General features: G+C 50.0%; 44 protein-coding genes (1 of these 44 running past the window's edge). 13 read left to right on the forward strand and 31 right to left on the reverse strand.

Annotated elements, in window-relative coordinates; translation table 11 throughout:
- Positions 1 to 201: ExbD/TolR family protein (locus DFR42_RS10915; protein ID WP_211324262.1), on the forward strand; the 201-nt coding region annotated here is incomplete at its 5' end.
- Between the two features lie 215 nt (positions 202 to 416).
- On the forward strand, positions 417 to 845 hold the full coding sequence (locus DFR42_RS10920; RefSeq protein ID WP_110255031.1) for an ExbD/TolR family protein: 429 nt from the start codon (positions 417 to 419) through the stop codon (positions 843 to 845).
- A 66-nt stretch (positions 846 to 911) separates the two neighbouring features.
- Here the strand turns inward: DFR42_RS10920 and gloA2 are convergent, their stop codons facing one another.
- The 4 genes from gloA2 to DFR42_RS10940 form a co-directional block, all read right to left on the reverse strand.
- Complete coding sequence (gene gloA2 / locus DFR42_RS10925) at positions 912 to 1,304, reverse strand: SMU1112c/YaeR family gloxylase I-like metalloprotein (RefSeq protein ID WP_110255032.1); 393 nt, start codon at positions 1,302 to 1,304, stop codon at positions 912 to 914.
- A 21-nt stretch (positions 1,305 to 1,325) separates the two neighbouring features.
- Complete coding sequence (locus DFR42_RS10930) at positions 1,326 to 2,162, reverse strand: branched-chain amino acid aminotransferase (RefSeq protein ID WP_110255033.1); 837 nt, start codon at positions 2,160 to 2,162, stop codon at positions 1,326 to 1,328.
- Between the two features lie 93 nt (positions 2,163 to 2,255).
- Positions 2,256 to 3,080, reverse strand: a complete 825-nt coding sequence (locus DFR42_RS10935) for a DUF6348 family protein (RefSeq protein ID WP_146218823.1) — start codon at positions 3,078 to 3,080, stop codon at positions 2,256 to 2,258.
- An 85-nt stretch (positions 3,081 to 3,165) separates the two neighbouring features.
- Entirely contained in the window at positions 3,166 to 4,059 is an 894-nt protein-coding gene (locus DFR42_RS10940) for a LysR family transcriptional regulator (RefSeq protein ID WP_110255035.1), read from the reverse strand.
- A 97-nt stretch (positions 4,060 to 4,156) separates the two neighbouring features.
- Here DFR42_RS10940 and DFR42_RS10945 point away from each other — a divergent pair, with 97 nt between their 5' ends.
- Both DFR42_RS10945 and DFR42_RS10950 read left to right on the forward strand, forming a co-directional pair.
- On the forward strand, positions 4,157 to 4,933 hold the full coding sequence (locus tag DFR42_RS10945) for a sulfite exporter TauE/SafE family protein (RefSeq protein ID WP_110255036.1): 777 nt from the start codon (positions 4,157 to 4,159) through the stop codon (positions 4,931 to 4,933).
- Positions 4,930 to 5,208 carry a GNAT family N-acetyltransferase gene (locus DFR42_RS10950; RefSeq protein ID WP_170133484.1) on the forward strand — a complete coding sequence of 93 codons (279 nt, stop codon included), beginning with the start codon at positions 4,930 to 4,932 and terminating at the stop codon, positions 5,206 to 5,208. The genes DFR42_RS10945 and DFR42_RS10950 overlap by 4 nt, the downstream gene beginning before the upstream one ends.
- Positions 5,209 to 5,228: 20 nt before the next feature.
- Here the strand turns inward: DFR42_RS10950 and DFR42_RS10955 are convergent, their stop codons facing one another.
- The 11 genes from DFR42_RS10955 to DFR42_RS11010 all read right to left on the reverse strand — a co-directional run bounded on the left by DFR42_RS10955 (position 5,229) and on the right by DFR42_RS11010 (position 23,310).
- Positions 5,229 to 6,203, reverse strand: coding sequence for an alpha/beta hydrolase family protein (locus DFR42_RS10955; protein ID WP_211324264.1), 975 nt, complete (start codon positions 6,201 to 6,203; stop codon positions 5,229 to 5,231).
- Between the two features lie 204 nt (positions 6,204 to 6,407).
- Positions 6,408 to 7,505, reverse strand: coding sequence for a helix-turn-helix domain-containing protein (locus tag DFR42_RS10960; protein ID WP_110255037.1), 1,098 nt, complete (start codon positions 7,503 to 7,505; stop codon positions 6,408 to 6,410).
- Positions 7,506 to 7,586: 81 nt separating this feature from the next.
- Positions 7,587 to 9,473 (reverse strand): glucokinase, encoded by a 1,887-nt coding sequence (locus DFR42_RS10965; protein WP_110255038.1) that lies wholly within the window; start codon positions 9,471 to 9,473, stop codon positions 7,587 to 7,589.
- A 325-nt stretch (positions 9,474 to 9,798) separates the two neighbouring features.
- Positions 9,799 to 12,207 (reverse strand): glycoside hydrolase family 31 protein, encoded by a 2,409-nt coding sequence (locus DFR42_RS10970; protein WP_110255039.1) that lies wholly within the window; start codon positions 12,205 to 12,207, stop codon positions 9,799 to 9,801.
- Positions 12,208 to 12,233: 26 nt separating this feature from the next.
- A complete protein-coding gene (locus DFR42_RS10975) occupies positions 12,234 to 13,910 on the reverse strand; it encodes an alpha-amylase family glycosyl hydrolase (RefSeq protein WP_110255040.1) in 1,677 nt (558 codons plus the stop codon).
- A 37-nt stretch (positions 13,911 to 13,947) separates the two neighbouring features.
- The gene (locus tag DFR42_RS10980) at positions 13,948 to 15,321 is read right to left on the reverse strand and encodes an MFS transporter (protein ID WP_110255041.1); all 1,374 of its coding nucleotides are present in this window, start codon (positions 15,319 to 15,321) and stop codon (positions 13,948 to 13,950) included.
- Positions 15,322 to 15,686: 365 nt separating this feature from the next.
- Positions 15,687 to 16,886 (reverse strand): cation:proton antiporter, encoded by a 1,200-nt coding sequence (locus DFR42_RS10985; protein ID WP_425450878.1) that lies wholly within the window; start codon positions 16,884 to 16,886, stop codon positions 15,687 to 15,689.
- Between the two features lie 96 nt (positions 16,887 to 16,982).
- Positions 16,983 to 18,491, reverse strand: coding sequence for a tryptophan halogenase family protein (locus DFR42_RS10990; RefSeq protein ID WP_110255043.1), 1,509 nt, complete (start codon positions 18,489 to 18,491; stop codon positions 16,983 to 16,985).
- 77 nt (positions 18,492 to 18,568) lie between these two features.
- A complete protein-coding gene (locus tag DFR42_RS10995) occupies positions 18,569 to 21,367 on the reverse strand; it encodes a TonB-dependent receptor (protein WP_110255044.1) in 2,799 nt (932 codons plus the stop codon).
- A 619-nt stretch (positions 21,368 to 21,986) separates the two neighbouring features.
- The gene (locus DFR42_RS11005) at positions 21,987 to 22,853 is read right to left on the reverse strand and encodes a PhzF family phenazine biosynthesis protein (RefSeq protein WP_146218824.1); all 867 of its coding nucleotides are present in this window, start codon (positions 22,851 to 22,853) and stop codon (positions 21,987 to 21,989) included.
- Between the two features lie 64 nt (positions 22,854 to 22,917).
- On the reverse strand, positions 22,918 to 23,310 hold the full coding sequence (locus DFR42_RS11010) for a hypothetical protein (protein WP_211324266.1): 393 nt from the start codon (positions 23,308 to 23,310) through the stop codon (positions 22,918 to 22,920).
- 210 nt (positions 23,311 to 23,520) lie between these two features.
- On the opposite strand from DFR42_RS11010, the gene DFR42_RS11015 reads away from it, so the two are divergent.
- From DFR42_RS11015 to DFR42_RS11030, 4 genes are all read left to right on the forward strand, one after another.
- The gene (locus tag DFR42_RS11015; RefSeq protein WP_110255048.1) at positions 23,521 to 25,626 is read left to right on the forward strand and encodes a TonB-dependent receptor plug domain-containing protein; all 2,106 of its coding nucleotides are present in this window, start codon (positions 23,521 to 23,523) and stop codon (positions 25,624 to 25,626) included.
- 164 nt (positions 25,627 to 25,790) lie between these two features.
- Positions 25,791 to 27,887 (forward strand): TonB-dependent receptor plug domain-containing protein, encoded by a 2,097-nt coding sequence (locus DFR42_RS11020; protein ID WP_245936921.1) that lies wholly within the window; start codon positions 25,791 to 25,793, stop codon positions 27,885 to 27,887.
- 163 nt (positions 27,888 to 28,050) lie between these two features.
- On the forward strand, positions 28,051 to 28,848 hold the full coding sequence (locus DFR42_RS11025; protein ID WP_110255049.1) for an AraC family transcriptional regulator: 798 nt from the start codon (positions 28,051 to 28,053) through the stop codon (positions 28,846 to 28,848).
- 87 nt (positions 28,849 to 28,935) lie between these two features.
- A complete protein-coding gene (locus DFR42_RS11030) occupies positions 28,936 to 29,790 on the forward strand; it encodes a metal-dependent hydrolase (RefSeq protein WP_170133485.1) in 855 nt (284 codons plus the stop codon).
- Between the two features lie 142 nt (positions 29,791 to 29,932).
- On the opposite strand, the gene DFR42_RS11035 is transcribed toward DFR42_RS11030, so the two are convergent.
- The 6 genes from DFR42_RS11035 to DFR42_RS11060 all read right to left on the reverse strand — a co-directional run bounded on the left by DFR42_RS11035 (position 29,933) and on the right by DFR42_RS11060 (position 37,480).
- Positions 29,933 to 31,258 (reverse strand): TolC family outer membrane protein, encoded by a 1,326-nt coding sequence (locus DFR42_RS11035; protein WP_110255051.1) that lies wholly within the window; start codon positions 31,256 to 31,258, stop codon positions 29,933 to 29,935.
- Positions 31,259 to 31,281: 23 nt separating this feature from the next.
- Positions 31,282 to 31,605: a rhodanese-like domain-containing protein gene (locus tag DFR42_RS11040; protein WP_110255052.1), complete on the reverse strand. Its 324-nt coding sequence runs from the start codon at positions 31,603 to 31,605 to the stop codon at positions 31,282 to 31,284.
- 27 nt (positions 31,606 to 31,632) lie between these two features.
- On the reverse strand, positions 31,633 to 32,283 hold the full coding sequence (locus DFR42_RS11045; protein WP_110255053.1) for a protein-L-isoaspartate O-methyltransferase family protein: 651 nt from the start codon (positions 32,281 to 32,283) through the stop codon (positions 31,633 to 31,635).
- A 40-nt stretch (positions 32,284 to 32,323) separates the two neighbouring features.
- Positions 32,324 to 35,524: an efflux RND transporter permease subunit gene (locus DFR42_RS11050; protein ID WP_110255054.1), complete on the reverse strand. Its 3,201-nt coding sequence runs from the start codon at positions 35,522 to 35,524 to the stop codon at positions 32,324 to 32,326.
- Positions 35,525 to 35,526: 2 nt separating this feature from the next.
- The gene (locus DFR42_RS11055) at positions 35,527 to 36,699 is read right to left on the reverse strand and encodes an efflux RND transporter periplasmic adaptor subunit (protein WP_211324268.1); all 1,173 of its coding nucleotides are present in this window, start codon (positions 36,697 to 36,699) and stop codon (positions 35,527 to 35,529) included.
- 145 nt (positions 36,700 to 36,844) lie between these two features.
- Entirely contained in the window at positions 36,845 to 37,480 is a 636-nt protein-coding gene (locus DFR42_RS11060; protein WP_110255055.1) for a TetR/AcrR family transcriptional regulator, read from the reverse strand.
- Between the two features lie 809 nt (positions 37,481 to 38,289).
- Here DFR42_RS11060 and DFR42_RS11065 point away from each other — a divergent pair.
- A complete protein-coding gene (locus DFR42_RS11065) occupies positions 38,290 to 38,547 on the forward strand; it encodes a hypothetical protein (RefSeq protein WP_110255056.1) in 258 nt (85 codons plus the stop codon).
- Between the two features lie 202 nt (positions 38,548 to 38,749).
- On the opposite strand, the gene DFR42_RS11070 is transcribed toward DFR42_RS11065, so the two are convergent.
- From DFR42_RS11070 to DFR42_RS29755, 4 genes are all read right to left on the reverse strand, one after another.
- Positions 38,750 to 39,220 carry a PTS sugar transporter subunit IIA gene (locus DFR42_RS11070; RefSeq protein ID WP_170133486.1) on the reverse strand — a complete coding sequence of 157 codons (471 nt, stop codon included), beginning with the start codon at positions 39,218 to 39,220 and terminating at the stop codon, positions 38,750 to 38,752.
- A 363-nt stretch (positions 39,221 to 39,583) separates the two neighbouring features.
- Complete coding sequence (locus DFR42_RS11075) at positions 39,584 to 40,987, reverse strand: PepSY-associated TM helix domain-containing protein (RefSeq protein WP_110255058.1); 1,404 nt, start codon at positions 40,985 to 40,987, stop codon at positions 39,584 to 39,586.
- 69 nt (positions 40,988 to 41,056) lie between these two features.
- Entirely contained in the window at positions 41,057 to 43,381 is a 2,325-nt protein-coding gene (locus DFR42_RS11080; RefSeq protein WP_170133487.1) for a TonB-dependent receptor, read from the reverse strand.
- A 232-nt stretch (positions 43,382 to 43,613) separates the two neighbouring features.
- Positions 43,614 to 44,141 (reverse strand): DUF2946 domain-containing protein, encoded by a 528-nt coding sequence (locus tag DFR42_RS29755; protein ID WP_110255060.1) that lies wholly within the window; start codon positions 44,139 to 44,141, stop codon positions 43,614 to 43,616.
- Between the two features lie 256 nt (positions 44,142 to 44,397).
- Here DFR42_RS29755 and DFR42_RS11090 point away from each other — a divergent pair, with 256 nt between their 5' ends.
- Positions 44,398 to 45,357, forward strand: a complete 960-nt coding sequence (locus tag DFR42_RS11090; protein ID WP_245936923.1) for a phospholipase A — start codon at positions 44,398 to 44,400, stop codon at positions 45,355 to 45,357.
- Between the two features lie 109 nt (positions 45,358 to 45,466).
- Here the strand turns inward: DFR42_RS11090 and DFR42_RS11095 are convergent, their stop codons facing one another.
- The 3 genes from DFR42_RS11095 to DFR42_RS29875 all read right to left on the reverse strand — a co-directional run bounded on the left by DFR42_RS11095 (position 45,467) and on the right by DFR42_RS29875 (position 48,484).
- Positions 45,467 to 46,489, reverse strand: coding sequence for a LacI family DNA-binding transcriptional regulator (locus tag DFR42_RS11095; protein ID WP_245936924.1), 1,023 nt, complete (start codon positions 46,487 to 46,489; stop codon positions 45,467 to 45,469).
- A 189-nt stretch (positions 46,490 to 46,678) separates the two neighbouring features.
- On the reverse strand, positions 46,679 to 48,259 hold the full coding sequence (locus DFR42_RS11100) for a tryptophan halogenase family protein (protein ID WP_110255062.1): 1,581 nt from the start codon (positions 48,257 to 48,259) through the stop codon (positions 46,679 to 46,681).
- A 96-nt stretch (positions 48,260 to 48,355) separates the two neighbouring features.
- Positions 48,356 to 48,484 carry a hypothetical protein gene (locus tag DFR42_RS29875; protein WP_281275156.1) on the reverse strand — a complete coding sequence of 43 codons (129 nt, stop codon included), beginning with the start codon at positions 48,482 to 48,484 and terminating at the stop codon, positions 48,356 to 48,358.
- Positions 48,485 to 48,672: 188 nt separating this feature from the next.
- Here DFR42_RS29875 and DFR42_RS11105 point away from each other — a divergent pair, with 188 nt between their 5' ends.
- Entirely contained in the window at positions 48,673 to 51,108 is a 2,436-nt protein-coding gene (locus DFR42_RS11105; protein WP_110255063.1) for a TonB-dependent receptor, read from the forward strand.
- A gap of 233 nt (positions 51,109 to 51,341) precedes the next feature.
- Positions 51,342 to 51,818, forward strand: coding sequence for a cache domain-containing protein (locus DFR42_RS11110; protein ID WP_110255064.1), 477 nt, complete (start codon positions 51,342 to 51,344; stop codon positions 51,816 to 51,818).
- Between the two features lie 72 nt (positions 51,819 to 51,890).
- Here DFR42_RS11110 and DFR42_RS29760 read toward each other — a convergent pair whose 3' ends face one another.
- Both DFR42_RS29760 and DFR42_RS11120 read right to left on the reverse strand, forming a co-directional pair.
- Positions 51,891 to 52,640, reverse strand: coding sequence for a DUF6882 domain-containing protein (locus DFR42_RS29760; RefSeq protein ID WP_245936925.1), 750 nt, complete (start codon positions 52,638 to 52,640; stop codon positions 51,891 to 51,893).
- Positions 52,641 to 52,733: 93 nt separating this feature from the next.
- The gene (locus DFR42_RS11120; RefSeq protein ID WP_245936926.1) at positions 52,734 to 54,071 is read right to left on the reverse strand and encodes a GH1 family beta-glucosidase; all 1,338 of its coding nucleotides are present in this window, start codon (positions 54,069 to 54,071) and stop codon (positions 52,734 to 52,736) included.
- An 898-nt stretch (positions 54,072 to 54,969) separates the two neighbouring features.
- On the opposite strand from DFR42_RS11120, the gene DFR42_RS11130 reads away from it, so the two are divergent.
- The gene (locus DFR42_RS11130) at positions 54,970 to 56,289 is read left to right on the forward strand and encodes an MFS transporter (protein ID WP_110255067.1); all 1,320 of its coding nucleotides are present in this window, start codon (positions 54,970 to 54,972) and stop codon (positions 56,287 to 56,289) included.
- Between the two features lie 131 nt (positions 56,290 to 56,420).
- On the opposite strand, the gene DFR42_RS29960 is transcribed toward DFR42_RS11130, so the two are convergent.
- Positions 56,421 to 57,671, reverse strand: the 3' portion of a protein-coding gene (locus tag DFR42_RS29960; RefSeq protein ID WP_110255068.1) for a ThiF family adenylyltransferase. The gene runs 777 nt beyond the window's last position; only the last 1,251 of its 2,028 coding nucleotides appear in the window; the start codon falls outside the window, past its right edge — the gene reads right to left on this strand; the stop codon is at positions 56,421 to 56,423.

Below are 57,671 nucleotides of genomic sequence, written 5' to 3' on the forward strand. Positions count from 1 at the left end.
GGCAGCATGAAGCCGCTGGGCGGCACGGATGCGTTGTTTGAAAAACTCAAGGTAGAAGCAGTCAAGGTCCCGCAACCGGAGTTGCATATCCGTGGTGACCAGAATACCCGTTATGAGTTTGTCGGCAAGAGCATTCTGACAGCACAACGTGCTGGCATCGCCAAGGTCGGTTTCGTCATCGAGCCGCCACCGCGAAACTAAGACAGTAGGGTGCGCCATGCGCACCGCAATGCAAGACCTCTCAACACAGAGGCACGGAGACACAGAGGAGCACTGAGAACTTCAAGAAAAAGAGTAAAGAGTATGCTAGTAACGCTATCTTTTCATACTTATTCTCTCTTGCCTTTCTCTGTGACTCGGAGTCTCTGTGGTGAAGATCTTTGGTTTTGCAGTAAGTAAATCATGAGGGAAGCATTATGGGTATGCAATTAGGTTCCGGTGGTGGCTCAGCCGATCCGGAAGTAATGATAGAAATGAACATGACGCCGCTGATCGACGTCATGCTGGTGTTGATCATCATGTTGATTATCACGATTCCTATTCAGAATCACGCTGTGAATCTGAACTTGCCAACAGGGCCGTCGAACCCACCGATCCATGAACCAGAGGTGGTGAATATCGATGTGGACTTTGATGGCACGGTGTCCTGGAATGGTGCAGCAGTCAACCCGGCTGAACTGGAGGCCAAGCTGGCAGCAGCTGCAGCAAAGCCGGAGCAGCCTGAGATACATCTGCGTCCGGTGGCAGTTGTACCTTACAAATCAGTAGCGGCAGTGATGGCGGCAGCACAGCGTCTCAATGTCACCAAGATTGGTATGGTTGGCAATGAGCAGTTCTTGAAGTAAGTAAGCGCATGTAAAAAAAGCCGGGGAATGAACTCCCCGGCTTTTTTTGTATCATGATCTGGCTATCTATCGCGGCGATGCCTCATACAATTCCAGAGGCAAATCATCAGGATCAGCAAAAAAGACAAAGCGTCGCCCTGTCAATTCATCCATCCTGACATCCTCAACTGCCAACCCCTGGGCTTCCAGCATGGCTTTGCAGACAGACACATCATCAACTTCAAATGCCAGATGACGCAAACCCTGCGCTTCAGGCCGCGATACCCTGGGTGGCGCATCAGGAAATGAAAACAATTCTATTTGCGAGCCATCGGGCAAGGCCAGATCGAGCTTGTATGAAGCTCTTTCTGCCCTATAGGTTTCAGCAATAATGCTTAGCCCCAGAATCCGGGTATAGAAATCCCTGGATACCTGATAATCAGAGCATATGATTGCTGCGTGATGTATGCGCTTGAGCATGAATCCAGAAGCTTATGAAGCTCAGGTATTTTGCATGAATTGCAAATACAAATCACGGGCGCGGGTCGCCACTTGGCCTATAGGCAATTCACGGCTTTCGTATCTGGTACAAGGCGTTACCTTGGCAAAATTACCGGTATTGAAAATCTCTTTGGCAACCAGCAATTCTTCCGGTTTCACCGTGCGCTCAGACACTTGCTTGCCATCGTCCTTGAGCAAACCAATCACGCGAGCGCGGGTAATACCAGACAAGAAACTGCCGTTTGCCACAGGGGTGACGATTTCATCATCTGCCGTCACAAAAAAGAGATTGGCAGTGGCAAATTCAGCCACGTTGCCATGCATATCACAGACCACGCCATTGTCAAAACCACGCTCCCTGGCTTCGCGCAATGCTCTGGTGGAATTTGGATACAGGCAGGAAGCCTTGGCATCAGTCGGTGCCATGGAAGGATCAGGACGACGCAGGCTGGACAGGCAGGCAGAGAAGCCGGTAAATGCTGGCATGGCCGCATCAAACAAAGTCAGTGTAAAGCCGGTAGTTGATGGTTCAGGGATCAGCAAACCATCAGTGCCAAACACCAGCGGGCGTATATACAGTTCAGCATCAGCCGGGAACAGGGCAATGCCTTCGCGGCACAGGGCTTCCAGCTCATCGACATTGTAGGGGCATTGCAAACCCAGGCGCTGGGCTGACTGTATGACGCGAGCCAGATGCAGGCGCAAATCCGGCGTCAGGCCGCGTATGGAACGTGCGCCATCAAACACTGAGGAACCTAGCCAGACTGCATTATCCATGGCGCCAAACAGTGGCGTATTGCCTTCACTCCATTGTCCCTTGAAGTAGCTACGGTACATAATATTCCTCACTCATTGATAATAAATTGGCGATGCATCGCAAATGATAATTTCAAATGTATCACATCCAGGATTCAAGCAAACACAGCCAGATCAAGGCTGAGCCTGATTAACGCTATGCTTGCTGGTTTTGATGACCACATATTGCTTGCGGAATTCCAGCCCGCGTTCAGGCCATTTTTCTGCATATAGTTTCAGGTGCTCAACTGCCGGTAAAAAATCTTCACCATTGACACGGCAATCAGCGGCCAGCTTGCCCTCATTATCACGTGAGGCAAACAGGCGTATGCCGATGAAATCACTGGTCTGCAACAGATCATGAAAAGCTGGCATGCTTTCTGTGAACAAACAGCATGGGCAAAATGGATGTTCTTCTTTTTTCTTTGGCGCAGGCAGGCTGGCCAGATGGGCGACCGGCCCCAGTATCACCTGACGGAAACTCTTTTCCTCTGCCGTCTCTGCACTGGTATTCATTTCTATGACCGTACAATTCAGCGGCTGCTCACGAATAGCATCCTGCAAAACCAGTAAATCCATTTTTACCCAGGTACGCAAACCCTCCAGTACAGCCTCGGATTCCGTCGCTCCCATGGCATGCTGGTACTCACTCAAACCCTGTGGGAAGTAACTGGCATGAATGGCATAAATACGTGTACAGGTGCGGAATTTATCTTCCGCAAGGGTGACTGTTTCCACGCGTTCAACTGCCAGCATCAAACCGTCTTCCAGGGCCAGGTAATTGTCTTGCCATGTCAGCTTGATGGCCTCAGCCGTCAATACCTCGGACAAGGCCAGTGTCAATCCGGCATCGATATTCAAATTGGCAAACACAGGCATCGTCACAGGCAAGGCTGTGCTGGAGGCAAATTTAGCTTTGAAGCTTTTGAAAGCACTGCCTAGGGAGGTGGTAACGGACATGGAAACTGAATGTGAAGATGAAAACAGACCTGCATTGTAGCAAGAAGACAGAGAGGACACGCTATTTGCAGGCTGGGCGAAAAAATCAGGCCTTGATGGCATTGATGAGTTCACGTGCATAAGTTGGCAATTCATCATATTGCCGCACGCAGATCAGCAAGTTCCTGACTGCCCAGGTGTCTGTCAGATATAGCCTGTGTATTTTCATCAACTGCTCATAACGCAAGGCGGCTGTCTCGGGGATGATGGCAATGCCAGCACCACTCTCCACCATGCGACAGATGCCATCAAAGCTGCGTAAACGCAGGCGGTAATGCAGGCGCTGCCCTAGCCGCAACGCATGCTCATTCAGGTATTGCTGCAGGGCGCTGTCACCAGCCAGGCCAACGAAGTCATAAGTCAGGGCATCGGCAAATGCCAGGCTGCCATTAAGTGCAGCCACGGTATGTAAAGGATGCTGGGCAGTTGTCACCAGCACCAGTTGATCCTGGCGAAAAGAAAAGGTTTGCAAGTCTGCACTGTCTACCGTATCGGCAATGATGCCTATGTCGGCCTGCTCGGCAATGATGGCTTGCACGATGTCATTGCTCAGCCTTTCTTCAACTTCAATATTGATGTGTGGATGCTCTTGCATGTATATGGCCAGAGCCTGTGGCAAGAACTCGGTCAGTGCCGAGGTGTTGCACAGCATGCGTATATGCCCCTTGAGACCTTTGGCATAATCCCCCAGGTCACCGCGCATTCTCTCCATTTGCTGCATCAGCATGCGTGCATGATGCAACAGGGTGCGTCCCGCATCAGTCACTTCCACGCCACGCCTTTGCCGCAACAGCAAGGGCACACCAAGCAAATCTTCCATGCCGCGCAGGCGCGCACTGGCCGAGGCAAGCGCCAGATGGGACCGCTCAGCTCCGGCAGTAATACTGCCCGCTTCCACTACGTGCACAAATAATTGAAGATCAACCAGATCAAAGCGCATGAAAATGAGTCAGATAATTTAAGGCTACGTGAAATACGAAGCCTGACTGAGTATATTCCACATTTTCAGTTCATGCTGGCAATGGCAAACTGTCTATATGGAAACGCTGACCACCCTATTTACCCCGCATGGCAACAGCACGCAGTGGCTGGCGATAGCGTTTATCTTTCTACTAGCGGGAATGGTAAAAGGTGTCATAGGCCTGGGCTTGCCTACCGTGGCGATTGCCTTGTTGAGTCTGTCCATGACGACGATGCAAGCCGCTGCCTTATTATTTTTACCTTCGCTTTTAACGAATATATGGCAACTTGGCAGCATCCCCGGGCTACTGCCCTTGTTGCGTCGCCTTAGCCCTATGCTAGTTGGCATTTGCCTCGGTACTTTTGTATCCGGGTTCTTGTTCAGCAAACTTGATACTGTGTGGTCAGGGGCAGGCCTGGGTATAGCCCTGCTGCTATATGGTGTCATGGGGCTGACATCGGTACATTGGCAGGTACCCAGCCGGGCGGAGCGCAAACTCGCCCCTGTCATAGGTATGGCAACAGGCATGGTTACTGCAGCTACTGGCGTCTTTGTATTACCGTCGGTCCCCTATCTGCAGGCACTAAGTCTGGACAAGGATAAGCTCATACAAGCCATGGGTTTGTCCTTCACAGTATCAACACTGGCACTGGGTATCAATCTATATGGCAGCGGCACTTTGCAATGGAATATTGCCGGTGATTCCATGCTGGCCTTGCTGCCCGCGCTGGCTGGCATGCAACTGGGACAAGTTTTGCGCAATCAAATGCAGCCCTTGCTGTTCAGGCGCTGCTTCTTCATCGGCCTGCTTGCTTTGGGCGCCTACTACTTATGGGGGGCAGTGAAATCATGACAGAGATCACTACTGGCGAAGCTGTGAAAGCGGCACTGCGCATCTGCAAGCAAGATGAGCAAACGAATTGCAGGCATGTCCTGCTATCGGCATTTCTGGATAAACAGCACGTGGGTGCGCTCGATTGCAGCATACTCGCCGGGCAGGTCTGTGTTCATGTTCTGTATGTCAAACCCAGCTATCGCGAACTTGGCATAGCCAAAGCCATGCTGGCGCAATTGCATGCTGAATACCCGGAACTGGAAGTTGTTTGCGACAAACAAGTTGCACATTAAAATGCCGATACGCATTTGCGTCAATGCAACAGGTGTTTTTCAAAAAAAACCGTAATTTTCTTGTCCACCTCGCCCATCTGCTTGCGGTCAAAACCAGGCGGGTCATTCAGCATATCACCCACCAGGCCAGTCAGATGTGGCGGCAAGGGAGATAACAAGGCACCATGCCCGGCTTCCGGCATATGCGCTACCAGTTCGCAAGTCTGGCAGGCAGCCACCACCCTGTCACTATGAAAACGCGGCACCAGCCAGCGGTCTTGCCCGGCAGTCACCAGACCCAGCGGCACTTTCGGACTTTGCAAGGATGACATATCAAAGTCTGCGGCGGCAGGTACCCCAGCCACGACTGCCGCCACACGCGGATCATGGTGTTCGCGCATGGCGGCATCGCCGAAACGGCTACGGATGATCGTCAAAGCCAGCCATTTCTTCAGGCCATCAAAGAAACCGCCAGTGAGCCTGGTATTCAGGCCCACGCATGATTGAAAATCATTGACCAGGTCTTCTTCACAATGCTGCTTGAAACCAGCTGGTGACCAGCGTCCACCCGCCATACTGAGTGCAGTGTGGCCACCTGCCGACATGCCGTACATACCCACCTTGTCCAAGCTCAACAGAGGTGCAAAGCGCGGGTCACGGCCAACGGCATCTATCGCGCGCGATACTTCAGCAGGCCGCAAACTCCAGCTGTCAGGTCCTGGATGACTTTCGTCCCTGTAGTTATCGGCATGGTGTGCGGGCATGGCGACAATAAAGCCTGCTTCGACCAGGCTGCGCGCCAGGTCTGCATGCACCCAGGGTGAACCACCTGAACCGTGGGAAATGATGATCAGATGGCCATTGCCACGGGCAGGCTCTGCGTGCTCAGCCAGATGGAATTGAAAAGGACCACGACGTATTTGCTGCTCTGGCGCATTGCTGGGGTAATACAAGGTGACGGTGCCGTCCGTGGCGGTCGCGGCAATTTCTGTCAAACCTACTGATGCTTTTGCCATAGTTGTTGTAAAAAACAGCAGGCTCAACAAAATGGAAACGGACCAGTTCAGCAATCGTTTCAAATCAGCACTACATATAGCTTTCATCATTCAGACCCTCGTCAGTTAATGCGGAGGCAACGCTCCGGATAAAGCTGACTATGCGCAAAAAGTCGAATGATGTCTTGCCGCAGACTGTAAATTACAGATTCCGGCTAGCCGGTTTCAGGAATCGGCCATATTTTCTTTGCGGTATTCGGTAGGTGTCAGGCCGGTGGCGGCCTTGAAGGCGCGATTGAATGGTCCTATCGACTGAAAGCCGGAAGTCAGCGCAATGGTCAGGACCGGCAAATCACGCCGAGCCGGATCAGTCAGGGCAGTGCGTGCTTCATCCAGGCGAAAGGAGTTGATGTAGGCATTGAAGTTGCGGTAGCCCATTTGCTGGTTGATGAGTTTGCGCAAACGGTATTCAGGTATTTGCATCTTCTCAGCCAGACTGGCCAGTGTCAGGTCTTCACTGCGGTACAGATGTTCATCCTGCATGAGCGTTTGCAAGGCCGTCAGCAATTTTGCTTCTGCTGCATTTACCCCGGAAGCTGGCAAAGGTTCAGCTTGTGGAACTGGCTGTTTTGGGGGTGTAGCTACAGGAAGTGGAAACAAATCCTGATGCGCTAGCGTCAACATCCTGAACGTCACGATAACGATGATCAGCAACAAAACCAGAACATCGGCCATGGCAGTAGCGCCTGCAAGTCTGCCCTGTGGCGAGCTTAAACGGGCAAGCAATAATAAAACGGTATAGATAATGCCGGCAATGACAATGAAGGCACGCAAGCGGCGGCGTTGCTCAACCAGATCTGTACGCCAGTTCTTCGCAGCTGCCAGCGCAGCCAGAATGGCAAAAACCAGAGGTATGGCACGTTGCATAGCCATCGTCACAGGAGCAAAGATCGAATCGCTGCCCGCCAGCACGGCGCAATTCAATGCACTCAGGGCAGCTACGGCAAACCAGGCCAGCACCTGCCAGGTTTGCAAGACATAATCATCATCGAAAAGCGCCTGCACAAATACCCAGAACAGCACGGCATTCGCCACCGAGATGGCAACCAGCGGCGCTTGCCACAAACGCGGCACCATGGCTTCAAACCAGGGGGTAGCACTGATGACTTGTACCGCCAGACCCAGGCAAAGCGCAATGCCAGCACGCACCAACAGCAATTGTGGGCGGTCACGGCCCAGTATGGCGGACAGCAGCAAGAGCAAAGCCAGCAGCGTGCCGCGCAAGCCTGCATCAAGCAAGATGAAGGAATCAACTGCCAACATGCCGGTCCATAAAGATGAAAGACAAAACAATAACTGAGCAGGACTGCTCAGGCAAGCAGTGCTGAGGCAATTAAGACGTAATCAGCTATCCAGGTGAGAAATCAGCAAATTACTGAAACGCGACAATTCCTTGCGTTTGATATCATCACCCTGCCCCACATCCTCAGGCGCATCAACTGACAAGCCTACCGCAATGATATCGATGAGCAATAATTGCAGTATGCGAGAAATCATGGACAGGAAGGTTGCATTGTCTTCGGTATGATTGACTGCCAGGCAAACCGTGGCCTTCTTCGCCAATGGTGACTGGTTGGGCGTAATCGCAATCACATCTGCTCCAGCCAGACGCGCTGCATCCACCGCCTTCAACAATTCTGGCAGCTTGCCGGAATTGGAGACGACGATAACCACATCACCAGGGTTCAGCAATTCTGCTGCCATGGAAAACAAATGCGCATCACCATAAGATGCGGTAGGAATACGGAAGCGGAAAAACTTATGCTGGCCATCCAGCGCCACGGCACGCGAATTGCCCATGGCATAAAACTCAACCTTGTTCGCCTTGCGTAACAGTGCGATTGCCTGGTCGAGCGAACGTACATCCAGCTGGTCACGGAAATTCAGGATCGCCGACACAGTATTGTCGATCACCTTGGCACTCAGGTCATGCGTGCTGTCACTCATGCGCACCTGGCTATGTCGTACAGGGATAGTGCCGGTCAGGCTGCTGGCAAACTTGAGTTTGAAGTCAGCCAAACCAAGGAAGCCCAGAGAACGGCAAAAACGAATGACAGTAGGCTGGCTGACATCAGCCAGGCGGGCGATCTCAGCAATGGCTTCATTCAATACTGTGCGCGGGTTTTCCAGCACCAGAGTAGCAACGCGGCGCTCTGCCGGTGTCAGCTCAGCCTGGATTTGTTGTATGCGGTCCATCAATGAACTGTCGCCGCTACGGCCACGCAAGTGCTCAGACAAAATTGCCGACACACCATAAAACGCCGGGTTGGGCGTCGTAATCACAAAGGTAGGGATTTGCGCCAGATAACTGGTGAAACGCCCCTTGGCTTCAAAGCGTGTGCGGAAGGCTGAAGTGGCGAAATAATCGCCCATCAACGGAACGATGCCACCGCCTATATAGATACCGCCAAAAGCACCCAGCGTCACTGCCAGGTTGGCACTGAAACTACCCAGCATGCCGCAAAAGCATTCCAGGGTTTCAAGACACAGCGCGTCAGCCTCAGCTTCAGTTTTCAGCGCGCCACGCATGATGTCTTGCGCTGGCAGAGCTTTGACTTTCTTGTTATTTCTATCCGCCAGGGCTCGGTAAATCAACTCCATACCAGGGCCGGAAATCAGGCGCTCCGTAGAGACATGTGGCCATTCTTTCCAGGCGAATTGCAGGATGGCATATTCACGTTCATCCACAGGCGCAAAATTGACGTGACCACCTTCACTGCCAAGAGTGACAAAGCCATCAGAGGTTGGAATAAGACCTGACACGCCCAGACCCGTACCCGGTCCCAATACACCGATAACGGATTTAGGCACTGGTGTACCACCACCCACCTGCATCAGGTCTTTGGCCTGCAAACCCGGCAAGGACATGGCCAGGGCAGTAAAGTCATTGACGATGAGCAGCGTGTAGAGACCAAATTCACGACGTACATCTTCGATGGAAAATGCCCAGTCGCGATTGGTCATCCTGACCCGATCACCGTCGATAGGATTGGCAAGTGCAAACGCCGCATGATGGACTTTGCTGGCAGGCACAGTAGACAGATAAGCGCGCAGCAGGGCGATGATGTCAGTGTATTCATCACACTTCAAGACCTTGACGGATTCAAACACACCCGGTGAAGACTCAAGTGTAAAACGCGCATGGGTTGCGCCTATATCCGCCAACAAGCGCGGGCCGCTGGAAAAGCCTGCCGCGTTACCATGTTCTACCAGTGCGTGTTCTGTCGTCATGCTGTCTTCATTTATACGGTTTGCTGCCTATTTTCTTAGAACCTGCTTACGATCTTACTGCGCGGGCGCAATAGTAATTAATGCGGGGCTCATGTGCTGCTCAAAATGCTCATGTACTTAAGTACATTCCGCTTTTTGCGCTGCGTTTTTGTTACCCTCGACCCCGCTGACACCCGCTCGCTACAGATCGTAAACAGGTTCCTACAGAGAATTCAATCCCGCAATTTACCACAAACAGCTTTGTATTCATGCCCCAAATCAGGGGCTGTCGTGGCAAAGCCTTGGGCCAGTATGTTGCGGGTATTCTCCAAAGCACAAGACAATATCATTTACCTAACTTTATTGATAGCTCTGCCTTGCTGTTTTTCAGCCAGTGCACATCAATATGCAGCTGCTTTTTGGCCTCATCCCAGTTAAAAGCGATTGCTTTCCCCTGCAGGCTTACTGATACTGGCTTGCTGGCAATATGATGAATATGCAGCGCGACATCCCTGTCCACCGTCTCAGCACTCTTGCCGGTTTCTGTTCGCAAACTGATTTTCAATGCAGTGGCATTTGTCTGGCTATTGAAATGCATGAGGGTATAAGCCCCCTTCTCATAGGCATTCGCAGTCTCGCCATCATCGTCATACAGCTTGCCCGCTGACTTCCTAACAGCAGCATCATGGTAGTAATGCAGTTCCAGTTTTTTTGCTGAATAGTCGCGGGTATTCTGGACCAGCGGGCTCGTGGGGACAAAAGCGCCTGCACGCACAAACACCGGGATATGGTCTTGCTCCACGTTTACTGTGTCAGTCGCACCACCCTGATGTTGCTGACCTGTATAAAAATCAAACCATGTACTGCCTGCCGGGAAGTATACGCTGGCTTCTTTTTCTCCTGCTTTCATGACGGGGTGAACCAGGAAGCTGTCACCCCACAGATAAGTGTCAGCCACCGTTTGCAGTTTCTGGTTCTGCGGTTCTGCATAAAACAGCGGGCGCATGAAAGGCAGGCCATGCTGGTTATTCTCAAACGCCAGGGTATAGTTATACGGCAGCATGCGGTAACGCAGTTCTATCGCTGCCTTGGCCAGAGCTTTGGTCTTGGCTTCACGCAAGACCGGCTCAGAAGCCACTTCCTCCTGCGCGTGCGGGCGGAACACTGGCTGGAACACCCCATACTGCAACCAGCGCGTGTATAACTCATCGTCAAGATTAGCACCGGCAAAACCACCGAGGTCAGAATGCATATAGGCCATGCCCTGCATGCCCATCTGCAAGGCGATCTCAGGTTGCGAGCGCAATCCGCCCCAGGTGCGATTGACATCACCCGACCACGGTATCATGCCCAGGCTTTGCGAACCTGAATAACCAGAGCGCATGAGGATGAAAGGTCGCTGATTGGGATAATCCTTCTTGTAGCCATCAGCAATCAGCCTGGCCCACTGATGTCCATAGACATTATGCAATTCATTGGCACTACCGGTCTTGTGTTGCAAGGCAGGTGGATGGACCTCCGGCTCCCCCAGATCACCCCACCAGCCAGCAACGCCCATATTCTTCAAGTCTTTATAAATAGCCCAGAACCAGTCTTGTGCAGGTGGGTTGAAGATATCGATGAGACCGGTATTACCAAAATAAAAATCATAGGTAAATGGCTTACCCTGCTTGTCAGTTGCCAGAATATTTTTATCAACAGCCTCTTGCCATTTTTTTGAAGTCGTCAAAATAAAAGGCTCGGTAATCAACACAGTCTTGATACCTTGCTGCGCAAAGTCAGCAATCATGCCCTTGGGATTGGGGAAGCTGTCTTTATCAAATTCCAGATTCCCCATGGTGCCCTTGATATCCTTGCCAAACCAGTAGAGGTCAAAGATGATGGCATCGACAGGAATTTTTTCAGCGCGGAATTTATTGAGTATGCTGCGTGCCTCTGCTTCATTGTGATAACCAAAGCGGCTGGCGAAATTACCGAAAGTCCAGCGCGGTGGCAAAGGCTGACGTCCGGTCAGGCTGGTGTAATTGCTGACGATGTCGGCCCAGCTGTCACCTGCGATGACCTGATAAGTCTTGCGCCCGCTAATGGTTTCATAGGCCAGCACATTGTGTCTCTTGCTGTCGAGATCAAGCTGGCCTATCGCGGCATTATCAAAATGCAGACCATACATCTTGGATGAAAATACCAGTGGCATGGCAAAGTTCATTTGCTCTGAACGCTCTTCATAGCCATAGTGAGCCTTGTTATACAAAGGCAGGCGATTGCCACGACGGTTCATACCCAGCGCGCGCGCACCACCACCATATAAAGCTTCATCGGCATCCAGATTAAAGTCCAGCACGTCTGCATCCCTGGTTTTGCTATAGCCATTTTTCTCTGACAGCAAAGGCTTGCCCTTGTAGGCATAGGCAATTTGAAACGGTGATTTGCTGATGTTGACACTGATGTCACCGGCAAGGTATTGAATATTGCTAGCCGTCTCTTTGAAACTGGTCTTGACGCGCGCAGGTGACAAGACGACAGCATGCGAAGCCGGGTTGAATTTTTCAGTCGCAGGAATAAAACTGGTTTCCATGATCTTGTCGCTATATGGCTTCAAGATATAGTGTCCATCATTGGTCTTGATTTCCAGATGATCGGCCTGCTTGCTGACTGACACGATAGTGCGCGCAGAATTTTGCGCCTGCACGGTAGTCGCCAGCGACAAGACTGCAGCAGCAAAGATATTCAGTTTGACTATGGATGTTTTTTTCATGTGTCTCTAATTATTTTTTGAGCGTACTAAGGCGCAATCAATATCGTGCTCAAGCCGCTATTGAATTGCACCTTGCCATTGACAACTGTGGCAGTCTTTCCAGAATAATAGTCACGCAGTTTTTGTCCGTCAGCAAATACGTCTGCGACGCTGATGGCAGGATTGCTGTTAGCCGGAATATCCAGTGCAATCACTACTTTATCGCTGATACCGTTCTTGTCATAAGTGCGTTTGAAGGTGTAGGGTTGATCCGCCAGTTTTTCATGCACACCTGCACCTATGGCAGGATGGGCGTGCCGGAACAAACCAAGACGACTCCAGTGCTGGCGAACTTCAGCAATGCGGTAGCCATCACGGCTGATATTTTTTGCGAGTTCATCCCAGTTCATGAACGAACGCAAGGTCGCATCGCCTTGTGCACCTGCTACATTCAGTGAGCGTGCAGTTTCATCGCCATAATAAATTTGCGCCGCACCAGGGCTCAGCAAAAGTTTATTGGCAGATTCAAACGGCTTCTGACGCAAGAGATCAAATGGCCCACCATCATCATGTGAGCTGATGTAATTGAGTACGGAGTAACCTGCCAAAGATCCATGCAAACGCGTGGCGTAATCACTGAACAAGGCTTCATAAGTCTTATTGGCGTCTGACTTGAAACCAAAATTGATGAGGCTGTCAAAACCATTCTGGTAAAAATTGACAGCCTGGCCGCCACCCATATCAAAGTCCTGACCATGGCCAATCGCATAGTTATACACTTCACCCGTCATGAAAAAAGCCTGATTGCCGAGCTTTTTTTTAGGGTTGGCCTGCTTCCAGTCTTCATAAGCTGCGCTGGCGAGACCATGCAATTCTTTCCAGATTTCGGGTTCAGTATGTTTGGCAGTATCAGCGCGGAAGCCATCGACACCGTATTTTTTTACCCAGTCTACATGCCATTTCATGAGGTAGTAACGTGGTGCGCGTGGCAGGCCTGTGCGTTGGAAAAAATCATCCAGCTCTTTGACTTCTTTGTCGTAACGCCCTTCTGTCTTCCACTTCTCTACCAGCACTGGCGGCAAGCTGACTGTGGTTTTGCTGTCTGTGCGTATGTCCGGCAGATTTTTGACCAGGGTACAACTAACCGTGGTTGCAGTATCTTTATATGTGCAGGTCGGCGAAGTTCTGACCCATTCATCGGGCCAGACAGCGTCTTGCTCTGTCACTGGCCCCAGATGGTTCATGACCACGTCGAGCAAGACACGCATGCCATGTGCATGGGCGGTATCGACAAACTCGCGCATGTCGGCTTCTGTACCCAGATTGGCATCGACACGTGTGAAGTCCCTGGCCCAGTATCCATGAAAGCCATAGGACATGCCTGTACCTTCGTCCGTACCCGCATGAATTTGCTCGACTGGCGGCGTCAGCCAGATGACATCGACACCAAGGTCTTTGAAATAACCAGACTTGATCTTCGCCGTAATACCAGCGAGGTCACCACCGGCATAACCGCGCAAAGGGGCCGCATCATTTTTACGGCCATAGGCCAGGTCGTTTTTAAGGTTGGTGTTATGAAAGCGGTCTGTCAGTAAAAAATAGACAGTGGCGTTTCCCCATAAAAACGGCTGGGTTGCTTTTAACTTGGGTGCAGCAAGTGACATGGAACTACAAGACGCGGCCAGCAGTACTGCCAGCCCCAGTCTGATTGCTTTTGCTTGCATGTGAAAACTCCGTCGAAATCGAGGATTAATTCGAGGACTAAACTGCGGCAGCATTTGCGGCGGTCTTGTCCATGCTTGATGTGGCCGATGCCTCCTCTGCGGCTTCATCCTTGACCAGCAAGGTCAACAAGCCAGCCAGTATCATGCAAGCCCCACCCAGCATCAACACCTTGACTGACTGGTTATCAAAGAAATGCTTCAGGATCGCACCGAGCACGACACCGGCAATGATCTGCGGTATCACCACGAAGAAGTTGAACAGGCCCATGTAATAACCCATGCGGTTCGCGGGCAATGCACCTGCCAGAATTGCATATGGCATGGTCAGCACACTGGCCCATGCTATGCCCACACCCACCATGGGTAAGAGCAGCATTTGCTTCGATGAGATCAGGAAGATACTCATGAGGCTGACACCACCTATCACCAGGCACAGCATGTGCACAAATTTGCGGCTGGTCATCTTCGCCAGCACGGGCAGCAAGAAAGCAGCAAGTGCCGACACTCCACCATACACGGCGAACATGATGCCCACCCAGTTACCACCTTCCTGGAAAGCAGCTGACTGCGCATCACTACTATGAAAAACAGTTTGCGCTATCGAGGGCGTGGTGTACACCCACATGGCAAACAAGGCGACCCAGGTAAAGAACTGCACCAGCGCCAGTTGCACCATGGTCTTGGGCATCCTGAGAAAGCCACCGAGGATTTCGCCGACAGCCTTGCCTATGCCCTGATTATTTTTGCGTTCCTGTTGGAATTTTTCCAGGTCTGCTGGAGGAATCTCCTTGCTGGTAAACACTGTCCACATGACAGACAAGGCAAATATCGCACCGCCAAAATAAAAGGAGTAGCGCACCGTGTCAGGGATCGCACCATTCACAGGCACATTGCTGACACCGAGGTAATCGGTAAAGATTGTTGGCAACAAAGAGGCAATCACACCACCACAACCGATGAAGAAGGTCTGCATGGCAAAGCCCGCGGTTTGTTGCGAGACATCGAGTTTGTCGCCGACAAAAGCGCGAAAAGGCTCCATGGAAATATTGATGGCGCTGTCCATCATCCACAATACCGCTATCGCCATCCACAAGACGCTGGAATTAGGCATAAGGAACATGGCAATCGATGCCAGCACCGCACCGATGAAAAAGAAAGGACGGCGACGTCCCCAGAAAGGGTGCCAGGTATTGTCGCTCAGGTAGCCAATGACGGGTTGCACCAGCAAACCCGTGATGGGTGCCGCCAGCCAGAACAGGGCCAGCTCATCAGGGTTAGCACCCAGGGTAGAAAAGATGCGGCTGGTATTGGTGTTTTGCAACGCAAAGCCAAACTGTATGCCAAAGAAACCGAAACTCATATTCCACAACTGCCAGAACGACAGACGCGGTTTGTATGCAGATACTTGCATGGTGTTTTGTCCCCAAATTTATTATGAACTACTTGTTGCGGTACTACTTATCGGTAGAAAACGACTTCCCAACGAAGTCACCATACTAAGAATGTCCGCATTTTGAAATACTACCACAGCAAAATGTAATCAAACTACATAAATTTTTTATGGCGACTACAGAAATTTAAAATCAAATTTTGAAATGAAATTTAAGAGAGGAAATCTACTTAAACAATAAATAACTGTAGCAATACTACCCTTGATTTCATAGGAATTTTAGCAATTATCCAGACCTTTTCACGCATACAAACCAAAAACAAAATGCCCGCCACTTTCCACAAAGTAGCGGGCATTCCAACCTTTAGACGCCAACACAAAAAATCTTATTTACTCCTGAAGATCAACTCCTTCATTTTTTGCAATTTCGGATACACCACAGGTACAGTCAGCATAGTGCTGGCAACGGCCATCAGCAACATCGCTGTAAAGGTTTCACTGGTGATGATGCTTTTATCCAGCAGGATATTGACGAAGATAATCATGATCAGGGCCTTGGTCTGCAATAGCCAGCCTATGATGGATGCCTCGCCTTTTTCCCATTTCAATATCTTGCCTGCCACTTGTATGCCTATGAGTTTGCCGGTCACGGAAGCAAACAACAGTATGGCAGCGACGACAAAGACTGCGACACCACCCATGGCCCAGTTGGTACGCAAACCCGTGCTCAGGAAAAACACGGGCATGATGGCCAGCAGAACATGATGGCGCATGAGATCCATTTTTTCCTGGTTGAACCAGTGTGCATCCATGACAGCGCCTGCCAGGAAAGCCCCTACCATATAATGCAGGCCCGCCCAGTCAGCCGCAAAAGCACAGGCTGCCAGCCAGATCAGGCTGACGTACCAGCGGTCGCGCTCTTCCAGCCAGACCATGAGTTTGCGGAATAACCAGGTCGTAACAGCAAACAGTAGCAGGAAACCAACTTGCCGCCCCACCCTGGTCCAGTCCAGCAAGATCACCGCCAGCACGCCCCAGATGGCAATATCGTCAAGACTGGCATAACGTAATATGCGCTGGCCTATGGGCTGACGCAGAATATCGAGTTTTTCCATCAACAGGATCAGGATGGGCAAGGCAGTGACGGCGCACGCCATGCCCACACCAAGCACAAATTGCCAGCTCAGAGCCTTGGCTCCCATCCAGCCATCCATACTGAGCAGACCCATACCAGCTACACAGCCAAACAGCAAAGGCATGCCTAAAGCCAGGCCAGCGGTGATGGTACTTTCGCGGCGATATTCCCAGGCCTTCTTCAAGTCCAGTTCTATTCCGGCAATCATGACAAAAATCATGACGGCCCACCAGGCTATGCCGTTCAACGACTGTATCACCTGGGGATTAAAGACAAACTTATAGTAGTCAGGATAAATCGCACCAAGAACACCAGGCCCCAGCAAAATGCCAGTGATAATTTGCACTACTACCAGTGGTGCATAATAGTCAGTTTTACCTACCCGCCAGATCAGGTAAGGCAGCGTAAAAATCACAAACATCGCGATCAGGAAAATCTCGGTAGTGCTCATACCAGTATGCATAATTTATATTTTTTTGAGTTTATTTTTTATGCGCCACTAATAGCTAAATCTAACAGTGGCACCTCTCCCCAACTCAGTATTGACTCAGCTTCTGGCCTTGCAATGCTGGGCAATGTAGGCAGCATGTCCTGGCATGATGGCCACGCATTTCTGCACTACCTCACGCACACTATCGAGATATTCCATGGTGTCCGCTCCGGTCTGCAAATTTACCAGAGGATGAAGACGTTCAGGAATTAAATTTTGCCCCTCAAAAACCTGCAACCAGGCCACCTCGGTAAACAATTCATTGTCGACGCGCAGCAAGCGGCCACTGGCGCGGAACAGGTCGATTTTATGTTGCAGGCTGTCTGGCACTGGCATGGCTGCACAGGCTTTCCAGAATTCAGAATCATCGCGCTGATTGAGCTTGTAATGCAGTATCACAAAGTCGCGAATGCGCTCATATTCAAAGCGTGACTGACGATTGTATTCTGCGATATCGACAGCATTGAAACTCTGGTCAGGGAAGAAATCAATCAGCCGTGCAATGGCCGATTGTATGAGGTGGATGCTGGTTGATTCCAGTGGCTCGAGAAAGCCGCTGGACAAGCCTATCGCCACCACATTCTTGTTCCATGTTTTATTCCGCATGCCAGTCTTGAACTTGATGACTCGTGGATCAGCCAGCGGCTTGCCATCGAGATTCGATAACAATACCGACGCCGCCTCATCATCACTGACATACTGGCTGCAATACACATGGCCATTACCTATGCGGTGTTGCAGAGGGATGCGCCATTGCCAGCCAGCGCGGTGGGCAGTGGCGCGAGTATAGGGCAGCAGTTCAGGCGCAGATTCACAAGGCACGGCTTGCGCCCGGTCGCAAGGCAGCCAGTGCGACCAGTCTTCATAACCGGTGTGCAAGGTCTGCTCTATCAGCAAACCACGAAAGCCCGAGCAATCAATGAATAGATCACCAGCGATGCGCTCACCATTTTCCAGAACGATGGCATCGACAAAACCATCTGCCTCACGCTGGCTGACTGAGACTATCTTGCCTTCGGTACGCATGGCACCGCGCGACTCTGCTATCTTGCGCAGGTAACGCGCATACAGGCTGGCATCAAAATGATAGGCGTGAGCAATTTGGTGCAAGGGTGAATTAGACATATCCTGCCGCGCTGGCATGAATTTATTGGCCTTGCCCATCATGCGGGTGATGGAATAGGCCGCCAGATTGTCAGCCTTGCCCAGCTTGCGCATGTGCTGCCAGTACTGGTCAAAGCGCAGGCTGCCAAAATCCTGGCCTATTGTGCCAAAGCCATGCATGTAGCGGTCACCCTGTCTGCCCCAGTTGACGAATTCTATCGCCAGCTTGAACGTCCCCTGGGTCTCGCGCAGGAATTCATTTTCATCGATACCGACGACCTGATTGAATCTTTGTATCATCGGTATCGTGGCCTCACCTACACCGACAATACCAATTTCATCTGACTCCACCACCCGTATCTGATACTGCCCTTCCAATACGGTAGCCAGTGCGGTTGCGGTCATCCAGCCTGCCGTACCACCACCGACGATGACGATGTTTTTTATAGTTGTATTCTGCATTTTGTCCCCTCCATAAAAAACCCCCTGCAGTTCAAAGAACGACAGGGGGTTTTTATGTTCTTACGTAAAACCTGTTTTTAGAACTTGTAGTTCACGCCGAACAGATAAGTCCTGCCATAAACGATCTTATCAGTAACGACGCTAGGATCGGTGTTGTATTGCTGGAATGGCGCATTATTCCAGTTATTCGCTTGCGCCAGTATCGATAAACCTTTCAGGTAACCCGTCTGGAATTCATACGACAATTGCAAATCAACGATGGTTTCACCCTTGATGAAAGTCAGTTGCTGATTGTCCTGGAAGTCGCTGATCTGACCAAGGAAGTCAGAACGCTTGCGACCTGCAATCGCCACCTGGAAGCCATTTTTCTCATAGTACAAACGCAGATTGCTGACGCGCTTGGACAAACCTGGCAAAGGTATGGTCTCTGCACTGACATTGGAAGTACCAAAGCCAAATGCAGGCAGGGTAATCTGGCTCGATGTATCCGAGTGATTGACCATGACACCAAAACCATCCAGCACAGGCGTGATCAGTGAGAATGGGATATTCAGGGCAACTTCAAAACCGTGGATATTGCCTCCATTACCATTTTGTGGCGTGGTCAGCAGGCCGACCGTAGAGCCTTTATATGGACCACTCAAAGGCAAGGGTGTATTCGCACTGACGAAAGGTTTAAAGTCGAAAGTGCGTGGTGCACGGTAGATGTAGGTATCGAGTTGCTTATAGAAACCGGCAACACTGAAATAGCCTTTCTTGCCGAAATATTTTTCATACGACAGATCAAATGCCTTGGCGCTGAAAGGTTTCAGTTCCGGGTTACCGCCGCTACCACCAAGGATAGGGAAAGGACCTGTGGTTTTGACACCAAATTCCTGGCTGGCACGCAGATCATCCATATTCGCACGTGACAAGACTTTTGCCATGCCAACGCGCAAGAACTGTTCTTTACCCAGATCAAAAGAGACATTCAGGCTAGGCAGGAAATCAGAATAAGACTTGCCGCCATTCGCCGTAGTAAATGGGCAGGTTTCTACGGTAATGCCCGTGCACTTGGCCAGGTCAACCTGGTTACCCGAAGAACGCTGGTTGGTATGGATGAACTGGCCGCCAAAGTTACCGCGATAATTCAAACCCATAAGCTGGCCATCAAGGTCACCCATGGCATAGGCAGTCGTGACTTTCTCACTGACAGTCCAGTCTTTGGCCAGCACGGAGGCATCTACCCAGCGCGCCAGCTCATAAATCGTTCCCAAAGAACCATCGGGGTCGAACGAAGCAACTGGCAAGCCTACTGTACCAGCAATTGCCGTGGCACTGCCAGGCATGGCTGCTGAGGCATAACCGCCGCCACCTTTGACCACCAGACGGCCTTCCTGGCCGGTACGTGCTTTGTCGCGGTCTGTATAGTTAAAGCCAAATTGCGCGGCGACTATAGGGCCAAAATTCACATCACGTTTGGCGCTCAGGCGTATGCTGCTGACTTTATCATTGATATCTGGCAAAGCCACATAACCTGCCTGTGGAGAATTAGGACCACCACCCCAGCCATCGACGTCAGTCAATCTGGCAACTGCGCGGTCAGCATAATTCAGACTGGTGGTGTATTTAACGTCAGAGAAATTACCGCCATTAAAACCGGTATAGGAAATGGAACCCAGCGAAGCTGCATCGCCAGGCTGGCCAGCCGTGGTTTCATAACGCTTGCTATGCTTGACGGCTTTCGAATAAGACAGGTCGGCAACCGCTGTCCACTCATCAAGTTTCAATTCATTATTCCAGCCCAGGGACGTCAGTTTGTCATCAGCACTTTCTTTATGATTACGTACTACGCCCTTGTAATTGCTGAAAGTACCGGATGTCGCCACACCATTGACGATGGTGGCGTTGGTCAGCACACCATTAGGATCATAGCCACCGGCAGAACCGGCAACTGCGCCTTCGAGACCGGTTTTCTTGAGACTGGTAGAACCGGCAGAATAGAATATATCAAGAGCCGATTTGAAATTTTTATTTGGCTTGTATTGCAAGGTCAGCGATGCGCCATCGCGGTTGTTTTTACTGGTTTCAGTATCCGCCTTGAAGCCACCTGGTGCTTTCACCGTAGTGCCGTTGTAGTCTACATCTGGCACCCAGCCGCCCCAGGAATCAAATTTTTGCTGACCGCCGCCGTCTTCCTTGAACTTGGTCAAGCCCAGGGAGATACCGATAGTGCGGTTGGCAAACTGATCTACATAAGAGAAAGACGCGCGGTCGCCTGTGCCCTCTTCGGAGCCTGATTGTACGCCTGTGCGTTGTTTGCGATAGCTGGCTGCCAGCACACGTTTGCCAAAGTCCAGCGGCTTGAGCGTATTCAAATCGATAGTCGCTGCCAGCCCCTGGCCGACCAGTGCTGCATCTGGTGTTTTATAGATCAGCACAGAACCCATGAGCTCAGCCGGGAAGAGATCAAACTCGGGGCTGCGGGCATTGCCAGTCGAAGCCTGTTCGCGACCATTCAGCAATGAACCATTGAAGCTGGGAGACAAACCACGCACGCTGACATCTGCAGCCTTGCCAGAAGAGCGGCTACGTTGCGCCGTCACGCCAGGCAAGCGGGCGATAGATTCTGCCACGCTGGCATCAGGCAATTTGCCTATGTCTTCTGCAGAAATAGCTTCGACGATGGAATTGGAATTTTTCTTGATCGAGATGGCTTCTTCTATGCCCTTGCGGATGCCTGTCACGACCACGGTATTGTTAGCAGCCTCTTGTGCAGTAGCGATGTCGGTCATGCCAAATATCAGCACAGCACAACCAGCCGCAACCGGGCTCAACTTAAAAGAAAAACGGTGCAGAGCTTCGCCCTGCCGACGCTTTTGCGTAGCTTGTTTCATGTAATGTCCCCTCACACTATTATTTGACCTGCACTTTTCGCGCTGCCAGACCATGCTCTCCAACACCAGCCTGACAATCAGAACCCAACGTTCCGAAATGAATTTTGTACTAAAACTAGATTCAATGTCAAACAGAGACTACAAAAAACTACAAAGAAAATACATGCACCATATAAGACCACTATAGGGCTCTCACGAGAGCGCACCAAAATGTGTTGCGAATGCCCCACAAGAGAACAATGAATTAATGTAGTTAGACTACTTTGTGTAATTGAACTACTTACAAAATGACGAGACAATATGATGAAAATAGCGCGCGAATATGCCCCACACCATGATTTTGCGAAGACTAACTGTCTGGCACAGGGAAATATTGGCAAGCTGCACATGCAAGAAAATCCCGTCAACGCAGTCTGGAAAATGTTCTCTCCGTCGGCCCATCGTCAGCGATCAAAGCAGAGTCAACAATTTAAAATATAGATTTGGATCTGATGGGGCTTGAAGGGCTTGGCAAGTATGCATTGCACATGAGAACGAGAGTGCAGCACCATACTCTGCAAAGCTGGAGCTCGCCCATGCATGAAGATCATGCTTGCAATGCCAAAAGAACACTCATTGATTAAACGTAAAGCTCGCCCTTGGCAACCATGCAAACCTGGCCTTGCACGAGTACGGTCTCATCATCCGCACTCAGGTACACATGCAATTCGCTGGGGCGATGTACGTAGGCACCCTGGGCAAAAATCTGGGTATCGCCAGCCTGAGCACGCTTATGCCTGACCAGATAGGCGGCTGCCGGGCCAACGGCACTGCCAGTGGCGATATCCTCGACTTTGCCTTCATTGTCCCAGGTGCGTCCTTCGCGGCGGTTGACGTCAAGTACGTAGACAAATTTTGCACCCACGCCTGCCAGCAAGGCTTCAAATTTTTCATGGGAGATACGCGCTTTGTCCAGGTGTTGCTGGACTGGCACGATCAGATAAGGCAAGCCGGTCGACACTACTTGCAAAGGCAGGTCCGCGACCTGATCATGCGCATGCAAATTCAAGGCTTTCAGGAAAACTTCAGCGCTGGCACTGGACAAGGGCTCGTTGAAACTGGCCTTGCCCTGATTCATTTCGGCAAAAAAATTGCCATGCTCTTGCCTGCTGCGGGCAATGACACTACGTTCGTTCAAAACAAATTCAAACTCGGCTTTCTCAGCTTCGGGATGGAAGCGTTGGTGCAGGCAAGCTGCGGCACCGATGATGGGATGACCGGCAAAGCCCAGCTCTTCTTCCATGGTGAAGATGTGCGTGCGCCATTTATCCTGAGTTTCCAGTTTTTGCAAAAAAATGCTTTCGAACTGGCGCATTTCCCTGGTCAGGGCCTGCATCATATAGCTAGACAGGGTTTGTTCGAGCACAAAAATACTCAGGCCATTGCCTGCCAGTGTTTGTTTGGCAAAGACATCCACCATGGAAAACGGGAAAATTTGTTTTTTCACTTGTTACTCCCTGTTTGACTGGTGTCATCAGTATAGGCAAGAAAATCGAGGATAAAGCGAAATCTCACTCTGGCTTTTTCTGCTGGCGACGCCAGTGCCTGCCATAGACATGCAAACCAGCCATGGGCAGCAAGAACCAGAATACGGCATTGGCGATCACGCTGGTGCGGGTAAAACTGAATTGATAGTGATAATTCGTAGCGTCAATATACACAGCCATGTAGGGGAAACCAGCAAACCAGCCCTCACCAGCAATATTGGGATAAGGCAGGAGCATCCAGAATGTGCCCAGCCAGGAAGCCAGGCCCAGCACCAGCCCGGCCAATAAACTCCATACAAGGAGCTTGTTCCAGTTTTTGGGGCGTTTATCAGAAGGAGAGAAAAACAGGCTATGGACAAGACTGTACATTCCCGCCAACATTAATAAACTCGCTGCCACAACGATGGTGATAAGCATCATTTCTCAAGCCATGAAAAAAAGACAAATGTGAATAGGGATGATAGCACTGACGATTTTCTTTTCAACGACATTTTACAGTCGTTGTAAATCCGTTTTGTTTCTGCAATTCCGCAGTGTCTTGCTTGATAGTCTGGCACGGCTGGATTAAGCTGAACACAGAATATGTATGCTCTTTTTGATAGAGCTTAACAAATATAAAAGCAATCCATGTCATTCCCTTTTCGTCTCTTGTTGATCCTGAGTTCTGCATTGTCCTTGCTAGGTAACACGGCCCTTGCTGCAGATGCCAATGAGGAAGATGAGCTGGCGCTGGTCTATGGCGATAAATCCATGATCAGTATTGCCACTGGCAAAACACAAAGCCTGCGCCGGGCACCGGCGGTAGCATCGGTGATTACTGCAGAAGACATACGGGCCCAGGGATTTACCGATATCGATCAGGTGCTGGAAACCATACCTGGCATGCACGTGAGCCATGCCGCCATACTATATTTTCCAGCTTATGTCATGCGCGGCATAGGTGGCGGAGGGGTGAGCAATCCTCACTTGCTGGTATTACAAAATGGCATACCCATGACCACGTCTTATACGGGTGACAAGGGTCAGATGCTGTGGCGTGGCATCTCAGTGGAAAATATATCCCGCATTGAAGTGATACGCGGGCCCGGTTCTGCTCTGTATGGGGCAGATGCTTTTTCCGGCGTGATCAATATCATCACGAAAACTGCGGATGAAATTCCTGGCACTTTTCTTGGTGCAGGCCTGGGCTCCTTCCGTACCGGTGATGCCTGGGTATTGCATGGCGGGCACTGGGGCCCATTCAAGCTTGCCGCATATTTACGGACTGGTACCACTGACGGCCAGAAAGAAGTGCTGACTGCCGATGCACAATCGAGGAACGACAAGCTGTTTGGCACCCATGCCAGCCTGGCACCAGGCAGCGTGCATACGGGTTTTGATACGGTAGATGGCAATCTGGACTTAAGCACGGGCAACTGGCGCTGGCGCTCAAGTCTGCTGAGGCGATCTGAAGTACAGACTGGTGCTGGAGTATCCTCTGCACTCGATTTTGGTGGTGGTGCCACGACAGAAAGAGTGACCAGTGACCTGTCCTGGATAGACACGACTTTTGCCAAAGACTGGATACTGGGAAGCACACTGAACTTCTTGCACTATACTGAAAAAAGCAGCCTGCAACTCTTGCCACCTGGGACCAGGCTGCCTACCGGTATTTTCCCGGACGGGATGATAGGTGGCCCTTCGCGCTGGGAAAGACAATTCCGCCTGTCGGCCTTTGCCAGCTACTCAGGCTGGACAGATCATCAATGGCGTGTGGGATTAGGGCATGACGATGTCAATCTCTACCGCACCCAGACCATCAAGAATTTCTTGCTCAGCCCTGCTGGTGTACCTATACCAACTGGCCCCGTCATGGACTATAGCCAGATACAGCCGCATATCTTGCCTACTCGCAGAAAAAATAATTATCTATACCTGCAGGATGAATGGAATCTGGCGAAAGACTGGACCATAACGGCAGGCATACGCCACGACCATTATTCTGATTTTAGCGGCACCACTAATCCTCGCCTGGCCCTGGTGTGGGATGCGCGGCATGATCTGACTGCCAAATTTTTATATGGCCGCGCCTTCCGTGCCCCGGCATTCAATGAATCCTATGGCCTCAACCCAGTTGCCAATGGCAATCCCAAACTGAAACCTGAGCGTATTGCCACTACCGAACTGGCCCTGTCATGGCAAGCAAGCCAGGATATCTTGCTGAACCTGAATGCATTCCGCTACAACATGCAAGATATTATTCGTGCAGTTGCCAACTCCATGCCGGGAACAGGCGCCACCTACTTCAATACGGGCAATCAAAATGGTCGCGGACTTGAGGCAGAGTTGCAATGGAGTGTCAGAAAAGATTTGAGAGTCCTCGCCAATTATTCCTACCAGCGTTCTGTTGATGAAAGCACACAGGCAGATGCTGGCTATGCACCTCACCATCATTTGTTTGCACGGGTGGACTGGCAAATCAATCCGGGCTGGTCTCTGAGCCCACAAGTAAACCGTGTGGCAGACCGTCGCCGCGCTGCCGGTGATACGCGCCCGGCTATCGCCGATTACACCAGCGTTGATGTGAGCCTGCGCTCGCAACGTGAACGCGGTAGATGGGAATGGACTGCAACGGTCAGGAATCTCTTCAACGCTGACATCCGCGAACCCAGTATCGCACCCGGTCTGGCCATCCCGAATGATTTGCCTATGGCTCCCAGGGCCATCTACCTGCAAGTCATGTATAAAATGTAATTTCACAAAAACCCGCGGAAAAAATGCGACATTCCCGCCACATTGCATGGCAGGGATTTGTTAAGCATGGCTACTTTCGCCATTAAGGCACAGAAACAAGTGACAGTGGCTCAAGGCAGATTTATGATGGCTGTGTTAAAGCCATGTCTGCCCCGGGAGTAAAGATGTATTTGCCGCCACACACAGCCATGCTGACTGCCATACTTTTGTCTTTGTCACTTACAGCGCATGCTGCCGCAGACATCGAAGAAGACGATGACCTGAAAGCCATCTATGGCGACAAACTGACTGTCAGCATTGCCACTGGCAGCCAGAAATCATTGCGGCTGGCACCAGCCGTCACCAGCGTCATCACAGCTGCAGACATCCGCGCCATGGGTGCAACTGACCTTGACCAGGTAATGGAAACCGTGGCTGGCATGCATGCAGAAAAAATTGGCGCCAACAATTTTGCGGCCTATGTATTGCGCGGCATTATCAATGAACTCAATTCGCAAATTCTGGTATTGCAAAACGGCGTGCCTATGACGGTGCTGCTGACCGGAAACAGGTCGCGCCTGTGGGGGAGCTACCCCTTGCAGCACATCTCCCGCATAGAAATCATACGCGGACCAGGCTCGGCTTTATATGGTGCAGATGCCTATAGTGGCGTCATCAATATCATCACCAAAACATCGGCAGAGATACGGGGCACAGAATTTGGTATCAGCGCAGGTTCGTTTTCAACGCGCGATGCCTGGATACAGCATGGTGGCAAGCTAGGCAGCGTGGATGTTGCTGCTTATTTCCGTGCTGGCAAAACCGCGGGCCATGCAGAGATCATCACTGCTGACGCACAGACCGGGCTGGACCGTGTCTTTGGCACACATGCCAGCCTGGCACCTGGCCCTGCGAATAATGGCCATGACGCTGTTGATGCCTTCCTTGATCTCAGTTATGAGAAATGGCGCTGGCGCAGCAATTTTATCCTGCGCGATAACATAGGTACCGGGACAGGTACTTCTTCGGCACTTGACCCCAGCGGTAAACTAAAAAGCCAGCGCCTCACATCAGATTTGTCCTGGAGCGATAATCATATCGGCCAAGACTGGTGTCTGGGTTTCAATATGAGTTATTCGCAATACCTGCAACGCTTGCCCTCACCTCTGGTTTTGTATCCTGCGGGGGTTACTTTCCCAACTGGTAATTTCCCGGATGGGATCATAGGCGCGCCCAATACTTCAGAGCGGCAATTACGGGCTTCTGCCTATGCCGTATATACAGGCTGGCGTGACCACCAGCTACGTGTCGGTATCGGGCATGATGACCTCAACATGTACGACACCTATGAATTCAAGAATTTTCTGATCACTCCGGCAGGCTTGCCACAACCAGCGGGTGCGGTACAAACTTACACGGGTGCGTTGGCATTTCTGGAGCCGCACCGCCGTAAGGTAGATTATGTGTATGCTCAGGATGAATGGCAATTCGCGCCCGACTGGAATCTGACTGCTGGTATCCGGCATGATAATTTTTCTGATGTCGGCAGCACCACCAACCCGCGTATAGCGCTGGTGTGGGAAGCGGCGTATAACCTGACTGCCAAGCTCCTGTATGGCCAGGCTTTCCGTGCGCCGTCTTTTAACGAGCTTTACAGTATCAATAATCCTGCACAACGCGGCAACCCGTCCATACAACCCGAAAGCATCAAGACCCTGGAAGCCGCCCTGATCTGGCAAGCACGCCATGACCTGCAGGCAAAATTCAATATTTTTCAGTTCAGGATGAAAAACCTGATACGTACCGTGCCCAATGCGATCAAAGGCACAGGCAGCTCCTATGCCAATACCAATAGCCAGGAAGGGCATGGCATGGAAACTGAATTGAACTGGCAGGCCAGCCGCCAGTTACGCCTGAGTGGCAACTACAGCTATCAGGTCAATACTGACCAGGTCACCAATCAGGATGCTGGATATGCGCCGCATCACCATGTATTTGCCCGCGCTGACTGGCAATTTGCGCAAGACTGGTTATTGAGCCCGCAATTCAACTGGGTGGCAGGACGCAAACGCACCTTCGGTGACCTGCGTCCACCAGTGGCAGATTACAAATTGATTGATCTCAGCCTGCGCACCAATGCCGGTGCCTGGGAAGTATCCGGCAGTATCCGCAACCTGATGAATGTCGACGCGCGTGAACCCAGCTTTGCGCCTGGCAGCATTACCAATGACATACCGCTGCCAAAACGCAATTTCTATATCCAGCTACTGTATAAAATGTAAATACTGTAGATGGGTTTGGTGCTGGCTGATGATATTTTTCAGCCAGCATTGGGTACAATAGTGCCGGGACGTTCGCCACTATCTAGTCAACACCAGCCCTATTTTGCAGACACCAATCAATTATCAGGTTTTCCCCTCTCATCCCAGGTTATCCCCATTGCTCATGTATGTCATGACAGTAGAGCTGGATGATTGCGAGGTATTTTTGCCTGCCACTTTATGCCCCTCCATCATGCTGTTCGCCAAAGGCGGTGCTACGGTGATACATGCTGACCAAAGCGAAATGGTCGCAGAGCGTTTCTTTTTACGCGGGCCTATGATGGAACCAGCGCATGTGCGTTACCAACCCGGCACACTTTCAGTCTCTGTCTGCTTTCGTCCTGGCATGTTGCAACAAGCCACAGGCATCAATGTTGCAGAGATTGCTGGCAATGCCTTGCCCTTTGACAAACTGGCCAGTGCTGAACGGCTACAGCAGTTTTTGCATGCTTTAGATGGACTGCATGACACGACAGCCATCGTCACCCTGTTCCAGGAATTTTTGCTGGATGTGCTCGATACCCGCCCCAGAAGCAGCATAGGTGCGGCGTTTCTGGCTGCGCACAAGAAAATTTTCTTCCCTTTGCTGCAATTGTCCGAGCACTTTGGCATAGGGCAAAGACAACTGGAGCGTCGTGTAAGGGAAAATTTTGGCGTCACCCTGCGCGATGTCAGGCGCATCGTCAGGTTTGGTTTTTCCCTGCCTGCCATCATCAATCCAGATGTCAGTTGGGGAGACCTGACCCAGATTGCTCAGGATACCGGTTACTACGACCAGGCGCATATGCACCGCGAATATGTAGAGCTGGCTGGTATTCCGCCTGCACATCTGCGGCAAAAAATCAGTGGCCGTGACCCGGCTTACTGGATTTATCTGATGCCGGAAGAAGATTTCAATAAACTTTTTTTATTGATAGATTGACGGGTCGGTACAAATTCGACGGCTTGATACAAGCAATATCCTGGTGCGATAAGTAGACTGTTTTCCATCACCACAATGGGAAATGCGATGACTACACCAGAAGAAAATGCCAGCCTGCGCCAGCCAATTACGGTACGCCAGTTAAAGATTGATTTGTCCAAAGGATTTTCACGTCACTGGCTGGGCGGTGATGCCTTTCGCACGCAATTATTCAATGCACAGTCTTTCAGCTTTCCTCTGGGTGAACAATATTTTATTGATAGTGTCAAGGCAGCCCTGCCTCTGCTCCATGATGAACAACTGAAACAAGACATCAAGGGTTTCATAGGCCAGGAGGCCAGTCACCGGCATATTCATGCACAATACAATCAGCATCTGAACACCCAGGGCCTGAGCTATTTTATTGAACCCTTTGTCAAATGGCGCATACGCAGTGCCGCCGGTCTGGGGATTAAAAGCAATCTCGCCATCACCATGGCGTATGAGCATATTACGGCGATTTTTTCCGATGGTGCCCTGAATGAACCTTGCTGGATAGGCGATGCAGAAGAGCCTCTGAAAACTTTATGGACCTGGCACTCCATAGAAGAGACCGAGCATAAATCCGTGGTCTACGACACCTATCATGCAATAGGTGGCGGCTATCTGCAACGCATTGCCTGGTTTGTGTATGTAATCATGCTATTCAATATCGACACGACGATACAAACCATGCATTGCCTGTATCGCGATGGCGAACTATTCAGACCCAGGACCTGGTGGCTGGCACTGAAATATTGTTTTCGCCCGCGCGGCCTGGTGTGGTTTTCATTGCCGCATTTGCTTGCGTATTTCAAACCCGGCTTTCAACCCTGGCAACGCGACAATCGCCATTTGACTGAGCAATGGCTCAATGAAAAAAACAGCAGTTACCGCGAAATTGGCAAACAGCTAGGAACTTGAATACCTAATTCATATAAATAATTTATTCAGTTTATTTTTGCATGCCAAATATTTTTGGTATCAACTGCAGTCCCCCAAAAACAAAAACTCGCCTTTAGCGAGTTTTTTGTTTTTGTTTTACATCTGAATACCAGTGAACAACTTAGTGCTGCAACAAGGCATTCACTTCTGCCAGATCTTCTTCCTTCAGTGTGCCCGCGGCTGATTTCAAACGCAGACCATTGAGGATAGTGTCATAACGCGCTTTCGCCAGTGTCTGACGCGTTGTGTATAACTGTTGTTGCGCATTCAGTACGTCAATATTGATACGTACACCAACCTGATAACCAAGCTTGTTGGATTCCAGAGCTGACTGGCTGGAGATTTCAGCCGCTTCATAGGCCTTGACCTGGGCCAGACCGGAAGTTACTCCAACAAAGGCCTGGCGCGCACCTTGAGCTGCTGCACGGCGGGTAGTTTCAAAATCATTGCGCGCTTTTTCTTGCAAGGCTATCGCTTCTTTCACACGGCTGTCGACAGCAAAACCTGAGAAAATAGGGATATTCCATTGCACGCCAATTTGCGTAGTCTTGTTAACACCAGGCGCGCTAGGATTTGTCGCACCTGCATTGGAAGTGCGTCCAGTACTGGCAACCAGATCAACAGTAGGGTAATGACCAGCGCGGTTTCTTTCAATTTCACGCTTGGCAACCTCGACATTGACCTGCGAAGCCACGACATTGAAATTTTGCTTTTCAGCAGAATTGACCCATTCATCCACTACTGCGGGTTGCGGAGCATTGAGTTTAACGCCAGCCCTTAGCTGTGCCAGTTCACCCGCTTCCTTGGCGATGATTTGCTGCAAAGCTGCGCGCTTGACCTGCAAATCACTTTGACCGGCATACTCCTGCGCAGTCACCAGATCGTAACGAGCCTGCGCTTCATGGGTATCGGTAATCGTCGATGTACCAACTTCAAAATTACGCTTGGCGGAAGCCAGTTGTTCAGAAATCGCGCTCTTTTGTGCGCGCAGGGTTTCCAGCGTATCTTGCGCAGCCAGTACATCAAAATATGCCTGTCCAACACGGATGATCAGATCCTGTTTAGCCTGCTCAAATTGCGCCTGGCTGATCAACAAAGATAATTTACTTTGTTCATAAACCTGCCAGTTGCCCCAGTTGAACAGGGGTTGCGACAATCCCAACGTCCAGGTATTCGTGACACCGGTAAAGGTACGGCTGCCACTGACTACATCATTCTCGGCTTCTGTACGCGCCTTGCCATCACTGCCTTTCAGAGCGATACCTGGTAACAGACCGGCGCGGCCTTGCACAGGTTTTTCCTGACCAGCAGTCAGGGCGGCGCGGGCACTTGCATACTGCGCATCATTTGCCAAAGCATCCTTGTATATTTGCAGCAAATCAGTCGCATTTGCATTCATCGTCAAGAAGGCTGAGGCCAGCAGTGTGGCAAGAATAGGATTACGCATGTAAGGCTCCGAAAAAAAGTAAATTAATAAGTGGGCATACCCGTATCGACTTGTTGTGCCCATGCATGCACACCACCAGTCAGATTAATTGTTTGGGTATAGCCCTGACGCTCTAAAAAATTTGCTACCTGCATACTGCGCCCGCCGTGATGGCAAATACAGACAATCACGTCATCCGGTTCCAGTTCATGAAAGCGAACTGGCACTGTCTGCATGGGCATCAATTGCACACCGGGGATATGACAAGTTTCATACTCCCAAGGTTCCCGCACATCGAGTAAAACCGGGGCTTTTTTACTACTATCGTTTAACCATTGTGCCAATTCAGTTGCAGTAATATTTTCCATGCCATGTCCTCTGTTTTCTTTTCAGGATTACAGGCTGAAATGTGAAACTGGTTTGGCACCTGCGGCAGCTTCCACCACGGTTTCAAACAAGTTTTGTTTACTTACTGCAGTTGCAGAAGTGCGCGTGAATAACTGTGCTGTCATCGCAGGTAACTGACCAACGAATGCCAGCAAACGGCCACCGACATTCAATTGCTGTTGCAGATGTTCAGGCAATTGTTCCAGCCCACCAGCGATGACGATGGCATCGTAGGCACCCGTGTTTTTATCGCTGAAAGCATCTGCCAGAACAACATCAACATTACTGACATGATTGCGGTGCAAATTATTGGTCGCCAGTTCATGCAAGACCTTGGAAGATTCCAGCACGGTTACGTGACGGCCACGGTAAGCCAGCAATGCCGCCAGATAACCTGTGCCTGCACCGATCAGCAAGACATTTTCCTGTTTCTTCAACACCAGTTCTTGCAGGATGCGTGCTTCCAGCTTCGGCGTCATGGCCTTGCTGCCATCAGGCAAAGGCAATTCTGTATCAAAGAAAGCCAGGCTTTTTTGTTCTGCCGGGAAATAATCTTCGCGTTTAACCACAATCAGCATATCCAGCACTTCCTGGTTCAGCACATTCCAGGGGCGGATTTGTTGCTCTATCATGTTGAAGCGTGCTTTTTCGATATTCATTTCTATACTCGATTGCAAAATTGATGGAAACGGCATTTTATCAAAGCGCTTGGACAGTTTGACGATTACCGCGCCATTTTTGCGTAATCCACAGCCCTAAATCATCCAGATAGGTATAAATCACAGGAACTACGACCAAAGTCAGCAATGACGAAGTGATAATCCCGCCTATCACAGCCTGCCCCATGGGTGCGCGCTGCTCAGAACCTTCAGACAGGGCAAATGCCAGTGGCACCATGCCAAACACCATCGCCAGCGTCGTCATCAGGATGGGGCGCAAGCGCACATGAGCAGCTTCCAGCAGGGCTTCCATGCGGTTCATGCCTTCTTTTCTTGCCTGATTAGCAAAATCTACCAGCAAAATAGCATTCTTGGTAACTAATCCCATCAACATGATGAAACCGATGATGGAAAACATGTTCAGCGTAGAGCGGAAGAACATCAAAGCCAGGAAAACACCAATCAAAGTCATGGGCAGGGCCGACATGATGGCTATCGGTTGCAGGAAGCTGGCGAATTGTGATGCCAAAATCATATAAATGAAAATCACTGCCAGGGCCAGGGCTGACAAGGCATACCCAAAAGACTCAGTCATGTTCTTGGTGGCACCACCCATCTTGTAGCGATAGCCCGGTTGCCATTGCATGCCATCCAGCACTTTTTTGACTTCGGCACTGACTTCACCGGCAGAACGGCCCACCACATTGGCAGACAGCTCCACTTCGCGGTTCAGGTCACGACGGTTGATCTGGTTGGCACCTGTCGATGGCTTGATGTCTGCTACCTGGCGCAAAGGCACCATTTTTGGTGAACCGTCTGCGTTGGTTTGCGTGCTGCTGAGCATCAGGCGCGACAAATCCTCAGGGTTATTTCTGTCATTTGGCGACAGGCGCACGGTGACATCATAGTTTTCATCATCCGGTGCACGCCAGGTCGTGGCAATTTCACCTGCCAGCAAAGGCCGCAAGGCACCACCTATCTGGGCCACTCCTACCCCCAGGTCAGCAGCGATATCACGGCGCGGTTGCACCGAGATGGTCGGCTTTTGTGCCTTGAGGCTGGAATCCAGATCGACCAGTCCAGGAATAGCGCGCAATTTGTCCTGCACCTGCTCGGACAATTTCGCCAGTTCACCGAGATCACTGCCCTGTAGACTGAAACGCAGGTTCTTGTTATCGCCACCAACGCCATCCAGTGCACCGATATGCGTGACCGTGATACCAGCTATCTGGCTCAGGCGGGTGCGCAGTGGTACTGACATCTGGCTGGTAGTCCTGGCCCTGTCCTTGCGAGGAACAAGACGGATAAAGGTGGTCACATAATTCTTACCCTGTGCCGAACCGGTATTGACCGTGCTATAGGTATCCAGCACTTCAGGGAATTCCTTCACGACCGCCTCTACCTGATGCACCTTGGTCTCAGTCAGCTCCAGCGATGAACCCACTGGCGTATAGTAATTGACACCTGTTTCAGAATAATCAGCCTGCGGTACAAATTCTGAACCTATCAAGCCTGTACCCGGAATTGCCAGTCCGAGGAAAAAAGTCAGTGCGGCAATCAGCAAGGTCTTGATGCGGTGCTTGAGCGACCAGCGCAACATCACCTGATAGCCGCGCGAAAACCATTGCACGCCACGCTCAAACTGCTCCAGCACTCGGCCTATGCTATTCGCATACCAGCCTTTGCGAATGGACTTGCCCTTTTCATCGACGGTCGGATGACCGTGAGCATCCGGGTCTGGCCAGATGGATGACAGCATAGGATCCAGCGTAAAAGACACAAACATGGAAATCAACACAGCGGCGGTAACGGTAATACCAAACTGATGGAAGAAGCGACCGATAATGCCGCCCATGAAACCCACGGGCAAGAACACCGCGACGATAGAAAAGGTCGTCGCTAAAACTGCCAAACCTATCTCCGCCGTACCCTCCAGCGCTGCCGTATGGTGATCCTTGAACTTGCCATTCACCTTCATGCCCGCATGACGGACGATGTTTTCACGCACGACGATGGCATCATCAATCAGCAAACCCACGCACAGCGACAAGGCCATCAGGGTGATCATATTGATGGTAAAGCCAAACATGTCCATGAACAGGAAGGTACCTATCAAGGCCACCGGCAAAGTCAGGCCAGTGATGACCGTTGAGCGCCACGAATTCAGGAACAGGAAGACGATCAGGATGGTCAGTGCTGCACCTTCGATAAGGGTGCGACGCACATTCTCTACACCTACGCGTATCTGGCGCGAACCATCCTTGATGACTTGTACTTTGACACCGGGATATTGCGCCTGCAATTGCGGTTCCAGCGCCTTCAATGCATCGGTCAGGCCATTCGCAACCTCAATCGTGTTCTGCCCCTGCGCCTTCAAAATATCCAGTGCCACGGTGCGCTGGCCGTTGTACAGAGCCAGGCTCTCTTGTTCTTCCTGTCCATCCACCACAGTGGCGACTTGCGACAGCATGACAGGCTGGCCGCCACGACGAGCAACGATGATGCGGGCAAAGTCTTGCGGGTTCTTGATACGGCCCTGTATCTGCACGACTTTTTCATTATCGAGTGCACGGATGGCACCGGTAGGCAATTCCTGGTTTTCATTACGCAAGGCATTGATGACCTGATCGACACCCAGACCCAGCGATTCCATTTCACCAGGCTTGAGATAAATCTTGATCTCACGTTTGACACCACCAACCAGGGTAACTGAACCCACACCACGTACATTTTCCAGACGCTTTTTCACCAACTGGTCACCGATAGTGGTCAGTTCACGGAAGTCACGCTTCTTGATCTTGTCGTCATTCGTGACCGAGACCGAGAAAATAGGCTTATCAGAAGGGTCATAACGCGTCACCCTTGGCTCTTTGACTTCCTTGCGAAAGCCTGCCTTGATCAGGGCGACTTTTTCACGCACGTCCTGCGCTGCCTGCGCAGGGTCGACCGTCAGGTCAAACTCCATGATGACGACAGAAGTACCTTCGTAAGAGCGCGAAGTCAAAGCACTGATACCGTTGATGGTATTGACAGTTTCTTCAACCTTGCGGGTAATGTCTGACTCTATGGTCTCAGGTGCGGCACCTGGATAATCAGTCTGGATCACCACGACCGGGAAAGTAATATCGGGGAACTGGTCAACCCGCAAACGCTTGTAAGAGAACAAACCCAACACCACAAAGGCCACCATCATCATGGTCGCCAGCACTGGATTGCCTATGCTGATACGTGTGAACCACATGATTACACCTTGCCTGTCGTGGTTGTCGTCGTTGTCGTGATAATCAGCTTCACGGCCACGCCTGCACGCAGGCGACCCAGATTGGCTTTGACTACCCTGGCTTGTGGTGCCAGGCCAGACAGCACCTCAACTACCGGCTTGCCCTGGCTTTCGCCACGCAGACCCAGCTTGACCGGTTTTTGTTGCAAGACATTATTTTCTATCGCATACACAAAAGCTTGTTCGCCTTCATACTGTATGGCTGTTTCTGGCACGCTCAGTACTTCTGATTTTTTATCGACCACCAGTTGCGCCTCGCCAAACATACCTGCACGCAAAATGGTATCGGGATTGGCGACCTGGACATAGGTCATGATGGAGCGTGAACCTGCCGTTGTGGCCGGATTGATGCGCACTACCTTGCCATCAACTGTCGCTGGCACGCCTTCTATTTTCAATTGTACAGTCTGGCCAATTTTGATGCTGGCAATATCCTGCGTTGGTACTGGCGCTTCCATTTCCAGCATGCGCAAATCGACTACATCGAGCAAGCGGTTATCCGGGGAAATTTTTTCGCCCGGTTGCACCATGCGGTTGCTTATCATGCCTGAGATGGGGGCACGTATGACGGTATCTGCCAGCGCTTTTTGCGCCACGGCCAGTGCGCCTTTGGCGCTGTCTACGTTGGCCAGGGCAATGGCATATTGATTATTGGTATTGTCATAGGCATTCTTGGAAATGAAGCTTTTCTCCAGCAAGGCCTTGTTATTATCGCGTGCGAGACGGGCTATTTCCATTTGCCCCTGGGCAGCGGCCAAAGCACCTTTGGCCTGCTCTTGCCGCGCCAGGTAATCACTGCTGTCCATCTTGATCAGTACCTGACCAGCCTGAACGGCTTCGCCTTCACGCACCAGCACTTCAGTAATATCGCCTGCCACTTTGGCTTTGACAGCAGCCTGGTTAACGGCACGCAAGGCACCGGACAAGGCCAGCAGTTTTCTGACTTCAGAATTGCCAACTTCGACGATATCAGCAGGCAAAAATTCCAGCACAGCCGGTGATGCTTGCGTGCTCACGGCAGCAACACTTGCCGAAGCGGGCACGACATTACCCTGAGATTTTTTCTTCATCAGCACCATGCCCGCCGCTACTAGCAGCACAACGGCAATGATCCAGAAAGTCTTGCGTTTTAACATGCTTGTTTTCCAAAAAGTAAAGGTTTCATGGCCTGGGCTAAGATGGTAAATAAACTATCCAGGTCGTAAAAAACCCTGACTTTAAAGCCTGACACTATGTGAGGGTCAAGCAACGCATGTAATTCAGTTGGTAAAACTCATTTCATCAACTATTTTTTAACAACAAACTATGTAAAGCCATGTCTATATAGTGCTCAATATAGGTGTCGAGTTTATCCGGCTCTATATTGCACACTCCTTGTGAATGCTTCCAGATCATCATCATGATCATGGGGGCTATCAATAACCTGGCATCTATCTCCACGTCCACATTGCGTATTTCGCCGCGTGCCAAGCCACGTTTGAGCATGGTCATGACCAGGTTTTCACCGCGGTTAATGACCTCTTCCTGGTAAAATCTCGCAAGCTCAGGGAAATTCCCCGCTTCTGCCATCATCAGCTTGGGTAAGCCTGACAATTTGGTATTACCTATGCTGTTCCACCAGGTACTCATGACCAGACGGAACAGTTCTTCACTGCTGCCTTCAAACTGGTCAATCACACCTTCCGCTTCGCCCAGCAAGGGGACGATGCTTTCCCTTACCACTGCCTTGAACAACTCTTCCTTACTGGAAAAGTACAGGTACAAGGTGCCTTTGGAGACGCCGGCAGCCCGTGCCACATCATCCAGACGTGTAGCGGCAAAGCCGCGCTCAACAAACAAATCGAGGGCAGCAGCGAGTAATTCTTGTGGACGAGCATCCTTGCGGCGCTCCCACTTGGGCTTCAAATGGCATAACATAATAATAACAACTCAATTAACTTACTTTTGAGTCAGTAATATAGTCCGCGCCCAGTTCAGCGTCAAGATAAACACTCTTGCCAGGTTCTAATAAACCCTTGAACGGATCAATAAAGTCTCGAACAGTCACCAGACCTCTCATGGAAGCAATAAGAGATGCATATTAAGCAAGTACAAATTGTACGCAATGGCAACTATCACGCACATTGAGCTAGCTTAGAAATAATTGCGATACCTAAGTTTCGAACTGATCTTCGGTTACTTTGCCAAGCAACTTCGGTTTGTGCAATTGCTATGCGACAGGATGCAAAATTTAGTAGATCAAACATAAGAATTACGGAACAGGCTGCAGATATATAACAGCCACTCTTTAGAAAATGCAAAGAAAGCCCTTCAATTTGCGTGAAATTTGACTAGCCAAGATTTCTTGAAGCAGTCAATTATTTCGAGAACTTATTTTGCATTAGCAGGCAGGACTATCCATATTTCGGATTTTCTTCCATGATTGGTCGCTTTATTAAATTCCTCTATAAGCTTGTCGCCATCGTTGATTTTTGCCTCAACTTCGACAGCTAATGCGGTACGTCATCAGAAGGACTCCGTAGAAATTAAATTACATATTCAAATTTACATCCGCCTGGTTTTGCAAGCAGACAGTTAAATTCTTTATAGTTCGGATACGCCCATTGCTGTGGTTTTTACGAAATTTTTAGGGCTACACTGATACGCTTGCTCTCTGAAAAAATGAAGGCCGAGTCAGCACAATGATATTGACCGAGCCAGACGTAATTTTGAATGAGTAAGCAACCATGAAACTTCAACACATCATTTGCCACATGTCTGCGATGGTGATTGCGTATGGCATCGTACTTGTACTGCCTATGTTATTTGATTATGCGTTTGATACTTGCACAGAGCTTGCAGTTATTGTCTGGCTCAATATAGGATTGCTTGTCATGCGGGTGAGAAAGATCCCCTTCCCCTCCCCAGACCTGCGCCATATCGACGTTAAAGGAGGTTTGAAGGTGCTATGGTGGGCTGTCTTTTGGCCAAACTACATGCGCTAGAGCAGCGGTGATATTGCTCCCAGAAAAGGAGCCAGAACGGCGTCGGACCTTGACTGACGCATGCTGATTCCATGTTATCGCAAGCAAATAAGCAACTTAAAAACTGGGAAGATCATCCCTGAGCAAAAAATGCAGTCAGCTGCGGCAAGCAACAAACACAGCAGTACAAAATCTCTGCTACGCATGGAAAAGATCACCGCAATCAGGTCGATACTGGCGCAATACTCCAGGATGCAAAATTCTCCAAAACAGATTCGATATCCTTGGCTGCGCAGAGCCGTTTTCTGGATGGTAAATCGCAGACAAAACCGGCAACATCGGCAAGTAATTGCAAATGTTCGTCCATCCTTTCTTTCGGAAAAAGCAGGACAAATAATTCTGTCACAAGTAATCCGTCAGGGCTGTCGAAATCAATGGGTGTGGCAAGGCTAGCATAGACCATCATTGGGTGATGCAGTGCGCTGATTTGGGCATGTGGTAGCGCGACGCCTTTGCCCAGTGCCGTCGATCCTAATTTTTCACGCGCACAAAGACTTCCCCAAATTAGCCCACGGTCAATTTGATGCTGCTTTTCCAATAGTGCTGCAATATGCACCAGCGCCTGAGTCTTGTCTTCCACGCACAAATTCAACAGGATGTTTTCAGGGTAGAGATATTTCGAAAATGAATTCATGTGCAAACAAAATCGACAGATAACAGACTGGGAATATCGGCAACGCCCCCAGCTCCACAACTCCCCCGAGTCAACTGGCATGCTGTATGCAAGTTTCTGCGGAGTCGAATTGTGGTGACGATACGCCATTTCACGTAAAAATTTCGTAAAAATTTTCTTTTTTTTGGGCGAAATTTCCGAGTTTTTGTCAATCTTTCAGTAACGTATTCAAGCGGGAAATTTCATCCGAAAAAAGGGATAAATAATTACTTGTTGTTGACGTGTACCACCAGGAAATTGACAGTTTTTTTGCTGGACCCGGTAGCATTGATCTTAACGAATTGTGCTTTCCCCGAGGTTATTCTTTAATAAACGTGATGCAAATTAGTTTATTTGGAAGTAGAGATAAGTTACTTCCATAAGTAGCAGTATCAAAAGACTGATTCCAAACACTGGCATGGCCACTCCCAAAGCCAGTGTGATCACCCACATCCACCAGGAAATAACACGCATATGCTTACTCTCCAGTTTCGGCGCAGAAAGCGACCCAGCTTTGCGGCGTTGCAACCACATGACATAGCCTGACACAACAGAAAAAATCACGTTTAAACCCACCAACACCAGTAGTGCCTGATTCCACAAGCCAAATTCACCACGATGAAATGGAATGCCAACAGCAGTAGCGCGGGACAGGACTGGCATCTGCTCCCAGCCAGACTGGAACAAGGTATTGCCGCTGTAAGCATCCAAAATCAACTGAAAGCGTTTGCCAGGCTGGCTGCGATCATAATTGTCTATCTTCCATACACCGCTTTCAGACTTTGGCGGTGTCAATTGCATCTGTACATCAGATGCCTGATTTTTTGCTTGTTGATATACCGCTTGTATGCTCAGTGCCGAGTTACCATTGATAGCAACAACGGACTTTAAGTCTTTCGGTGCTCTCGGTGTATTTTGTGCAGCCGCATTCTGCACTATGCGGAAGTTTTCCCCTGCATATTTAGCCCAGGTCAGGCCGGTTAGCAAAATAATCAGAGTGACTAAGCCCAAGACGATACTTAACATGCTATGCAGGTAGCGCCAGGTAACCCGGCGATTATTGCCACTGTATTGCAACACGCTGCGCCAGCTAGCTTTTCCACGTGGCCACCACAGATATATACCAGTGATCATCATCATGAGCATCCAGCTGGCTCCCAGTTCTATGATCCAGCGCCAGCCATCCCCTTGCAGCATATTGGAGTGCAGTTTGCGTGCCCAATTACGGAAGCGTCCTGATTCCAGAATACTTCCCTGTATTCTGGCAGTACCAGGATCCACATAAACAATCAGGTTTTCCGAACCGGCGCTATGCTCAATACCCTCGACCTTGGCAGCTTTTGAAGCTTCAGGCATCTGATGTCCCTGGTGTTCTTCATACCCATTCGGCTTACTATTCTCTGTATTGGCAGTTTTTTTTTCGCGCTGTCTTTGTTCGCCAAAGATCACTTGTGTGGTTTCGCCTTCAACATAAGCGGGGACGATGGATTTGATTTGCTTGCCCGGAAAGGCTGTCATTGCCGCATCAACTTGCTGATCAAGTGGCAAAGCAGCCCTGATTTGCGCAACTTTATCCAGCTCGGCATGTTTCCATGCTTCGATCTGCGGTGTAAAAATGTACAGGATGCCAGTCAGCGCCGCAAACAAGACGATAGGTGCAGTCAGCAAGCCGGACCAAAAGTGCAAGCGCCAAAAGACTCTGTGTAATAAAGCGCTTTTGTTGGCATGCTGGATATCCAGGTTACTCATTTTGTCACTCCAGAATTCTTAAGAAGAAGTAGGCGGACGCAACTGTTCCGCCTATCTGTTGATTGCTATTTAGTATTGGTAACGCACTTCTGCAAACAGATTACGTCCAGGCAAAGGGTGAGATTGATACGCCCGGTAATCCATTACATTGTCTATTCCTCCCGCCAACTCCAGACCTTTGACTGGCTTGAACAAGACACGCAGATCGAGCTGCTTGACACGCGACAAGCCTCCGTAGGTGTCTGGATTGGTATCCAGATTCAGCATGTCATTGTATTGACGCCCGGCATAACGGTAGCTACCCGCCACACTCCAGCTACTGCTTGGCGCGTAACTCAGTGTGACTGAACCACGGATACGAGGTATGCGTACCCAGGTCTTGCCCACTGAAGCCATGAAATTATCGTTCTCGATGATTTTAGAATCATTCAAGGCCAGATTTCCATCCAGATTCAGGCCGTTAATGAGCAGGTTGTCAATGTCGCCAGCCAGTTCAATACCACGTGTACGTACCAGCCCTACGTTTTGTACATTGGTGATGCTAGGGAAAACAGCCGTATTGGTCTGACTCCAGATGGTATCGCGTATGCTGTCCTGAAAAAGGGATACCCGCAGACTGGCATTGCGGTAGCGTTTTTCCAGCATCAATTCAATGGCATCGGATTTTTCTGGGCGCAAATCAGGATCATTCAACACAATGCTGCTGCCGGATTGCGTGCCCTGGAATAACTCGGCAACCGTGGCAAAGCGCGTACCTCGTCCAGCAGAAAGGCGGGCAGTAATATCATCTGCCGCTTCCCAGGTGACAGCCAGTTTGGGGGACAGTGCTGTGATACTGCGCTCCGGGTAAGCTTGAGATGCGCCCGGAATAAAACGCTGATTACCGTTGTAGGCCTTCCAAGATTCCCAGCGTGTACCTATGGTTGCCTTCCAGTCTTGAGCAAAGCGCCAAGCATCTTGCGCATATAAAGCAAACAGGCGCGTATCGCCACCTACAAACTGGTTTTCATCACCAGCGCCGCGACGCCAATCTGTTGTCAGAGCCCGTGTGCTTTGTGCCAGATGATAGTCATTGGCATGCAAGCCAAAAGTCAAGTAGTGTGCGCCACCAGTCCAGTCACCTTGTACTGGGCTATAGGTAGATTGCAGCTCGAAAGTCCGAAATCCGGTACCGTCACGTAAGGTAGACGTACCAGCGCCACCATTAGCGGCAACAGGGTCTGGATTATTTGCAGTGCGCTGCACGTCTTCAATAATGCGGTATTGACTCGCAACTACGGACATATTCCAGCCTGACTGATGACGTGTCTTGACAGTCAGTCCTGCCTGCACATGGCTCTCCTGACGATTGAAAGGGGCGAAGGCCGAGGCTGGTATATCAAAAGCATTGCCGTTATTGCTGACCCGACCCGACCAGATGGTTTGACCGTTAGCATCGCGCAAGAAACTATTATTGCGATTGTCGCTATCATTTTTCCACCAGGCAAGCATGCCCTCTGCACTCAGTGTGGGTGAGAAGTCATAGCCAAATGCGGCTTTTCCTGTGGTTTGTATGGTGTGATCAATAGCACCAGCGTTTGCCCCAAATATGGCCCGTTTTTGCCCTGTAGGGGCGATGTCATATTGAATCCCACTCACAATCGTCGTCGGCCTGGCTCCTGTTGGTGCTGTGAATATGCCTGCATTATTTGCATTCACCGTGTAGTACTGCATGGGATGACCAGTAGAATCCTGACGATTGAGCATAAGGCGATACCATGCTCCATTCGCGAGTTTGGCACCAATCTGGGCAGACGCCTGTGCGTTGGTGTACGTTTCACTCAAACCGTAGGCATCAAATTTTTCAGACTGCATCGCCAGGCGCGCAGCCCCCTCAAACTGTTTTGGCTTTCTGGTGCTGACAACCACAGTTGTTCCTATGGAGTTGCCCGGATAAATTGCCGAGTAAGGACCATACAACAAATCAACCCGTTCGATTTCTTCCGGTGCAATCATATTCCAGCGTGGTGCATCGAATCTTCCAAGGAAGTTTGAAATCAGATAGCCATCCATCAGCACCAAGCCACGTGGTGCCTGGGTGGTACCGAAGCTACGGCCACCAATGAGGGCATTGCGATCACCGCTGTAACGCTTGCGTATCGTGGTATTCGGCATATTGCGCAACACATCTTCCGGATTGAATATATTTTGCTGCTCGCGGAGTTCCGCCGCAGTCAGGCTGGCAGTTGTCGATGGCAAATTTGCTGCCAGTGGCAAACGGGTGCCGTCTACGGCAACCGTTTGCAATTGTTGTTCGGTAGCGACTCCCTGAGCAAAAACAACAGTAGAAAACGTACTGGCGATCAGTACGGACAGTGGTTTCAACAAGGGTGAAATGCGAAGGTTCGAAGTCATTTGAAATGAAATTACATCTTGAGATTTTTTGACTGCCAGGCTGATGTCTCCAAGAAATCCGGAATAAGTTGCTTTGACGTACACGGTCCTTTGACATGACATGATGACAAACGTCAATCGCTACACAATTGAATGTGACAGAAGCTTAAAACCGGACTAAGTGGAATTTCCCTGAGTGCAATCAGACATACCCAGAACCACATTGCGATGTGTTCAGGGGACTAGTTGATGATCAGGATTGCGCTGGCGGAGCTCGCGGCTGTGCGCTTGCCCATGAGAATAGTGTTTGTGGAGAGTGATAAAACAGCGAAGGGAAAGCTTCACTCAACGCCATGTCGGGAGAATCTGAAGCATGTGTTGGCAACAGAAACGGCTGATCTGCATGCGGCAGGCAATTGGCACAATGCGCTTTGGCATATTTTGACTGTTGTGGATCAGCATCTGGGCTGTCTTTGACAAACTTGCCTGTAGCGGTGTCGAATAATTTATTGCCGTCAACACTGCAAATTTCGATAAAGCCTGCTTTGACTTTCGTCGGTGCCATTGCGTTTGCTATAGACGGCACGATGCCATTGAACAGCAATGCAAAGCATGCCAGCCAAATGGTGAGGTGTCTGAGTCTAAGGGAAATACGCATGGAGCGGATTATAACCAAACTGACCGCTAATGAAAAACTTGTTTTGAAATTAGGCAGTCTCTGATTAAGGAACCTGATACGAAATTCGGTTCGCTTTTCGCAAGTTATTGATTTTCCGAGCATTAATTTTAAGGAATTGCCCTAAATCAGAGATGCCTTATGTTCGCTACCGAACATACGACTTGATGAAGCCCGCATATCCTTGCCCAAAGAAAACAAACACATCGAATGGTCAGCTTAACCACGCGATGTGCTACCTACCCGCATCTTGACAGTTAAAGTACTTATGTCCTCCAACCTCAAAAAAATAATATTACCTCTTTTCATAATTTCGCCTGCGTTATTTACCCAGGCAAAGGCTAGCGAGATGGAGCAACAGATGTTGCGTTGCTCCGTGCTTGGCGATGCGAGCGTCCGTCTCAGTTGCTTTGATGCCCTGGCCAAAGCATCTACCCCAGTGGAGGCTGACAAACCAATTGCCAAGGCAGAAGCTCTGCAAGACAAGAAAGAGACTGTGGCACCTGAAAAGCCACCAGAAACTGCCCCCGAAATGTCGCGCATGGTGCAACGCTGGGAACTCGATGAGGCATCCAAGCGCGGCAAATTCGTGTTTCGGCCTCATCATGATAATTATCTGCTGGTGGCAAATTACAGCAATGCATCAAACGACGAGCCGTTCAAGAAATTCACGCCTGCCGGCGTCAAATCCAAGCATGTGGAATTGACTTATCAACTGAGCATGAAAATGAAACTGGCTGAAGAAGTGGGTAACTCGCCTGTTGATGTGTGGGTGGCCTACACCCAGCAAAGTTTTTGGCAGGCGTATAACCGCAGTGCATCCAGCCCTTTCCGCGAGACCAATTACCAGCCAGAAGTCATGGCAATGATCCCCATCAATAAAAGCCTGGGTGACTTCAATATCCGCTACCTTAATTTTGGTCTGGTACATCAGTCTAATGGTCAGACCTCGACTTTGTCACGCAGCTGGAACCGCGTCTATGCTGAGCTGGGTGTTGAACACGGCAATTTCTCATTCGGCACCAGAGTCTGGCGTCGTCTGGATAACGCCAGGTCAGATAACGACAATATCGACATCATTGATTACATGGGACATGGCGATATACATGTCAACTATCGCGAAAAAGGCGGGCGCGAATTTTCCCTGACCGCACGCCGCAATTTCAATACCGGCCATGGTGCATTGCAAGCCAGCCTGGCCATGCCTATTACGACCAATCTAAAGGCTTATTTCCAAATGTTCTCGGGATATGGTCAAAGCCTGATTGATTATAATTATTCGCAAAAATCAATCGGTGCGGGATTCATGGTTGATTTCTGATTGCTGCGTGTTATCTCTACATGGCTGTGCATGATTTACAGATGAACAGCCATGCAGACATATCTTTTGCATGTTTTGCAGCCGTAAAGATATGTCCAGCGCGCCGTCCTTAACGCATCCGTCTGGTGGTTTCCCTGGCAATAAGTTCCAAGCCAGGCAAAGTCGTATCGACTTCATTACCCGCTATCAGACCCAGCAAGGTCTTGGTAGCGAGCAGCCCCATGTCGTACAGCGGCTGGTGTATGGTAGTCAGTGGTGGCGTTGTATACAGTGAGCTGGGCAAGTCATCGAAACCTATCAGGGAGATATCTTCCGGCACACGTATCCCCTTACGGTATAGTCCCAGTCTCACACCATAAGCAGAAAGATCGTTGGCGGCAAACACAGCACTGAATTGTTGCTGGGTTTCCAGCAAGCGGTTAATTGCCAGCAAGCCACTTGCCTCATGAAAATTACCCTCAGCCACCAGATTTTTTTCAAAGGGGATATTGGCTTCACGCAGGGCATTTTGATAGCCCTCTTGCCGCTCTGCAGCATCTGTATTATTGGCCGGCCCAGTGACAAAGGCGATGCGCCGGTGCCCCAACTCGATCAAATGCCGGGCTGCCAGATATGCGCCATGGACATTGTCGAGCTTGAAGCCGACCGCAGTCTTGCTATTGAGGCTGCGACCAGTCGCGACGATGGGTTTATCGAGGGCAAATTCCAGCACTTTCTTATCAGCGATACGGCCAGACAGCAAGATAATGCCGTCCACCTTGCGCGCCAGCAAAAGCTTGATGCGGGAAGCTTCTTCATCCGCATTCCAGTGTCCGCTGACGATTACCGATGCATAGCCTGTGCCCTTCAAGCCATCATCGACCCCATGCAGGGTTTCATCAAAAAAGGGGCTGGAAATATCCTGTACGACGATGCCTATGGTCATGGATCGACCACTCTTTAGCCCCTGCGCCAGCTGGTTGGGCTCGAACTTCATTTCTGCAATGGCAGTTTCGACAGCCTTGCGCTTGTCATCAGAGACCTTGGCGGTGCCATTCAGGATGCGAGATACCGTGCTGGGTGATACCCCAGCCTCACGCGCAACATCCAACAAGGTCACCGGTTCATTTTTACTTTTTATTCTGTCAACCACGCAATGCCTTCCCAAGCTGGGTAATTATTTATTTAGTATTTACAACACGTATTCACAATTCAGTGAAAAGCTTTTCACAATTAGCATAACATGGATTTTTGCGCGTGCGCAGTGGCTCTACCTGCTAAGTATCAGCTCTGTACTCAAACATACACAATCGCGATATTTTTGCGTTCGTTTGGCTCACTTTCAAGCCTGTCTTGCCAGCGCTGAAGGAAGCGGAGACGCCGCCCTGCACAAGTGCTCAACCAGTTTTCTATGGTCAGGCAAATCAGCCAGGGCGCGTTGCGCCATCTGGGCTATCATCTGAAATTCCTGTGTAGCCTCCTGATCTTGCGGATAGACAAATTTATTATTCGCCATATCGGTCTGGAACTCCATCCCATACAAAACAAACTGCCAGCTTGATGGCGGATACATTTCCAGGTCTGCGATAAAGTCCATGCGGTGCGGTGGTCGGCAACTCCACATCTTCAGCTTTTCCTGCAAACTCTCTGGTATGGAAGCCACATCCCTGTTATCACGCCAGAATGCAGAGTCTGTTCTTTGGCTCAGGCTGAAATGCATTTTGACAAAATCAACGACGCGCTCGTAGCGCGCTTTCATATGTTGATTGAATTGCGTCGCGACAGCATCAAACTCACCATTGAACGGGAACAGATAAGTCAGCAAATACGCTGCCGTTTCTATCAAGCCTATGCCAGAAGACTCCAGCGGTTCGATAAAACCACCCGACAAGCCTATGGCTACACAGTTCTTTATCCATTGGGTTTCGCGATAACCGACGTTGAGCTTCAACAACCTGGGTGTCATGCCATCTGCCGCAGGTCCTATATAGTTACGCAAGACCTGCTCTGCCCTTGCCTCGTCGGTATGGCGACTGGAAAACACATAACCTGTGCCGCGCCTTTCCTGCAAACCGATATCCCAAATCCAGCCTGCTTCCTGCGCACTGGAGATAGTATAAGAAGGTATAGGCGCGTCCGGCTTTGCATATGGCACTTGCAAAGCCAGGGCGCGGTCAACAAACAGCACATCATTCAAAGACTTGAATGGTGACCCCAGCGTCTTGCCTATCAGGCCTGCACTAAAACCTGTACAGTCAATGAACAAATCTGCCGCCAGCACCTGGCCATCTTGCGTGTGCACGGCTGCAATTGCACCTTGATCATCCAGTTGGACATGCTCTACTGTTCCCAATATCCGGTTCACTCCCAGTGATTGCCCGTGCTCAGACAATAATGCTGCCAGACGGCCAGCGTCGAAATGATAGGCATAATTCATTGGCCCCAGGAAATCTTTGTCGGCAAATCTCTTGGGCCCTCGTGAAGCATCTGCTATGCATTTTTGCATGGTCACTGCATCAGCAAAGGCTGGCTGTTGACCATCGCGCGCAGCCAGGCCTTTCAGCCAGTACGGCAATAATTCCGGCCCACGCTGGCTGGGATGACTGAAGGGATGAAAATAGTGATCAGCACCGGGGCTGCCTGCAGGCCTGACCCAATGATCGAAACGTATGCCCTGTTTGAAGGTGCCATGACATTCCTTGATAAAGCGTGCCTCGTCTACACCTATCGCTGCCAGGGTGCCACGTATCGAAGGAAAACTACCCTCCCCGACCCCGATGATGCCTATGTCTTTTGACTCAACCAGGCGTATCTGTATGCCCTCACGCTCTCTCGTTGACGACAGGTGTTTGGCCATAAAACATGCAGTCAGCCAGCCGGCTGTACCGCCACCTACGATCAATACATTTTTCACGGCTTTCATTTGAGCAAGCTCCTCAGGTTCAGCGAAGGTTCAGCGAAGGTTCAGCGTAAATAGCATGGTGTGCAATCGTATTTCAGTAGCAATTTCCGGTACGCATTATTCAGGCAATAGCAGTGGCGATGCCAGGTAAAACGCAATGAAAACATGCTGGTCAGTCAGTGATAATGTCTGGCCTATTGCCGACAAATCCAGGCAAGGGACGACCAACTGCGCTGCAGTTTTCACTTCAATCCGACTTATATTACAACATTTTGAAAACGTTATCATTTTATGTTTGACACAGAATTCAAGTTTTATGTATTATGAAAACGGTTTCAAAAGTAAATACAAGAAACACTAATAAGAAAACGTTTTCAAAAACGTCATGGTTTAATCAAATTAAAAAAACCAATCCAACCTGTAACAGGAGACATATGAAAATCCGTAATCTTGCGACCCGGAAGGTCGCTATCACACCTATACAACTGGCGATCTTTACCCTGATCACCAGTGTCGGCACAGCCCAGGCGCAAACCCAGACGCCAGCCTCAGCCCCCGCTACTTCGACCGCCAGCCAAACCAAAACTGACAAAGAAAGTTCGACCATCTCTGAAGTAATCGTCACGGGCACCAAACGTGCCACTTCATTGCAAAAAACACCAGTGGCGATCACAGCCATCAATGCAGCGGCACTCGAAGATGCGCATGTACAAAATGTGCAGGACGTCGTCAATCTGGTGCCAGGCTTTCAAGCGACTGGCCAGGGCGACCATGGAGTCATCACCATGACCATGCGCGGCATTGGTAACGACAGTGCAAAAACAGAATATGCAGATCCTGAAGTGGCGATCTTCATCGATGGCATCTATGCACCCCGCCCTGAGGGCGCAACTTCCCTGTTGTTTGACCTGGAAGGCATAGAAGTATTGCGCGGCCCGCAAGGTACTTTGTGGGGGCGTAATGCCACCGTTGGCGCAGTCAATATGCAGACTGCCAAACCAAAAATCGGCGAAAGCTCTGGCTCTGTAGAAGGCGGCCTGGGCAGTTATAAACGTTTTGGCAGTCGTGGTGCTTTCAATATTCCAGTCAGCAGTGAATTGGCTCTTCGCTTCGCATTCGCCCATGAAAAACATGATGGCTATGTGGACTATCAGGCCCCCAGCATGCTGTCACTGGATAGCCAGAAAGCAGCATTTGCCACTTACCTCAAAAATGGTGGAACGGTAGTTCCTTTCCAGCCGATCAACTATGCCTTGTTTGTACAGGATGGCCCAAAATACAGTGCGCAAGACCAGACTGCTGCACGTATCAGCATGCTGTGGAAACCAAACGCCGCTACCAAGATCGACCTGTCCTATGAGAAATTCATAGACCGTGGCACTCCATCGATGAACTTGTTGCAAACGCCACGTGCCGGACAAAATCACTGGTCAGCCCTGATCGATACAGCCCCCTACACAGAACGCGACAGCGATGCCATTCGTGGCCGCATAGAATATGCCATCAACAAGGATATGCAACTGACTTACATCGGCGGCTATTCCAAGTTCAGTGGTTCTTCGCGCTTTGATCAGGATGGCGGCGCCAATGCACCAACCAGCTTTACCTCTGGCGGCAGCATGCAGGCAAACAATACGGTTTCCTCGAACTATAAAAACTTCAGTCATGAGGTAGAACTGCAGTCCATGGGTACACGTGATATAGACTGGCAACTGGGCTTGTACTATGGCTCTGAAACCAATGATATCCGTTTTGATATTCCCATCCTGAATGGCACTTACCAGGGTACAGTGGGCTGGCAGGGTTCTTTTATCCAGCCCAAAGAAACTGTAGAAACCGCTGCTGCTTTTGGCCAGGCAACCTGGAATGCCAGCAATGATACGCATATCACCGGTGGCCTGCGTTACACCCAGGACAAGCGTACGAATGTCGATGGTCGCGGCTATGGCTTTTCCGGCAAGCCTGAGCTTAGCCAGGCGGCGATTACACCGAATGTCAATCCGGCTTTTGCCAACTCCAACTTTGCACCCTACTCTTTCAATGATGGCAGTTACAGTGGCAACAAGGTGACAGGCTTGTTACGCATCTCGCATGACCTCGACAAAGACAATATGGTGTACGGCAGCATCTCCACTGGCTATAAATCGGGTGGCTTGCAAGATGGCGGCAAAACCTATGGACCGGAGACCCTGACCAACTTTGAACTTGGTTCCAAGAGCACGCTGCTGGGTGGCGCTGTCCGATGGAATAATGCGCTTTACTATGGCAAGTTCAAGGACTTCCAGTTCAGTGCACCGGTCACCGCACCAGATGGCACCCGTGGTCTGCAGACATCGAATGCTGATGGCGCAACGGTATATGGTTTTGAATCGGAACTGGCAGCGAAACTCAGCAAGGATGACAAGTTGCAAGTCACCATTGCCATCGCCAAGGCCACCCTGGGCAACCTGGTAGGCGGCTCGAATGATTATGCCCTGCCTGCCTGTAAAATACCCGGCATCAGTAATTGCCTGGATGTGTCAGGCAACACCATGCCACATACGCCAAAATTTTCTGCCCAGGTCTTGTATCAGCACACTTTCCATTTGAATGAAGGCACACTGACACCACGCATCAGCCTGCACTACGAGACAGAAACCTGGTTGAGTGTCTTTAACTATGGTGAAGGTGACAAGCAGGAAGCCTATGCCCGTGCTGACCTGGGTCTGCGTTATCAATCCACAGGCAAATCCAGCTGGTATGCTGACTTCTTTGTGCGCAATGTCGGTGACAATAAAGTCAAAACCAGTGCCATGAATGCCAATGGCCCATGGCAGGCGCAGTATCTGCCACCACGCACTTTTGGTGTCAATGTTGGCATTGACTTCTAAATACCAATACTGGCCATAAGCAGTAAGAAGTAAGCGCCAGCATGTAAATCGCCCCGGTCCACGCAAGTGGCCGGGGGTTTTCTTTATCCATCTTGAAAACAGACGTTTTAGCATTGTTTAACACAAGTGCAAATTACAAACATTGCATTATGTAAATTCACCATTAGAATGAATACTAGCCTGACGATAACAGCGCTTCCACGTTTGCACAATTTCAATGACAGGAGATCAAGATGCGAAGATTATTCATCAAAGCTACACTTGCCACGCTGGGTTTCTCACTGATGACAGCCAGTCTGCCCACTGTCGCTTCAGAAAAAGGAAGTGCTGATGAAGCCGTTGCCCTGGTGAAAAGAGCCGCTGCCTACCTGAAAGAAAACGGCAAGGAAAAAGCCTATGCCGAATTCAACAATACCAGCGGGCAATTCGTTGTTAAAGATTTATATGTGTTTGTGTACAACACAAATGGCGATGGCATTAACCGCGCCCACGGTGCCAATCCCAAGATGGTGGGCAAAAACCTGCTGGACTTAAAAGATGTCGATGGCACGCCCATCGTGACGAAATTCCTCAATGTTGCCAATGGCAAAACTGGTCAGGGTTGGGTTGAGTACAAATGGCCCAATCCCACCACCAAGGTACTGGAACCAAAATCCACTTATATAGAACGTGTAGGAGATGTGTTGATAGGTTGTGGTATCTACAAGTAAGAGAATAAATGCAAGATATTCAGGCTGAGGCGCAAACTTGATTGTGCCTCAGCCTGATGTGCGTCAGGCACTTCAAGCCTTGCAGATTTCGCGTATCAATAGAAAGCTTGCTCCATTTCTATCCGGACTGCGATATACCCCCTTTGCATTGAGTACATGGGCTGCTGCTGCTGCCATGTCCCAACCATCTCCTTCTTCTGCTTCCCATTTCGCTGTAATCAGGCAAGGGTAATCGTGCGACTCACCAAAATCGCGGACGGCAATGATGCGAGTGCGTATATTTTCCAGCAAGTGAAAATTGGCCCAGGCCCATAGCCAGGTATCTGACCTCGATGAATATGAACCAATGAAATCTATCTTTGCAATGACAGCAGGCACACCGCCATTGGAAAACACCAATTCGGCTTTTTCCTGATCCCAGTCATAGCGTTGATGAGAACCCAGGTCAAACTCCTGGTTCAATTGGTCATTCTTGGTTTTAAGCTCTTCAAAACAGGTATCAAGGAAAGCATCCCAGGCATCGAAGACCGGGCCAGCCATACGCGCAAGGCTGGCCGAGCGAGCGCCTTCATAACAGACATGACACATCAATTTGATAGGCACCAGGTCTTCATTACGCTCATTCCATTCACCGCCTTGCGCCAGATAATGCACATTGCAAGCCGCACACCAGGCGTCAGGCCAGTGGTTTTCAGCATCAGGATAGTCTGAATGCCATTTTTGTACAGGATGGCTTATCAAGTGTTCACATACATAAGTGACATGCGCCTTGCCATGCTGTGCGCACTCCAGCGCATCTGATTCTTCCAGTTCTTCATCCATATGAAATTCAGGTTTTCTTTTTTTAAAAACCTGAAAATAGCAGGAAAAACCTGATCTGGCTATTTACTTTTCACAGTAAAAATACCCAAGATTTCATTTGCCCTGCAACTGAGCACTGACAAAATCGCGGTACCAATATGCGCTGTCTTTCAAAGTACGCTGCTGCGTTGCGTAATCCAGATACACCAGTCCAAAACGCCTGGCATAGCCGGAATTCCACTCAAAATTATCCAGCAGGCTCCAGTAAAAATAGGCTTGCACATCAACGCCAGCAGCTATTGCATCATGCATGGCCTGGAAGTGCAATTGCAGGTACTGGATGCGCTGCTCATCATGCACTTTGCCATCTTCCAGTTTGTCAGCAACTGCCATGCCATTTTCAGTGATGTAAATTGGTGGCAAGGCTGGATACTCGGCACGTAGTTTCAGCAATAAATCTGTCATGCCTGAAGGGTAAACTTCCCAGCCCATGTCGCTGAAACCATGCTTTCCCTCAGGCTGCCTGGGCGGTGTCTCGGTACTGACAAAAGCGCGGAAATAATAATTCACCCCGAGAAAATCCAGAGGCTGGCGAATGATCGCCATGTCTTCAGCTTGCACATGAAACTTGCTCATATCCATGCGGTCCAGCGCCTTTTGTGGATAAGTTCCTTTGAAGATGGGGTCCATGAACCATTGCACAGAGCGTGCATATTCCCATTCTGCCTGGGCTATATCAGCAGCTGAGTCGGTAGCCGGCGTCGCTGGCCATTGGTTCAGCACTATGCCCAGTTTGGCCGGGCAATTGATGGCACGCATGGCTTGCAAGGCCAGGCCATGCGACAGTAAAAGATGATGCGACACTTGAATTGCCAGCGCAGTATCTGCCACACCGGGAGCGAACTGGGCATTGCCATAACCAAGATTGGCTGTGCACCAGGGTTCATTATGGGTAGCGATGCTGGCGAGACGATGACCAAAGCGGCGCGCTATTTCTGCCGCATATTCGGCAAAGCGCAAACAGGTATCGCGATTGAGCCAGCCGCCCAGATCTTGCAAGCCCTGTGGCAAATCCCAGTGATACAAAGTCAGGTGGGCTTCGATACCATGTTCTTCCAGTTTGTCCAGCAAGTTGGAATAAAATTCAAAGCCTTTTTCATTCCAGTCACCATAACCCAGGGGCTGCACACGCGACCACGACACCGAGAATCGGTAAGCCTTGAGCCCAAGCCCTGCAATGATGCCAACATCCTCAGCATAGCGATGATAATGATCACAAGCCACATCACCGGTGCTGCCATCAATAATGGTACCAGCTGTATGGGTGAAGGTATCCCAGATGGAAGGACCGCGGCCATCAGTAGCTGCGGCCCCTTCTATTTGATAAGCACTGGTGGCAACGCCCCAGGTAAAAGCAGGGGAAAACTCGGGCATCGTTGATGAATTAGTCATGGTCTTTTTTTGGATAGATTCGCATTCTGCATGTAATGGCGTACGTAATTAAGCACGCCATTAAGCACACAATTAAGCATACATACTGTTTTTATAAATTCTCATACTGCATTCCCTAAGAATTGGCTAAGTCCCCCCCCTTTTATAGCTGGCAGAACTAAAACCATGCATAGCTGCAATACGCACAAAAATTGAAATCGTTTTCATATTTTGACGAATAATGATTTGCCGACATTTAATCAGAGGCCAGATCAATATCTCTGTTCAAACATCAAAATAATCGACAGCAAGATTAATTGCATCGCCAAATGAAAACGTTTTCACAAACTGGAATTTATCACCGGATATCTGAGCTGTCAACGACTCACTTTTTAAAACTACACTCTCTCTATGGGAAAATAATGTGTGCACTTTAAAAAACAAAATTCCCTGCGCAATATTCTGAATATTTTCAATATGAAATTTGAAATCAATTTCAATGAAACCGGCGCGTTCTCTGCTAACAATACAACATGATATCAATTCAAAGACCTGCGCCATCTTTCATTCGCTGAAGCCCCATGTGTGATTGCCTTAGAGCCAGCAAACACTTAAATCCGGGGTATTTTGTGCGCCTGCTTATAATTTTTTTGCGTATGCATTGCTCATCTTTAAAAAATCCATGCTATCCTGCGCTTGAAAAGGTTTTCATAACAATGATGACTGATTCCAATTAAAACTATTAACGAGACAGCCTGTCAGCTCTTTTGTCATTCATGACTGGTCATATCCTCAAAAAAGAGGGTTCTGTACCAGCAGATACATAAGTGAACACCATTTGAAGCATCGCTCTATGAAGGGCTATGCAAGAATGAAAGCCAGCAGGCATGCCGCCCACTTGTAAAGAAGCGTGCAGCCCATGATTACTGAGACAGAAGTCAATATCCCGCCAGCAAGCCCGGCCAGGAAATCACCCTTGTTCTGGGTGCCGACCACTTACTTTACGATGGCGCTGGCCTATATGATGCTGACCAACGTCAGCGCCATCATGTTCAAGAACATGGGCATGGACAATGGCAAGGCCGCTGAATATGCCAGTTATCTCATTCTCGCCTATACCATCAAGCCACTGTTCGCCTCTTTTGTGGAAATGTACAAAACCAAGAAATTTTTTGTCATTTGCACGCAGTTGATCATTGCCGTTGGTTTTGTCGGTGTTGCACTGGTCATGTCCTTGCCAAACTATATGCTGATACTGATGGGTCTGTTCTGCGTCATTTCATTCCTTGGTGCGACGATGGACATCGCTGCTGATGGCGTTTATGTGACCTCGCTCGATAGCAAGGCACAGTCCCTATATTGCGGCATTCAAAGCCTGAGCTGGAACATCGGCCCCATCGTGGCGGCAGGTGGCCTGGTCTATTTGAGTGGCAAACTGCATACCGATTTTTTCCATCATGACCCCAAGGTATTTGGTGCGGACTGGATGGATGCCTGGCGCGTGATTTTCCTGATAGTGGCAGGTATCATCGCCCTCATGACGGCCTGGCATTTACGCACCATGCCTGAAGGCGCGAAAGCGGAAAATACTCCTGCAAATGTCAAAGATGCCTTATTCATCTTGCGCGATTCTTTCATTACTTTCTTCCAGAAACATGATGTCTGGCTGATGATCGCTTTTGCCTTCCTGTTCCGTCTCAGCATAGGTTTCCTGGAAAAAATCGGTCCCTTCTTCATGGTTGACCCTGTCAGCAAAGGTGGCCTGGGTCTATCCAATGAAATGCTGGGCCTGACCTACGGCACGTATGGCCTGATTGCAGTTTTGCTCGGCTCTTTGCTAGGTGGCTGGTTCGTCGCCAAACGTGGCCTGCAACCGACGCTATTCATACTATGCTGTGCAGTGAATATCCCGAATGCCAGCTTTCTGGTGATGAGCATATTCCAGCCAGAAAGCCTGTGGCTGATCACCGCTGGCGTTGCCATCGAAAAATTCTTCTTTGGCTTTGGCTCCGTCGGCTTCATGATTTACCTGATGCAGCAACTCGCACCCGGCAAATACACAACGACACACTACGCCTTCGGCACCGGCCTCATGGGCCTGTGTATGATGGTCACCGGTGTCATCAGTGGCCACTTGCAGCAATTGCTGGGTTATACAAATTATTTCATCTTCGTCATGCTGGCTACTATCCCTTCATTTGCAGTATGCTGGTTTGCGCCCTTCCACCAAAAGGAGTGAGTAGCCTGAATACCTGAATACCTGAATATAATAAAATAAAAGCGGCTCGTCCCAACCGTTCACGCTTTAACGTAACAAGTCCCCCACTTTTAATGCCGCCTCGTGCGGCATTTGTATTTTTCAGATTGTCACTACCTTGACCCGCGCTTGCTACTATCATCCAACCGACACAATTGACTGATATTCAATCGCAAGGAGCGTGCTTTCGCCGGGCTGCCGTGACCAATCCGCCCCATGAAACAAGCCAGCGCCAATATGTCATCTCCTAGCATCGCTTGCAAATCCCCATGCAGCTTCTGTAGCAGTATTGCGATGTCTGGATTGCTGCTGGGATTCTGTGCTGCCTGCACATACCAGTTGAATATCAAGGGTGTCATTTCCGGCTGCATTTGTATGCCCAGGCTACTGGCAGTCAGCCACAAGCGCTGTAAAGCACGACCTGCGGCGACATAGTCTTCCAGTGTGCGCGGGGCCTTTCTGGCTACCAGAATGAAATGTGCTGCGCAGGCGATACCAGGCAAAAAATCCAGTTGCAGACGTGGTAACCACGTGCCTGCAAGGTAACGATTCATCCAGCTGATCCGCGCCCAGCTATGCATTGCCCAGCGCATCAGTTTGAGTCCCAGCTTATCCATGCCTATGGCCTGATCAGGTATGCGATCGTGACTGAAACGTGCATTCCACTGGATGACATTTTTGTGTACTTGAAAAGCCTCTGGCATGGTCAGGCGTATTTTTGCGTTGCGCCATAACAGGCTGGCCATGCGCAGGCGACTACCCCAGCCCTCCTGCCATTGCAGACTGAAGTCCTTGCCGACTGCTGAATTCAGCGCCTGCTTTTCTGCTTTCGTCAAAGGCCGCGTGGATAAGGGTCGCCGTTGAACAGTACGTCGCTCGATCCAGGTCGCTAGTCCATCTGGTGTATGGCACAGGTCTGCCAGCAACTCCACTTCATAGACGGGGAAACGTACATTTGGTAAATCATGTTCATCATCCATGCGCTTGAAGACAGCGTGCAATTTTTGTTCACTGGCTGCGATATATATGGTTTCCAGCAATGCCCCCAGGGCAATCTGACTGGGTCGCCCCTCAAAATCATAAACCACAGTCTCGCGGGTGTCATAAGCATAAATATGGAAGCGACGACTATCCTGGATTTCAAAACGCCAGTTTTGTACATTATCTCCACTCGGTGCCCAGCGCGCTTTTTCCAGCACTTTTTCGACTGCGGACAAATCCCTGGTCTCAGTCTGGCTACTGGCAGCCAGGCTGGCGCCCAGTATTTTTCTGGCGATGCTTAATTTTAGCTTTTGCAAGGGATTGCGATTTCCGCCAGGCAGCCAGGTTTTTTTCAATGCCTGTCTGTAAGCGTCATAATGCAC

Origin of the sequence: Undibacterium pigrum, from assembly GCF_003201815.1 — a bacterium.
GTDB classification, from domain to species: Bacteria; Pseudomonadota; Gammaproteobacteria; order Burkholderiales; family Burkholderiaceae_D; genus Undibacterium; species Undibacterium pigrum.

Bases quoted from the DNA above. Each gene is read 5' to 3' on its own strand.
- DFR42_RS10920 (WP_110255031.1), top strand. From the start codon at position 417: ATGGGTATGCAATTAGGTTCCGGTGGTGGCTCAGCCGATCCGGAAGTA.
- gloA2 (WP_110255032.1), bottom strand. From the start codon at position 1,304: ATGCTCAAGCGCATACATCACGCAGCAATCATATGCTCTGATTATCAG.
- DFR42_RS10930 (WP_110255033.1), bottom strand. From the start codon at position 2,162: ATGTACCGTAGCTACTTCAAGGGACAATGGAGTGAAGGCAATACGCCA.
- DFR42_RS10935 (WP_146218823.1), bottom strand. From the start codon at position 3,080: ATGTCCGTTACCACCTCCCTAGGCAGTGCTTTCAAAAGCTTCAAAGCT.
- DFR42_RS10940 (WP_110255035.1), bottom strand. From the start codon at position 4,059: ATGCGCTTTGATCTGGTTGATCTTCAATTATTTGTGCACGTAGTGGAA.
- DFR42_RS10945 (WP_110255036.1), top strand. From the start codon at position 4,157: ATGGAAACGCTGACCACCCTATTTACCCCGCATGGCAACAGCACGCAG.
- DFR42_RS10950 (WP_170133484.1), top strand. From the start codon at position 4,930: ATGACAGAGATCACTACTGGCGAAGCTGTGAAAGCGGCACTGCGCATC.
- DFR42_RS10955 (WP_211324264.1), bottom strand. From the start codon at position 6,203: ATGGCAAAAGCATCAGTAGGTTTGACAGAAATTGCCGCGACCGCCACG.
- DFR42_RS10960 (WP_110255037.1), bottom strand. From the start codon at position 7,505: ATGTTGGCAGTTGATTCCTTCATCTTGCTTGATGCAGGCTTGCGCGGC.
- DFR42_RS10965 (WP_110255038.1), bottom strand. From the start codon at position 9,473: ATGACGACAGAACACGCACTGGTAGAACATGGTAACGCGGCAGGCTTT.
- DFR42_RS10970 (WP_110255039.1), bottom strand. From the start codon at position 12,207: ATGAAAAAAACATCCATAGTCAAACTGAATATCTTTGCTGCTGCAGTC.
- DFR42_RS10975 (WP_110255040.1), bottom strand. From the start codon at position 13,910: ATGCAAGCAAAAGCAATCAGACTGGGGCTGGCAGTACTGCTGGCCGCG.
- DFR42_RS10980 (WP_110255041.1), bottom strand. From the start codon at position 15,321: ATGCAAGTATCTGCATACAAACCGCGTCTGTCGTTCTGGCAGTTGTGG.
- DFR42_RS10985 (WP_425450878.1), bottom strand. From the start codon at position 16,886: ATGAGCACTACCGAGATTTTCCTGATCGCGATGTTTGTGATTTTTACG.
- DFR42_RS10990 (WP_110255043.1), bottom strand. From the start codon at position 18,491: ATGCAGAATACAACTATAAAAAACATCGTCATCGTCGGTGGTGGTACG.
- DFR42_RS10995 (WP_110255044.1), bottom strand. From the start codon at position 21,367: ATGAAACAAGCTACGCAAAAGCGTCGGCAGGGCGAAGCTCTGCACCGT.
- DFR42_RS11010 (WP_211324266.1), bottom strand. From the start codon at position 23,310: ATGCTTATCACCATCGTTGTGGCAGCGAGTTTATTAATGTTGGCGGGA.
- DFR42_RS11015 (WP_110255048.1), top strand. From the start codon at position 23,521: ATGTCATTCCCTTTTCGTCTCTTGTTGATCCTGAGTTCTGCATTGTCC.
- DFR42_RS11020 (WP_245936921.1), top strand. From the start codon at position 25,791: ATGTATTTGCCGCCACACACAGCCATGCTGACTGCCATACTTTTGTCT.
- DFR42_RS11025 (WP_110255049.1), top strand. From the start codon at position 28,051: ATGTATGTCATGACAGTAGAGCTGGATGATTGCGAGGTATTTTTGCCT.
- DFR42_RS11030 (WP_170133485.1), top strand. From the start codon at position 28,936: ATGACTACACCAGAAGAAAATGCCAGCCTGCGCCAGCCAATTACGGTA.
- DFR42_RS11035 (WP_110255051.1), bottom strand. From the start codon at position 31,258: ATGCGTAATCCTATTCTTGCCACACTGCTGGCCTCAGCCTTCTTGACG.
- DFR42_RS11040 (WP_110255052.1), bottom strand. From the start codon at position 31,605: ATGGAAAATATTACTGCAACTGAATTGGCACAATGGTTAAACGATAGT.
- DFR42_RS11045 (WP_110255053.1), bottom strand. From the start codon at position 32,283: ATGAATATCGAAAAAGCACGCTTCAACATGATAGAGCAACAAATCCGC.
- DFR42_RS11050 (WP_110255054.1), bottom strand. From the start codon at position 35,524: ATGTGGTTCACACGTATCAGCATAGGCAATCCAGTGCTGGCGACCATG.
- DFR42_RS11055 (WP_211324268.1), bottom strand. From the start codon at position 36,699: ATGTTAAAACGCAAGACTTTCTGGATCATTGCCGTTGTGCTGCTAGTA.
- DFR42_RS11060 (WP_110255055.1), bottom strand. From the start codon at position 37,480: ATGTTATGCCATTTGAAGCCCAAGTGGGAGCGCCGCAAGGATGCTCGT.
- DFR42_RS11065 (WP_110255056.1), top strand. From the start codon at position 38,290: ATGAAACTTCAACACATCATTTGCCACATGTCTGCGATGGTGATTGCG.
- DFR42_RS11070 (WP_170133486.1), bottom strand. From the start codon at position 39,220: ATGAATTCATTTTCGAAATATCTCTACCCTGAAAACATCCTGTTGAAT.
- DFR42_RS11075 (WP_110255058.1), bottom strand. From the start codon at position 40,987: ATGAGTAACCTGGATATCCAGCATGCCAACAAAAGCGCTTTATTACAC.
- DFR42_RS11080 (WP_170133487.1), bottom strand. From the start codon at position 43,381: ATGACTTCGAACCTTCGCATTTCACCCTTGTTGAAACCACTGTCCGTA.
- DFR42_RS29755 (WP_110255060.1), bottom strand. From the start codon at position 44,141: ATGCTCGGAAAATCAATAACTTGCGAAAAGCGAACCGAATTTCGTATC.
- DFR42_RS11090 (WP_245936923.1), top strand. From the start codon at position 44,398: ATGTTGCGTTGCTCCGTGCTTGGCGATGCGAGCGTCCGTCTCAGTTGC.
- DFR42_RS11100 (WP_110255062.1), bottom strand. From the start codon at position 48,259: ATGAAAGCCGTGAAAAATGTATTGATCGTAGGTGGCGGTACAGCCGGC.
- DFR42_RS11105 (WP_110255063.1), top strand. From the start codon at position 48,673: ATGAAAATCCGTAATCTTGCGACCCGGAAGGTCGCTATCACACCTATA.
- DFR42_RS11110 (WP_110255064.1), top strand. From the start codon at position 51,342: ATGCGAAGATTATTCATCAAAGCTACACTTGCCACGCTGGGTTTCTCA.
- DFR42_RS29760 (WP_245936925.1), bottom strand. From the start codon at position 52,640: ATGGATGAAGAACTGGAAGAATCAGATGCGCTGGAGTGCGCACAGCAT.
- DFR42_RS11120 (WP_245936926.1), bottom strand. From the start codon at position 54,071: ATGACTAATTCATCAACGATGCCCGAGTTTTCCCCTGCTTTTACCTGG.
- DFR42_RS11130 (WP_110255067.1), top strand. From the start codon at position 54,970: ATGATTACTGAGACAGAAGTCAATATCCCGCCAGCAAGCCCGGCCAGG.